Raw genomic sequence first — 57671 nt, 5'->3', positions numbered from 1 at the left:
AATCCTCAAGAAAGCGTGCATTGGCGAAGTAAAGGCTTTCATCAACACGGATGGAGACAATTTCGGGATGAGTTTCCACCTCATGGCGCAAGACATTGCGGAAGTGCTCGGTGCCCGGCACCTGCCCAACAATCGCGGTATGAGGTTTGGACGTCCGGTAAAGAAAAACGAGGATCGAAGCCACAACGCCTGAAAGTACGCCGACTTCCACGCCCAAGACCAGCGTTACGCCCAGTGTGATAATAACGGCAGCGAAATCTGCTCGAGAATAGGCGAACGCTTTTTTCAGTATCGAGAAATCCACAAGCGTCAAAACGGCAATAACGATGGTGGCCGCCAGCGTTGCCTTGGGCAAAAGCGCCAGAAAGGGGGTCAGCAACAAGGTGGCGCCCGCAATGCCGATGGCGGTAAATGCGCCTGCTGCCGGCGTTGCCGCTCCGGCGTCATGATTGACGACCGAGCGGGCGAACCCACCCGTTACCGGATAGCCCGACCCGATTGCCGCAGCAATGTTTGACGCGCCGAGCCCGACAAGTTCCTGATCGGGATTGATGCGTTCGCGCTTTTTGGCGGCAAGGGTTTGTGCGACCGAGATCGATTCCACAAAGCCGATAATGGAAATGATGAAGGCTGGGCCGATCAGTGCGGCCATAACGTCGAGATTGAAAACAGGCACAGAGAGCGGCGGCAGACCCTGCGGGACATCGCCCACCAACGCAACGCCTTTGCCACCGAGATCGAAAAGCGCAGAAGCGCCGATGGCCAAAAGCACCACCACGACCGGCCCGGCGCGAACCAAAGTGGTGGCCACAGGCGCAGGAATACGAATAGCGATCAGACGCTTTTTCATATCCAGACGGATCCAGAGCAACGCCATAAGCGATGCCATGCCCACCGCCAACGTGTAAAAATTGATCTGGCTCAACGATGCCCAGATCGAGCCGAGCAGTTCGGGCATAGCGTGCCCGTACGTGCCGATGCCAAGAAGGCCGCCAACCTGGCTTGTCGCGATGATGAGGCCGGAGGCGGTGATGAAGCCGGAAATAACAGGGTGGGAAAGGAAATTGGCGACAAAGCCAAGGCGCAGCAATCCCATGCCAACAAGGATCAAGCCGGACAGGAAAGCCAGCATGATGGCCGCTGTTGCATAGTCGGCAGTCCCTTCGGCTGCGATGCGTCCGACCGCGGCGGCTGTCATCAGCGAAACCACGGCCACCGGGCCCACAGCCAGAGAGGTGGACGAGCCGAAAATCGCATAAGCGATCAACGGCAGGATCGAGGCATAAAGCCCGACCTCGGGTGGCAGGCCTGCCAGCAGGGCATAGGCCAGCGATTGCGGGATCAGCATGATGGTGACGATGATTGCCGCCATCATATCGCGCCCGAACAGTGCGGGATTATAGGTTCTGCCCCATTTGAGAATGGGAACGTATTTTTCCAATGCGGTCACTGTGTCCCAAGCCCCAATCGATATGTATGGCAGAAAAGCGTTTGCCTCACGCCCGAACTTTGCCCTCTTTGCGGGGACGCGGAAAGCATAAGTTCGGGGTGAGACTTACGGCACCGGACGAAAGACCGTATCGGCGCCGCCCTGCCGCGCTTGCGGTCAGCGTGACAGAGTTGCGTAGAGACTGCCCGCACGGGCACCGGAGCGGCAATAGCCCAGCACCGGCCCATCGCACTGACTCATGGCCTCATGAAACCGGATGATCTGGCCTTCCCCCAACTGACCCGAAACCGGAATGTGAAAAGCAGTAATGCCTTTGGCTTTAGCTGCCTTTGCAACGACATCGAAATTGGGCTGTCCGGGCTCTTCATTGTCCGGCCGGGCACAGATGATGGCGGTAAAGCCAAGCGCCACCACTTCATCGATCTGTTCGGGCAGTATCTGCCCGGTTACAGAGAAGCGGTTGTCGATCTTGCGAATGCTCATCGTGTTTCCATTTGCCTTTAGAGCTTGTTGACCGGGACCTTGAAGAAGGTTCCGCCCTTTTCGTCTTCGGGCGGCAATTGGCCAGCACGCATATTGACCTGAAGCGATGGGATGATGAGCTTGGGCATTGCGAGGGTCGCGTCGCGCTCTTCGCGCATCTTGACGAACTCGTCCTCGCTCGTGCCGTGACCGACATGGATGTTGTAGTCGATCTCATCTCCCACACTGGTTTCCCACTGAATGTCGCGGCCATTGGGGCCGTAATCGTGGCACATGAAAAGCCGGGTTTCACGCGGCAGGGCCAGGACACGCTGGATCGAGCGATAAAGTGTGCGGGCATCGCCGCCGGGGAAATCGGCACGGGCCGAGCCGCCGTCGGGCATGAACAGCGTATCGCCAACAAAGGCAGCATTGCCGATGACATGGGTCATGCAGGCAGGTGTATGGCCGGGAGTGTGCATGACATGGGCGGTCAGATTGCCAATTTTGTAGCGGTCGCCATCGGAAAAAAGCTGATCGAACTGAGAGCCATCACGCTGGAATTCGGTGCCTTCGTTGAAGATCTTGCCGAATGTATCCTGAACGATGGTGATGTTCTCGCCAATGCCCAGCTTGCCGCCAAGCTTTTGCTGAATATAGGGCGCCGCCGAGAGGTGATCGGCGTGAACGTGGGTTTCGATCAGCCATTCAAGGGTCCAGCCCTTTTCCTTGATGAACGCGATGATCTTGTCGGCTCCATCATAGGTGATGCGGCCTGCGGCGTAGTCGATATCCATGACCGAGTCGATCACGGCGCAGGCGGTCGAGGCCGGATCGCGCACGATGTAGGAGATCGTGTTTGTCGGCTCATCGAAAAATGCGACGACTTCGGGTCTGATGGAAAGATCAGTTGCAAAGGGAAGCGACGCGTTCATGATGGTGCTCCTTTCTGGCTAAGCGATATTATCAGGCGTTGGCGGTTGCCGCACGTTTGGCAAAAGCGTGGCGCACAAGCCGGGCCAACGCGATGCCGCCGAGCATGGCGCCTACGAAAATAAAGGCATCTGTTTCACCCAGGCCAAGAGCTGGGATTGCGCCGCCTGGACAAAAGCCGGTAATGCCCCAGCCGATGCCGAAAACAGCCGCCCCGCCGAGTAGTGGCACATCCATTTTTCGGCTGGTGGGCAGGTGGAAACTCTTGTCGAAAAGCGGAGCCGGACGCTTGAGTACGAAACGATAACCCAGCGCTGTGACGGCGAGCGCGCCGCCCATGACAAAGGCAAGGGATGGGTCCCATGTTCCTGCAAAGTCGAAGAAATTTAGGACCTTGGCGGGATTGATCATGCCCGAAATCGCAATGCCAGCACCAAAAATCAGGCCAATGATGGCGGCTGTCAGGATGCGTTGCATGTCAAAAGCCTCCAAGTATATGGCGCACGACGAAAACGGTAGCCGCAGTTGACGCCATGAATACCAGCGTGGCGGCAAGCGAACGCGGCGAGAACCGCGCCAACCCGCATACGCCATGACCCGAGGTGCAACCCGATCCGAAATAGACGCCGATCCCGACGATCAATCCGCCAATGATGAGCCAGAGGGTCGGCACCTGACTATCGAAGGGAATGGTCGGACCTGTCGCGCTGACAATGAGCGCGGGAGCGGCGATTGCACCAAGAATAAAGGCAGCGCGCCACGCCCAGTCTTGAGAAAAGGGCGGCACCAGTCCGGCAATAATGCCGGTCATCCCAGCAATCCTGCCGTGAAACGCCATGAGAAGAACGGCTGAGGCACCAATGAGCGCGCCGCCGAGCAATGCAGTGAATGGTGTGAATTCAGTCAAGATCGTTGTGGTCCGGTGTGCTAAGTGTTGAGCCTTGCCAAACCCACCGCAAAGGTGGATAAGAGGATTATTGCGTTTGTATATTAGAATATACTAATGTTGTAAACATGAAAATTGCTGAACTCGAAAAAAGCGCTGAAGAGGCTGCCAGCCTGTTGACCGCCATGGCCAATATCAAGCGGTTGATGATCCTGTGCAATCTGCTGGAACAGGATCTGACCGTTGGCGTGCTTGCCGAGCGGGTGCAACTGGCACAGTCTCCCCTCTCCCAACATTTGTCCAAACTTCGGGCGCTGGGGCTGGTCAAGGCGCGACGCGACGGCCAGCTTGTGCATTATTCTCTGGCGTCCGACGCTGTACGTCAGGTCATTGCAACACTTTACGGAATCTATTGTGAACCGCAGGATTGATAGCCACATGCCAGTGCTATGACGCGCAACTGCCACAAAGGAGGTCGTGGATCTCTAAAGCGATGAATGTTCTTGCCGCTAACTGGCGTCGTTGGTTGCCAATAACGGCGATCGGCGCCGCTTTTCTGCTCGCATTTGGCTTTGAGTTGCACAGTTATGTGAACTTCGATTGGCTGGCAGAACAGCGCGACTGGCTAAAAGGCCAAGTCGCAGAAAATTTTGTGCTCGCGCTCGGCGGCTATGCCCTAGCCTATATCATCGCTGTAGCCATTGCATTTCCCGCTCCATCCATGCTGACCGTTTTTGCCGGATTTCTCTTTGGCTGGCCTACCGCCTTGGTCATGGTTGTCATCAGCGCCACTTTGGGCGCGGCCCTGCTGTTTCTTGCGACCCGTTCGGCGCTTGGGGTATCACTGCGACAAAGATTGGGTCCAAAGGTCGACCGGCTGGCCAAGGGCTTTGAACGCGATGCGTTGATCTACATCATCGCCTTGCGGATTGCGCCTATCCTGCCGTTCTGGCTGGTTACGGTTGCCCCTGCCTTTTTCAAGGTTCCGATCAAGACCTTTATGATCGCTACTTTCCTGGGCACCATGCCGGGCACGTTTACGCTGGCCTATCTGGGTTCAGGCCTGGAAAGCGTTATCGACAATGCCGCCTCACGCGGCGAGACAATCACTCCAGCCGATCTCGTGACGCCACAAATTGCCGCCGCGTTCGGCTTTTTCGTGGTGCTGGCAATCATTCCGGCCGTCGTGCGCTACATAATCCATTTGCGCGGCCAGAAACTGCCCGACGAACAATAATTGCCTCGCAAATCCGCTTGTCACTGGATCAGAGCATCACAGACCTTTGACAAGCTCGGCGAATTGTTCACGCAGTTCCCTGAGTTGGTTCTTTGCAGCCGCATTTTGCCGCTCGAAGTCCGCAATGGCATCCTCCTGCTCCTCGAGCATGGCAAGGTATCGTTGAGCCAGACTGCTATTGGCAGGGACCGCTGCGAGGTTGTCGCGAACACGCGCCTGATTGCTTGCTGCGTTTTCAATCGCTCTTTCCAGTGCGGACACATCGCGTTGAGCCCGAGCGATCTCCTGCCGGCGCTCGGCCAGCGTTGAAACCGCCCCGGCAATTTGAGGATCATCGATCTGCCCGGACCAGAACAACAAATCCGAGGCGTCAAGATCAACAAGGGAAATGGTATCTGTTGCCGTGCGTTCAAATGTGGCTGTGGCGGTTGCTGTGCCACCAGCCGGTACTTCGCTGCGAAGCCGGTGATGGGTGGGCGTGTTCTCGTCAAGCACGTCGGAAGAAAAAGTCCAGCCCTCGCGCCGCGGTTGCTCAATGATAACCGTGCGTGCCGCATCCCGTGCGGCTCGGATCGTATAGACCGTCTCGACTCGCGTAATGCTGGTGGTTCGCAAGACCCCGTCTGCCAGGCTGGCGCGATAGAATGTCTGCTCGTTGCCCCGCTCCGTCGTTACCTCGACCTTGCGGTCGGCCGCAAAGCTGATCATCCGGCTTTCACCAGCAGGCAAGGCGTGAACCTGAGCGTCGCCTGCGTAACCTTCTTCAAGAGGCGCGTAAACCGTGACAATGCCTGGCGGAAGGCTTGTTCCGGTGGCATTTTCGATCCGCAGGGCTGCGACAGGATGCACACCACCGCGTTCTGGCTGGAAAAGCGCAATACGCTCGGTTGGCAACTCGGTATCGACAAAGGGTAATGAAAGCGTTTGTCCAGATGGCAGGTCTATCGGCGCTGGCAAACGGTAAGTCGCGGTCGTCTCACCTTCGCTTGCCGCGGCCTGCGCTTGGGGCATGGAGGCGCGCGGCGCACCCATCAGCGTCGCAACGCCCGGAGCAGCCGTTCTTGCAATATCCATGGAATGTTCCATGACCGCAGATTGCTCCGCGTCATCGACCGACGCACCGCCGAACCGGTCGGGCTGAACAGGCATGATCGTTTGGGCCAGCACAGGGATTTCCGGCCTTTGGTGCCAATAACGTTGGTGCAGATTCTGGGTAAGCGTGACCGGCGCGCCGGAGGATAGCGTCACCGTTACACCATCCCAGTCGTCGCCCGACGCGTTCTCGATTATTGCCCAGGCCTGCAGGCGCGCAAGATCATCACTCTCGAGAATAAGGCGATAAGCCGTTTTCCAGACCGGTGCAGGAACCACGTAATCAAGATGAACGTCGCGCGCGCCGGATCCAGCAAGCCCAAGGGTAATCGAACGCATGCTATCAACACGTCCCTGTCCGCTCACCGTGGCCGCAGTCCGGAGCCGCTCCCGCATGGCTTCGTCCCAGATTTCGAGCGCACTGTCTGGCCCCAATTCCAGCACTTCAATGCGTTCCCCATAAGTCATGACGGAGAGCAAGGGTGCAGCAGGGCCGCTGTCATCGCGGGCAAAAGGGTCTGTTTGGACGCCAAGAACAATCCCCTCAACCGTTCGCCCGCCAGAGGAAACTTGAACAGAGACACCTCGAAGGGCATCAAGCAATTGAGGCAGCGCAGCGATATCGGCGGGCGTGAACGGCAATCCACGGAAGGTTTCGTCCACCGGCGCCAAGCCATCAAGTATAAGGAAAGCAATACCGCCGGCAGGATCATAGACAACAAGGCTTTTCAGGATGTCATTCACCTGATCGAGGGGAACGTCGAAGGTCAAGTCCTGCGCGTCGACAAGGGATATGCTCCGTCGGATTTCGGCAAGGCCGCCCGATGACAAGGTCAGTGCATCAATCCGCATTTGTGGCGTTTGCTGGGCGAAAACCGACGCCGCAGGCAGCAGTAAAACAAGAGAGGCGCATAGGAGAGCCTGTTTAAGGGGCGACAAGTTCTCGCGCCGCGTGCGGCCGGAGCGAAATGAAACGGCAATGGACTTCATGTGGCACGTGCCTCCGGGCGCTTTGCGACTGGCGTCCGCATGGCTCGAACACCTTGTCAGCAAGCTTAGCAACTTGGCTTGCTGCATAGAATCCCTCATTGCCAATGACGCCAAGTTTGATACGCGTTACCGAAAAACCGACGGGCAAATAAGTACGGCGGCATCACCAGCACGCCCAGCACCGCCGAGGTCTCCGGCCATTGCTGGCGCCGCCAAGAGCGCTTTCTTCAAAGTTGCGACTTTGCCTCGCAATTCAGAATATTTGCAACAGGCGAATTGGTGGCTCGACGGCGCTCCATGTTCGAATTATCTATAAAATCATGACAACCACAAAAGACACACTTGCCGCGCGGATCAGCAAAGTGCTGGCCGACCGTATCATTGCCGGAGCGCTTGAGCCGGGCTCCCGGCTTGGGCAGGATCATATTGCCGAGGAATTCGGCGCAAGCCATGTGCCTGTGCGCGAGGCTTTCCGGCGTCTGGAGGCCCAAGGTCTTGTGGTCAGTGAGCCGCGCAGGGGCGTGCGGGTGGCCGGCTTCAGCCTCGATGAGGTGCGAGAGGTAGCCGAAATGCGCGCCGCGCTCGAAGCCCTGGCGCTGCGCAACGCCTTCCCGCATATGACCAAAGCCATTCTCGACCAGGCAGAAGAAGCGAACCGCGCGGGAGACCGCGCGCGCGACGTTAAAGCCTGGGAGCAAGCCAATCGCAGCTTCCACCGGATCATTCTTACCCCGTGCGGGATGCCACGCCTGCTTAAAGCTATCGATGATCTGCATACGGCAAGCGCCCGGTTTCTATTTTCAGGCTGGCGGGCCGAATGGGAAGCCCCGACGGATCGGGATCACCGTGCAATCCTTGACGCCCTGCGAGCCGGGCAGTCCGAAATAGCAGCATCCGTGCTGGCCCGGCATGTCCAGACAATTGGGCAAAAGAAGCTGAAATAACCCAGCAACAGCTCGTTCAGTTCCCAGCCACCGGCAGCATCGCGCACTTTGCTGTTGCCATGGCCGCATTTCTATGGATTCATTTAGCGATAGATTCTATAAATTATCTATAAAATATCCAAGGATGTCCAATATGAGCAGTAGCGCGACAAGATTCATCGATAACCGTTTTGCGTTGTCGGCGCTCACGGTGCTGACCGTCATCGCAGGAGCCGCGCTGATGACGCTGGCGGCCAAGGTGCAGATTCCTTTCTGGCCGGTTCCGATGACGCTGCACACATTGGCCGTCATGGCGTTTGCTGTCGCCTTCGGGCCGCGCATCGCCGTCTCGATTTTCGTTGCCTATCTTGCGGCTGGCGCAGCAGGCCTGCCAGTATTCTCAGGCACGCCCGCACGCGGCATCGGGCTGGCCTATATGGTCGGCCCAACCGGAGGTTATTTACTCGGCTACCTCGTTGCCTCATGGCTGGTTGGAGCGCTGGCCCGCGACCGCGGCATGGTTGGCCGCACAGGCGCGATGCTGCTCGGCTTGGCACTGGTTTATGCCTTGGGCGCTGCGTGGCTGGCTCGTTTCGTGCCGCTCGATCGCATTGTCGAACTGGGCGTGACGCCATTCGTTCTTGGCGACCTTGTCAAAATCGGCATCGTATCGGCAACCGGCGCGGTTCTCCCCGCCGCACTCGCCCGCCTTCGGGACAAAGCCAAATGACGCTGGCAGAAGGAACGATCCGGCACGACTGGACGATCGAGCAGATCGTCGCGCTGCACGACCTTCCGTTGCTTGAACTGATCGCGCGCGCCAATGCCGTCCATCGTCAGCACCACGATCCGAACAAGGTCCAGAAGGCAAGCCTACTCTCCATCAAGACCGGTGGATGTCCGGAGAACTGCGCGTACTGCCCACAATCGGCTCATCACCGCGAGGTCGATCTGACCCGCGACAAGCTGATGGACCCAGAAAGCGTGATCGCCATGGCGTCCACCGCCAAGGCGGCAGGGGCCGAACGGTTCTGTATGGGCGCGGCCTGGCGGCAAGTCCGTGACGGCAAGGAATTCGACGCCGTAATCGAGATGGTCGAGGGCGTCCGCAACCTCGGCATGGAAGCCTGCGTGACGCTCGGGATGCTGAAGCCGCATCAGGCCGAACGGCTGGCAAATGCGGGCCTGACAGCTTACAACCACAATCTCGATACCAGCCCCGAGTTCTACGGGCAGATCGTCACTACCCGCACCTATGAGGACCGACTAAAAACACTGGCTACAGTGCGCTCGTTCGGTATCGACTTATGCTGCGGCGGTATCATCGGCATGGGCGAAACAATCCGTGATCGCGCTTCAATGCTGCAAGTGCTTGCCAGTATGGAGCCGCATCCTGAAAGCGTGCCGATCAACGCGCTCGTTCCGATAGCAGGTACGCCACTGGCGAGTCGACCGCGCATCGATCCGTTGGAACTGGTTCGCATGGTAGCAACGGCTCGCCTTGTCATGCCCGCCTCCACAGTGCGGCTTTCAGCCGGGCGCTCAGCGCTGAACCGCGAAGCGCAAGTGCTTTGCCTGGCGGCAGGGGCCAATTCGGTGTTTTATGGCGACACGCTGCTCACGACGCCGAATGCCGGAATTGGCGCGGACGCCGAACTGTTCGCCGCGATCGGTGAGCAAGGACATGCCCGCACTTCCGCCCCAGCAGCGTAAGCACAAATGGCGCGGAAGTCGTTGAACGAGGGCAAGACCAACGCACCGATCGCAATACGGAAACTGAGCCAGATCGGGCCGATCTGATAGCTGTCCCTATGCCATATGGAAGACGTTTTGCAGTTCAACCTCGACTGGCGCATTGTCAGGATGGGTTTCCATGATGTCGGCCATCATGGCCCACCAGCGCTGGACGATTTCCTGATTTGGAAGATCGGCCATCTTGTGGTCGGAGGTGCGGATGAGCGTGGCAAACAGCGCGTGCGACTGCGGATCGTACCAGATCGAATAGTCTGAAACGCCAGCCTGTTTGAGCGCCATGACCAATTCGGGCCAGATCTCATCGTGGCGCCTTTTATATTCTTCCACCTGACCGGGATTGAGGGTCATGCGGAACGCAATGCGTTCGCTCATCGATAGCTCCTCCTGTTTTGATCTTGGCTAACATATCAGCGGATGGAGTTTGCGTAAAAATCGACAACCTTTTCAAGATCGGCTTTTTCAACCAGCTCCGCTTTCGGCGTGCCCAGCCGACCCGATGGATCGACTACGGTCATGCCGCGGGTCAGGCCTGAACCCAGCGCCACACTGACGCAAGCGCTGACGGACCGGGTTACGATTTCCGGCGCGATGACAACGGCAGCAGCCAGTGGATCGACAAAGCGGAAATTATCGCCACCGCCATAGCCCTCAATGGTGCGGCGGGCGTGATCGGCAAGCGCTTTGGAAAAGCGGCGGACCGGGGTTTCCGGCAAGTCAGCAAAAAGTGCATCGACCTGGGCGCCGGTAATGGCGTGGCTCATGCAGGGCTCCCACGGCACGACACGGATGCTCAAGTCCGCAGCAAAGACGATTTGCGCAGCTTCAGGATCGGCAAAGATATTGAACTCGGCAGCCGGTGTAGTGTTGCCGCGACCATAGACAGTGCCACCCATGATCGTTACCTGACCGATCCCCTTCATCGCGTCGGGATCGCGCTGCAAGACGAGCGCGAGATTGGTCAATGGCCCGATCAGCAGCAGGTCGATTTTTGTACCGGCGTCGGCGGCTCCGTTAAGCGCATCGCAAAGGAAGGCTATCGCGTCCTGCTCCTGGGCTTGCCCGATGTCGTCGGGCACCGGCGCGCCACCCAGACCATCTTCACCGTGAATGTATTTGGCATCGATGCGCGGCTGTTCGAGCGGCACCTCAGCGCCTTTGTAAACGGGAATCTGAACGCCGGCCGTAGCAAGGGTTGCCAGAATATTGCGGGTGGCGGCAGGCAGGCTGACATTGCCGAAAACCGTGGTGATGGCAGTGGGTGCACACCCGTTGGCCAGCAGCATCAGCAGGGCCTGCGCGTCATCGACACCGCCATCGGTATCCAAAATCAAGGGATTGGGCATTCATGAACTCTTGAGTCTTATCGTTGGTTGGCGCTTTTGTAACATGTAAGAATCGATTCGCACGCTTGTGCGTATCCCGTGATGAAAGGGTGGGCTTTACGGCCCAAGTATCCATGCCCCCCAACGCCCTGCCCGACGACCTTCTGATTTCCGCCAAGGACGAAGTGCGCATACGCCAGCATCTTGCACTGGTGGCATTGGGCGAGCGACCGGCGGATCGGGTGCTGCGGGTTGGCAGACTGCTCGATGTGCATTCACGCATTTGGCTCACCGATCAGGAGATTGTCATTTCAGGTCGGCGGATCGCCTATATCGGTCCGAAAGGCTCCTATCCGGGGCAAGCCGAGAACTATCACGACGAACCCGACCTTGCCGCCGTGCCCGGCTTTGGTGAAGTGCACAAGCATATCGAGAGTTCGCATGTGACGCCCGAATGGGAAGCCGCACTGGTTCTGCCGTTCGGCAATACATGGACGTGTGAAGCCAGCCACGAATTTTCCAATGTCGATGGCGCCAACAACCTCCAATTCTGGCTGACAGCGCGCAAGGCGGGCAGTCCGCAAAAGATATTTCCCCTGCCCGGCTCTGCCGTACCACCAACGGCCTATGAATGGGGCGGCGGATATTTCGGCCATGACGAGCAGCAGCGTTTCATGACCGAGAGCCTTGCGGTCGCGGGGCTTGATGAAGTGATGGACTGGCCCGCCGTGTGGAACCCGGAGAACCCGTCCTATGAGCGGCTTTGGGGAATGATCGAGGCGACGTTTGCCAATCGCGGAGTCGTGGAAGGCCATGCGGCGGGAATGCGCGATATTGCGAGCATCAGTGCCTTTGCTGCGGCAGGCATGGCGTCCGATCACGAAGCCTGGACGACCGAAGAAGTGCTCGACAAGCTGCGGCGCGGCCTTTTCATGGAGTTGCGGCCCCATTCGCTGCCCGAAATGATTAAGGGGTTGATCGCGGCAGGAATAAGCGACTGGAGCCAGTTTGCCCTGACGACCGATGACCGCTCATGTTCGGACACGATGAAAATGGGCGCGACCGATTATAATGTCCGGCTGGCGATCAAAGCCGGTCTGGCGCCCGAAATCGCGATCCAAATGGTAACGATCAATCCTGCCCGCCATATGCGATTGACGCCATGGGTCGGCTCAATTGCGCCGGGACGCTATGCCGATGTCGTTTTGCTCAATGAGGTGGAAACTCTCTCGATTGCAAAGGTCTGGGCCGATGGCGCGCTTGTCGCCGAAGGCGGAAATTATGTGGGGCCGCAGCCAAAGATCGACTGGCCGCAATGGGCAACGCAGACCATCAATATCGGGCGGGACATCACCGGCGAAGATTTTGCCATTCCGGCGGAGCCCGGTCGGCAAACGATGCAGGCGGCCTTGCTGCGCCCCTTCCATTGGGACGACAGCTTCATCGAAATGGAATTGCCGGTTGCAGAGGGCGCTGTACAGCGAGACGAGACGCGCAACGTCACCAAGTTCGCCATTGTCGACCGGTTTTCCGGGGAAGGCAAAATATCGCGCATGTTCTGGCTGGGGACCGGCCCGCGCACGCCCGACACCGCTTTGGCGTGCTCGATGGGGCATGACAAGCACAATATATGGGTCGTCGGCTCATCGGATGCGGCAATGGCGAAATGCGTCAACGCATTGCGCACAACGCAAGGCGGCTGGGCGCTGGTGCGCGAGGGTGAGTTGGTCGCAACGGTCCGCTACGAGGTGGGCGGGTTGATGACCTGCCGCCCGCCCCATGAACTCGATGCGGAGATGCAGCGCCTTTACGCCGAAGGCGAAAAGATCGACTGGATGTACGAGCCGACATTCAGCCCGAGATGGTTCCCCGGTTTCCCCGAACGTTTGGCCTTTGCCACGCTGACCTGCGCGCCCTGGCGCTGGGTGCTCGTTGCTCCTACCGATGACATTCCCCAGGGTTTTGTGAACGTTCAGACTGGCCAAACACACCCGATTGTCTGGTAGCGTGCGCACTTGCGACATTTACGACGTGCAATGCTCATATATTGGGCTTGCGAATGCGAAGGACAAAATTTAGGCTGCTAACATATCAGGCCCGCCCCTCTTTCCTGGCCTGACAAAAAACTCAAAACGAGGTGTTGAAATGAACCGTGTCCGCGGAGCCGCTCTATCCATTGTGTCGTTGGCTGCCATGACGGCTGCCATGCCTGCGTCAGCCCAGACGCTCACCATTTCCTGGTGGGGCTTTAACGGCGACCTTCTGCAAGAGATCATCATCGATCCATTTCAGGAAATGTGCGGCTGCGAAGTCGTGTTCGAGACAGGCAACAACGCTGACCGGCTGAACCGCGTGCAGATGCGTGGCGGTGGCGTTGACGTCATTTACCTGACCGACAGCTTCTCCCAGATCGGGATCGAAGAAGGTGTGTTCCAGCCGATCGACCGGTCGCAGATTTCCAATATCGAAGGCCTTTATGAGATGGCCCAAGCGCCGCAAGGCGAATATGGCCCTGCATATACAATCGGTCGGGTTGGCATCGTCTATAATGCGGATGCCGTCGAAGAGCCAATCACCTCTTGGAATGACCTTTGGCGCGAAGACCTTGCATCTTCGATCTCGCTGCCTGGCATCACCACCACCGCAGGACCAATGGTCGTCATGAAGGCCGGCGATTATGCCGGTGTTGATGCCTTTGTCGATACCGATGCGGCATTTGAAGCTATCCGGCAAATCCGTCCCAATGTTGTGACCAACTACAATACCGGTTCAGAGATGATCAACCTGTTCTCAACAGGTGAAATCACCACTTCGATTGCACAGGACTTCGCACTGGCCCAGATTCAAGCTGCGGTTCCCAGCGTGGTTTGGGCGGACCTTGAAGAAGGCTCGATTGCAACGCTCAACACCGTCAACATTCCGGTTGGTGCGCAGGAAGTGGAACTGGCACACCAATACATCAACTTCATCCTGTCGCCTGAGATCCAGCAGCAGCTTGCCGAGCGCGGCGTCGATGCGCCCGTTCATACGGCAGTTGAGTTGACCGACGGACAGGCGGCACTGTGGACATATGGCGATGAGATGATCGCTGGCCTGCAGCGCGTCGATTATGACCAGATGAATGCTGCAAAGAACGACTGGATCGACCGCTGGAACGAAACATTCGGCATGTAAGCCGGAATCGTTTTAGACAATGGTTGAGAGCGGGGGTGACTACCCCCGTTCCCTTATTGAGCCAGGCGCCGAAACGGCGCTGCAAAGAGCGACAAAAGACATGAAACGTTTCGCCGGCTGGATCATGGCCTCCCCGGCAACGCTGGCACTGGTCATCTTTCTGATCCTGCCCGTTGCAGCAACCATCGGCTATACCTTTACCGATCCCGATGGGCTGATTGCCCCATATATCTGGTATTTCGAGTCAGCATTCCGCAGAACGGTGCTCTGGCGCACCTTCGAGATTGCCGCAATCACCACGATCATTTCACTCGCCGTGGGAGTTGTGACCGCCTATGTGGTTTCCAAAAGCCCGCCCTGGGTCAAATCGATCCTGATCGTGCTTGCGGTTTTCCCGCTGCTCACTGGCGTCGTTGTCCGCTCATTTGCCTGGATGATCATTCTGGGCCGCAACGGCATCCTCAACAACTTCCTGCAATGGATCGGGATCACCGATGCGCCTATTGGCATGCTCTATACGCAGGGCGCGGTGATTGTGGCGATGGTCTATCTTTTCGTGCCGCTGATGATCCTCGTTCTGATCGGCGTGCTCGAAAACATTCCCGATGACGTGGTTCAAGCCGCCTCTTCGCTTGGCGCCAACCCCACCAGCACATTCATGCAGGTCATTCTGCCGCTGGCCACACCGGGCCTGATCGTGGGCGCAGTGCTGGTTTTCACAGCCAGCTTCACCTCATACGCCACGCCACATCTGCTCGGTGGCGGACAGCAAATGGTGATGGGCACGTTCCTGCATCAACGCGCCATGGTGGCGTTTGATTGGGTCGGGGCCTCGACCATTGCCGCGATCATGGTGGTCATCACGATTGCGACCGTATTGGTGATGACGCGGATTGCCCGCAAGCTCAATCCGATGGCGGTGTAGCATGACAACACGTATCAATCCCGCCCTTATCGGCTTTACCGCGCTGGTCTATGTGTTCCTGATCGGGCCGCTAGTCATCATCTTCGGCGCAGCGATCAGCGACACGAGTTACCTGACCTTCCCGCCGCAGGGCCTTACCCTGCATTGGTTTGAAAATATCTGGGCGATCAGCGCCTTCCGGCGCACCATCATCACCTCGCTCCAGATCGCGTTTCTAGCGACAACCATTGCGCTGATTATCGGCATACCCGCCGCCTATGCGCTCAACCGGTATCGCGTCCAGTTACCGGGCTGGCTTTCAACCCTGTTTGTGCTGCCCATTCTGGTGCCCGAAATCGTGATGGGCTTTTCGCTACTGCGTTCGGTTAATGTGGATAGCGGTGTACCGATCTTTTTCACGCTACTGATCGGGCACACGCTATTAGTATTGCCCTATGTGATCCGGGTGATTTCGGCGGCGCTATCCTCATTCGATTTCAGTATCGAAGAAGCGGCGATCAGCCTTGGCAGCCGGCCCGCCAAGACCTTTTTCACGATCGTTCTGCCCAATGTCCGTTCGGGGGTGATCGCGGCCTTCATTCTGGCCTTCATCACCTCAATCAATGACGTATCGGTATCCCTGTTCCTGACGGGTCCGGGCATTTCGACACTTCCCATCCAGATCCTGGCGCATGTGGAGCAGTTCTTTGACCCCACAATCGCATCGGTTTCAGTGCTGCTCATGGTTCTCACCGTTATCGTGATGATAATCGTCGAGCGTACGCTGGGCCTGACCGCCGTCGCCAACACCAAGTAAGGTTCGTTCCGTGACACTGCCTCTTTCAATCAACAACATCACCGCCCATTACGGCACGACCAAAGTGCTTGAGGACCTGTCGCTGGACATCGGCGAAGGGGAACTGGTTTCCCTGCTGGGCGCTTCGGGCTGCGGCAAGACGACAACCCTGCGCCTTATCGCCGGTTTTTTGCAGCCGACATCGGGCACGATCCGGCTTGGCGACAAGGACCTGACCAAGCTACCGGCACATGCCCGCGATATCGGACTGGTGTTCCAGAACTACGCGCTGTTCCCCCACCTTTCCGTGCGTGACAATGTTGCCTTCGGGCTAAAGCAGCGCGGCATCGCCGCTGCAGAGCGCAATAAACGGGCGAACGCCTTCCTTGAGCGTGTGGGGCTCGATCATCTTGCCGACCGTTTGCCCGCAGCGCTTTCCGGCGGACAGAAACAGCGCGTGGCGCTGGCCCGCGCGCTGGTCATCGAACCACCGCTTTTGATGTTCGATGAGCCGCTCTCGAACCTCGATGCCAAGCTGCGTGTGGATATGCGGGTGGAAATCCGCAAGCTGCAGCGCGCCAATGGCACGACTTCGGTTTATGTGACCCACGATCAGGAAGAGGCCTTTTCGATTTCCGATCGTGTTGCGATCATGAATGAAGGGCGGATCATGCAACTCGATACACCTGAAACGCTGTACCAGCGGCCTGCCAATGCTTTCGTTGCGCGTTTTGTGGGCTTTGAAAACCTGATCCCCATGACCGTTACTGCACGCGATGGCGAGACCGTCACCGCCAGCCTTTCGGACGGATCGACACTCAAATTCTCGCAGGACCGGTTTGGAGCGATAGACGATAAATTCGTGCTCGCAACACGCGCGGACGGACTTTCGGTTTCCTCCGACCCTGGGGCTGAAGGCATAGCCGCAAAGCTGGGGCTGCGGACCTATCTCGGCCGTGCCTATCAGTATGAGTGTGAAACGGTTGCGGGAAAGCTCATTGCCAATGGCGCGCTGTCCAATCCGCTTGAACCCGGCGCCACCGCCAAGCTGGTGCCCGTCGCCGATCAGTGTACGATTTTGAAGCCGGAATGACCGACACGGTTCTGACAAATGCGTGGATCCTTACCGTCGATGAGACGATGACGATCCATGCCAGGGGCTGGCTGCATATCTCCGGCGATACCATTGTCGCTTTGGGTGATGGCGCGCCACCACAGGTGCCGAACGCTGAAATTGTCGACATGAGCGGCGACATCGTGATGCCGGGCATGGTCAACACCCATTGCCATATGGCCATGTCTCTGTTTCGCGGGCTGGGCGAGGATGTGGACGACCGGTTGTTCCGCTATATGCTGCCGCTCGAACGCAAATTCGTTTCCCCGGAAATGGTGCGCGCCGGGACCACGCTTTCGGCACTGGAATCGATCATGGGCGGCGTCACCAGCATTGCCGACATGTATTATTTCGAGACCGAGGTTGGCCATGTCATCGACCGGGCGGGGATGCGCGGGATCGTTGGCCAGACGCTTGCCGATTTCGATGCGCCCGATCACAAGAGCTTCGATGCCGGCTTTGCGCTGGTTGACGAGTTGGCCGATACATTTGCAGATCATGCACGCGTCACGGCTTCGATTGCGCCGCACGCGCCCTATTCCACCGGACCGGCAATCATGGAGCGGGTGGCGCAGTGGTCGGACGATCATCCGGGCCTACCGGTGCAAATTCACCTTGCCGAGACCGAGCCCGAAATTGCCTGGGCGCGCGAAAAATACGGGCTTTCGACGGTTGGCGTTACCGCGCGTTCGGGCCTGCTCAAGCCGAGCACAATCGCGGCCCATTGCCTTTTGATCGACGATGACGACATTGCCATTCTGGCGCAATCGGGTGTGGGCGTTGCGCATAACGCCCGCTCGAATGGCAAGGGCGGGCGCGGCATGGCGCGCGTGGAGGACATGCGCAAGGCTGGCATTGCAGTCGGCATTGCAACCGACGGCCCGATGAGTGGAAATACGCTGGATCTTTTCGCTCAGTTCGGGGTGGTCTCGATCTTTGCGAAAATCCTTGGCCACTCGCGCAAGCCTATGCCGACCAAAGACGTTATCCGCATGGCGACAATCGAGGGCGCAAAAGTGCTGGGCCTTGACGACAGGATCGGTTCGCTGGAAGCGGGCAAGAAGGCCGATCTCATACGGATCAGCCTTGCCGCGCCGCGCCTACACCCGATTTACGACCCTTACTCCATGCTGGTTTTCGCCGCCATGCCAACTGACGTTTGCGATGTTATGGTGGATGGAAATTGGCTAATGCGGGACCGGCAAGTGCTGACGCTTGAACCGCAAAAGGTGCTTGCGGATGCGCTTGCGGTGGCCGACAAATTCAGAACCGAAATCGCTGCCATAGATGCAGCGCGTCAAAAAGAGTAGCCAGACCATGACTGAAAGCCAATTGCAGGCCGTTCTCGATTACGCAGATGCGCATCTTGATGAAAGCGTCGAGCGACTGTGCGATTTGATCCGTATTCCGTCCGTTTCAACCGACTCCGCCTATGCTGCCGATTGCGTGCGCGCGGCCGAGTGGCTGTCCGATGCCATCAAGGACCTTGGGTTCGACGCCTCGGTGAGAAAGACCGAAGGCCACCCGATGGTGGTGGGCCACAATGTTGCTGCCGACGGACCGCATGTGCTGTTTTACGGTCATTACGATGTGCAGCCGGTCGATCCGATCGAACTTTGGGAAAGCGATCCGTTCGAGCCGGTACTGCGCCCTGCGCCGGATGGGGATACCCATATCGTTGGCCGAGGCGCCTCGGACGACAAAGGGCAGTTGCTGACCTTCGTTGAAGCCTGCCGCGCATGGAAGGCGGTTACAGGCAGCCTGCCGATCAAGGTATCCATGCTGTTTGAAGGCGAAGAAGAAGCGGGCAGCAAAAGCCTTGGCCCCTTCCTTGAAGAGACCGCCGAGGAACTGAAAGCCGATGTGGTGCTGGTGTGCGATACCGATATGTGGGATCGCGAAACACCGGCAATCACCACCATGCTGCGCGGACTAGTTGGCGAGGAGTTCGAGATCACCTGCGCGGATCGTGACCTGCATTCAGGCATGTTCGGCAATGCGGCGCGCAATGCGCTACAGGTGACTGCCGACATTATTGCCAGCCTGCGCACCGAAGATGGCGGGGTGGCTGTTGAAGGCTTTTACGATGGGGTTTCCGAACTCGATCCCGAAATCAAGGCACAATGGGAACGGCTGCCGTTCGATCAGGAAGCGTTTTTGTCCGATGTCGGGCTGACCATCCCTGCCGGTGAAAAAGGCCGCTCGATCCTCGAACAGGTTTGGGCGCGGCCAAGCTGCGAAATCCACGGCATGATCGGTGGCTATACCCAGGAAGGGTTCAAGACCGTCATTCCCGCAAAGGCGCGCGCCAAGGTCTCGTTCCGGCTGGTGGCAGGACAGGACCCTATTGCCGTCCGCGACGCGTTCCGTGCCCATGTTCGGGCGCGGGTGCCGCAGGATTGCTCGGTGACATTTGAATCGCATGGCGCGAGCCCGGCAATCGCCTTGCCGCTGGAAAGCCCAATGCTTACGGCCACCCGCGACGCTCTCGGCGCCGAATGGGGGCGCGAAGCGGCGCTTGCCGGAACCGGTGGCTCGATCCCGATTGTAGGCGATTTCAAGCGCAAGCTGGGCATGGACACGCTGCTCGTCGGCTTTGCACGGTTCGATAATCGTATCCACAGCCCGAACGAAAAGTACGACCTTTCGAGCTTTAAGGGCGGCATCCGCTCGTTCATCCGGGTTCTGGCCGCGCTTGCTGACCAGCAAAAAGCATAACCATCATAAACGCATCGGAGATCACACATGGCACAGTTGACCCGCTTTTCGGTTGCCCCGCTCCATACCCAAACCCGCCAACTGGCCGCTGTCGCTTCGGGACGGGCCGCGGCGGATCTGGTCATCACCGATGCGCGTATGCTCTCCACCTATTCGGAACGCATTTCGGGCCCGAGTGAAATCTGGCTTTCGGGAGGGCGCATTGCGGCGATCAAGCCGCTTGGGGCACACAAGAACGGCCCGGCTCCCAAGGCAATTTACGATGCGAAAGGGGGCATAATCGCCCCTGGTCTTGTCGACCCGCATATCCATATCGAAAGTTCGATGATTACAGCCTGCGCTTATGCGGAGGCGGCATTGCTCAACGGCACGACGACGATCTTCTGCGACAGCCACGAAATCGGCAATGTCATGGATGTTGCCGGTGTGGAGGCGATGCTGGAGGACGCCCGGCAGGCACCGCTTTCGATCTTCCTGACGGTTCCGTCCACCGTACCCGCGACATCGCCGGAGCTGGAAACGGCGGGCGGCGATTTGACACCGGAGAAAATCGGCGCCCTGTTCGATAAATGGCCCGAGGCGGTCGCTCTGGGGGAAAAGATGGATTTCGTGCCCGTTGTCATGGGGGACCCGCGCAGCCATGCGATCATCGCGGAGTCTCTCAAGCGCAACCGGCCGGTATCGGGCCATATCTATGGGCGCGAGTTCGTTCAGCCCTATGCGGCGGCGGGCGTGACCGACACCCACGAGGCTGTGGATCGCGATATAGCCAATGATTTTGCCGATGCGGGTATCTGGGTTTTCCTGCGCGGCGGCAATCCCGCAACGCCCTGGAATTCCATCGAACAGGCCATCAAGGCGGTGACGGAATTGGGGGCCTCTCATAAGCGCTTCTGTGTCTGTACCGACGACCGCGATGCCGACGATCTGTTGGCCTTTGGGCTCGATTGGGTGACCCGGCAGGCCGTGGAACTGGGCATGAGCAAGGAACAGGCCTGGGCCATGGGTTCGCTGCATGGCGCAACGCGGTACGGCATGGACGGAGAGTTCGGCGGGCTTGGCGGCGGGCGCCGGGCCGATCTTGTTCTGCTCAATGACGATCTGGACGTGCAGAATACCTGGTTTGGCGGCGAACTTGTCGTTGAGGGCAAGAAGATCACGCCGGTGCTCGATGAAGCTCTATCGAACCGCTACCACTATCCGGACGCTGCCTATAAAACAGTTCATGTTCCACGGGCGCCCAAGCTGATCCCCGAAATGCCTGGCAAGCCTGTGACGGTGAATGCAATCGGTATTGAAATGCCGGGCATCACCCTGCCCCATCGCAAGATTGCAGTTGAACCATCCAACGATTGGGAAACGTTGCTGGAAAAGTACAACCTGACCTTCGTGACCGTGATCGAGCGGCACGGCAAATCCGATGGCGGAGTGGCCCATGGCTTCCTGCACGAATTCGGCCTCAAGGCCGGTGCGGTCGCTTCGAGCGTTGGCCATGACAGCCACAACATTATAGTTGCGGGCACCAATGAAGCGGATATGGACCTGGCGCTCAAAACCATTACGGAAGCCAATGGCGGCATCGTTGTCGTGCGGGACGGCAATGTAGAAGCCTTTGTTGCCCTGCCGGTTGCCGGTCTGATTTCCGACAAGCGGGTGCATGAAGTGGCCGAAGAAACCCGAATCCTGAAAAAGGTTTGGGATGAGGCCGGATGCGCTATTCCCTATATGGGCTTCAATCTGATTCCGCTGTCGGTGATCCCCGAAATCCGCATTACCGACAAGGGGTTGGTCAAGGTTCCGGAGATGGAGCTGGTTCCGGCCTATGAGGACTAAGCCGCGCAAGGTTATCATCGATACCGATCCCGGTCTCGATGATGCCGTGGGCATTTTGCTGGCGCTCAATCATCCGGCGTTCGATGTTCGCGCGATTACAACCGTTGCAGGCAATATCGGGATTGAGCGCACCACCGCAAATGCCGGGCGCTTACTCTCTGCCATGGGGCGCGAGAGCGTCCCTTATGCCCGCGGAGCCGCCAAGCCGCTTTCCGGTTCCGGGCGGGACGAAGAAACCATTCACGGATCGGACGGCTTGGGCGGCGTTGCGCTGCCCGAACCTGCTGCACCAGTTTCGGGCTTGAGCGCTGTCGAGCTGTTTTCCGAGCTTTTGATCGGAGCAGAGCCGGGCGAAATCGACATCCTTGCGCTCGGGCCTCTGACCAATCTTGCCGCGCTTTATCTCGCCGACAAGGACGCCTTTGCCCGGATCGGCAGGGTGATCATCATGGGCGGCACGATAAACGAACCGGGCAATGCCGGGCCCTATGCCGAGTTCAACATGGCCGCCGACCCCAAGGCTGCGCAGATCGTTTTTGGATCAGGCGCAGAGATCGTGCTGATACCCCTGGATGTGACGCGGCGATTGCGGGCGACGCCCGACTATCTCCAGCGTCTAGCCAGTTTGGAAACAAGGGCGGCGCAGATTTCAGCCGATCTGATTGCCGCCTATTTTGCTGACAATGCCGCGCGGGAGTCGCGGCCCCTGCACGACCCATGCGTGATGCTTTATCATCTGGCGCCGAAGTTGTTTGAGATTGAGCCTATGGCGCTTGCGGTAAATGATGGGGACAGGCCGGGCGCATTGACACAAGTGCAGCATGGCCCTGCCATCAATGTCGCCATGGGTATCGATGCGCAAGCCGCCCTGGATTGTCTGTCTGATGGACTTGGAAAAACTTAGCTTTTCGATGGCAGTTCGTTTTCGACGATCTGGCTCCAGAAGCGGATGCCGGGCAGGATAGCATCGTCGTTGAAATCATAGCGCGTGTTGTGATGCAGCGCCCCATCGACCGCGGGGCCATTGCCCAGCCAGACATAGCAGCCCGGAACTTTGCCTGAGAAAAAAGCGAAATCGTCACCTGCGGTTGAGGGTGGAAACTCGGTGCGCACATTAGCGATGCCAAGCGCATCGCGCGCGGCGGCGAGCGCACGGGCGGTTGCATCGGCATCGTTTATGACCGGCGGGATACGGCGCATGAAGGCGTAGTCGGCCCTTATGCCGAACATCTGCGCTACACCCCGCGCAAGATTGCCGATCTCTGCCTCAAGCTGGTCGCGCACAGCAACCGAATAGGCGCGTGCCGTGCCGCCGATACGCACGGTATCGGGAATGACATTGAGCGCATTGAAATCGCCGGCTTCCAATGCGCAGGCGCTGACAACGGCAGGTTCGAGCGGATCAACCATGCGCGCAACAATCGTATGAATGGCGGAAAGGAAATGCGCCGAGGCGGCAATAGGATCGCGCCCCAGATGCGGCTTGGCGCCATGGGTGCCGATGCCTGTGAACTCAACTGTCCAGCTATCGGAGGACGCCAATTGCGGCCCGGCAACCACCGCCATTTCGTCGGGGGCAAGGCCCGGCATATTGTGCAACCCGTAAACGCGATCGGTCGGGAAGAGATCGAAAAAGCCGTCATCGACCATTGCCTTGGCCCCGCCCCTGCCCTCTTCGGCGGGCTGGAAGATGAAATGCACAGTGCCGGAAAAATTGCGGCTGCGGGCGAGATGGCGCGCAGCGCCGAGCAGCATTGTCGTATGACCGTCGTGGCCGCAGGCGTGCATCTTGTTCGGTGTCCTGGACTTATAGGGACGATCGCCCATTTCCGGCATGGCGAGCGCGTCCATATCGGCACGCAGGGCAATCACGCCATCGCCATCGCCGACCTTGAGCGTGCCAACCACACCCGTTCGCCCCAGCCCTTTATGCACCTTTATGCCGACTTCCTCGAGTTTTTCGGCAACGATGGCGGCGGTGCGTTCTTCTTCAAACCCCAATTCAGGGTGCATATGCAAGTCACGCCGCAGGGCCGTCAGCATTTCGATTTCAAACGGATCGTTATCGCCATGGGGCGGTGTTGACGGCATGACTTGCCAAACTCCTTTACAGTGGTTCTCGGTCTGTACATTGTCGCGCGTCCGAACCGCAAAACCGTTTTCACCCTCGGATCAAGTCCAAGGGCATGCTTTTGCTGGACACGCTCTAAACGTGGTTTGAACCATAGAACCGCCCAACTCAAGAGGGGCTTTTGTGACTGCAATTCCCGCCCACACTTTCTGGCAAACGCTCTACCCGCCAAAAGCATTTTCCAATGACCCCAATACCGTTTTCGCCGATGCCTATCCGGCGGATTTGCCAGACGGGCGGCAGATACTCCTGCCCATTCGTGTTTTACCCGGCGACGGGACTCGGGCCGTCGCATCGCTGATCGTCAATCAGGCCAGTTTTGAAGTTGAAGATGCGCTGACCGAGGTGATGGCGACCAATAGCAGACCGCTGGAACCGGAGATTGTTATCGGCGTGCCGACATTGGGGTTGCCATTGGCCAATGGTGTAGCGCGGCGGCTTGGTCATTCGCGCATGGTGGCCTTGGGAACCTCGCGCAAATTCTGGTACGACGAGGCGCTTTCCGAGCCACTTAAATCCATCACGACGCCAGGTGGAGGCAAAGACATCTATCTCGATCCGCGCATGTTGCCTCTGCTCGAAGGCAAGCGCATCCTGCTGGTGGACGACGTGGTGAGTTCGGGCGCCTCACTTGCCGCCGTCCTGCGCTTGCTGGACAAGGCGGGATTGTCGCCAGTTGGCATTTGTGTTGCCATGGAGCAGGGCAATCGCTGGAAAAAGGCGCTGTCGCCGGATGCTGCCGGCAAGGTCCGCGGCGCATTCCGTTCGCCGATCTTGCGGCACGAAAATGACGGCTGGGTTGTCGACAGCGATCTCATCTGAACGAAGGGGTTCAAGTCAGATGCCCTCCTGTTAAGATGCGCCACTTGAAAAGAGGACGAGGGGATGCGCGGTGAAAAGACAGATTGCTTATTCACTTGGGTTTGCAGCGGCCATCTGCTGCACTTTACTTGCAATGGCGCAGAACGATATTGCCCAGGCCTATGTGACCCAGAACGGCTTTGAAGCCGTCGATCCCGATAAACTCTGGAAAAAGATCAACGCCGCTCTGGCGCCTTCGGACCCGGACGCCACTATTTTTCATCCCACCGCCGATATTGGCCCGGTGCCGATGGCCATGCTTGCCGTGGCATCGCAGGGAAGTGGTCCGGACCGGGTACGATACAGGATCAGCTACGGCATCGCGTGGATCGATGCACCGCCAAGCGCGGCAGCCCTCCCCTTGAGCTTTATGGAAGTGCAACGCTTCAATGTCGGCCCGGCCATCCGCGAGGACCTTGTGCAATCTTTGGGCGCAGATGCCGTTGCGCCAATTGAGGAATTCGGCGTCGGCCCGCATGTTGCGTGGCGTCTTGTCACCCAACCGGTGATGGGCAACCGGGCGATCATTTCTGCTGCCGGATATGCCGAGATTTCCGAGGACGCTGCAAGCGCGGCGCTGTGTTTTGGCCGTCCTTGTCTATCCCCCAATTCGGTGATTGAGGGCGACTTGCCGTGGAGCGAAATGGAGGAAGCGCCAATATCGCTCGATGTGCCCTTCGCGGTCAGCGCGAATGGTGTTCTTACCCCTTTTGCCGCTGCCGAAATTCTGCTGGGCGATGTGGAGCCCGAAGGCCCCGACGGCACAAATGACGGAGCGTCTATCCCCGAACCGGTCATCGAAGCTGTTATCGAAGGCAATCTGGGACAGGATATTGGGCTGGAGGCCGCTTATCGCTGGGGTGGGTTGCTCGACGATTCCGTTGCTGCGATCTGGGAACGGCTGGCATCGCTGGGCATGATGGAAGACAGGATCATCTATCGTGCCAGCACTTATGAATGTGCCCGCGGCCCGGACTTCCCCGAACCGGGGCAATTCTGCCCGTAAAAGCGTTGCAACAGCCGTGTCAGAGGTTTTCAGGGCGCGGCTGGATCGGCGGGTTTACGTCGTCGGGGATCGGGCACGAATAGGGCAGTTTGCCAATCCGTGCCTTGTGATCGGCCTTCGCCTTTTCCAGAAGTTCAGGATCGGCCAACAGATCGGCAGCGGTTCCGGCCATGATTTTTGCGGCATGGGCCAATCCCTTGTGTGCGGCACTCGCCTTGCCCTGCGCCGTGATCTGCCAGGAATGACCTGGTGTTCCGATGGCATGGGTGGCAACGCGCGCCTGCACAGTTGGCACTGCCCAGGAAACATCGCCTACATCGGTTGACCCGATCATGGGCTCGCCAACAGCGTCGAGCGGCACCAGAAAATCGCAGAGCGGTGTATCATCTCGGGTCTGGAGCCCTACAGCACGATAGTCAGCCGCAATGTCTTCGGCAGAAAGCGTTGCCTGTATCTGGGCAGCGAATGCGCGATCGGCGGCGTCGAACTGGACCGGACCAAGGCGCTGCATATTTGCAAACATCACCTCTTCGAGCGGGCTATTGCCCAAAAGGTTTGAGACGGCCGAGAAGATTCTGATTTCAACCTCTGTTTCCGTCATCATGGCGGCGCCGCGTGCGACCTTGATCACCCTCTCATTGAGGGCCTTCATGCCGTGAACATCACGAGCGCGAACCGCATAGCGCACCTTGGCTCTTGCCTGAACAACATTGGGCGCGATGCCACCACCATCGAGAACGGCGTAATGAATGCGTGCATCGGATGGCATATGCTCGCGCATATAGTTGACGCCAACGCTCATCAGTTCCATCGCATCCAGTGCCGAGCGACCGAGATGAGGCGCGGCGGCGGCATGGGAAGCACGGCCAGTGAAGGTAAAATCGATCCGGGTATTGGCGAGGCTGCCGGCCTTGTCGACCCGGTTCATCGATGCCGGATGCCAGGTGATCGCGGCATCCACATCGTCAAAAAGCCCGGCGCGCACCATAAAGGCCTTCGCCGCGCCGCCTTCTTCCGCAGGACAGCCATAATACCGGATGGTGCCGGGAAGATTGTTTTGGGCGAGATAGTCCTTGAGCGCGGTTGCTGCCAAAAGCGCGGCAGAGCCAAGCATGTTGTGGCCGCAACCGTGGCCATATCCGTTGCCCGGCAATGGCCTGGGCTCGGCAATATTGGCCTCCTGACTCAGACCGGGCAGCGCATCGTATTCGCCAAGGATCGCGATAACGGGACCACCGCTGCCCGCCTCACCGATCACCGCCGTGGGAATGCCGGCCGGTCCCTGGGTGATGGCAAAGCCTTGCTCTTGGAGCATCTTGCGATGCTCTTCGGCCGAGCGATATTCCGTATAGGCGATTTCGGGCATACCCCAGATGCGGTCACTGAGCCCGAAAAAGTCCTCGCGCTTTGCATCGATCAGGTCCCAGATCCGGTCGGTATTCTGCATAAAAGTCTTCCTAATTTGCGACGCTGCTGACCTGGGCCTTAAGCGCGGCCACGGTTGCCGGGTCGGTTATTCTGCGGTCGGTGGTATCAAAGCCGAGTTCGAGTGTTCTGGCGGCGGCGCCACTATTGGGGATGCCACCCGATGAGTGGATTTCATCAACGCCGAGCCGTTTAAGGATAGAAGCGGCATTGCCGACCTTTACGCCCGCGCCGGGCATGATCGATATGCGACCAGCGGCCAGCGAAACGATCTTTTCGAGACTATCCAGACCGTCGACCACAGTCTTTTTTCCACCCGAAGTCAGAATACGCTCAAAGCCCAGAGCAATTGCGGTTTCGACAGCCTCGGAAAAGTCGGGCACCAGATCGAAGGCACGATGCAATGTGGTACCGAGTCCTTCGGCATGGTCGATCAATTTCTCAAGCGTCATCGCATCGAGAGTGCTGTCATCGCGACTTACGCCGAGCACGACGCCTGCCAGACCGCACTGGCGCACGGCGTCTATATCGTTGAGCATTGTATCGATGTCGCCTTGCGAGAAGATGAAGTCGCCACCGCGGGGCCGTATCATCGCATAAACCGGCACAGGCGCATTCGCCGCCAAAGCCATAAAGCCGCGCGAAGGCGTCAGCCCACCAACCGAAAGTGCCGAGCACAGTTCAATCCGATCCGCACCACCCGCAATAGCAGCCTCGAGGCCAGCGGCATCGTCGACGCAGATTTCAAGAATTTTGCCGTTCATTTTTCTCTCCTTCTGGTCGCTTTACTGCTGCGTCGCCAGCACGGAAACGCCCACGAGCCCCCCGTCCTTCATATAGCGTCCGGGAACGACCAGTGGCTTGGGATAAAGGTTGAGCGTACGCTTGCGCACAGCCTTGTCCAACTCCTCGATCAAGGCCGTACGAACGGCAAGTCCCCCTCCGACAGGGACGATACGCGCCCCAGAAATATTGACCGCAAAGGCCAAAGGTTCGCTCAAAAGCTCGATATAGACGCCAACCGTTCGAGCGGCAATCGGATCATCAGCCTCCCAGAGGTCAAGAATATCGTAACTGGTGCACCGATCGCCGGTCAGATGTTTATGCAAGCGTTCGATACCACGCGCGCCGCCTATTGTGTCGGTACAGCCAACCTGGCCGCAGCCGCAGGCAAAGCGCGGAACGGTGATTTCCTCGCCGGTTCCGGGAAGTGCAACGCTGGTGCGCACAATCGCGCCATGGCCCCACTCCGCTGTAACCCCGCCAGCGCCTTGCACCAATCGTCCTCCAACCACCAGTCCGCCACCGACACCGGTGCCAAGGATTATGGACATGACGACATCGTGCCCCTTGCCCGTGCCGACATTGGCTTCGGCCAGAGCAAAGCTGTCGGCATCATTGGCAATCAATATCTTGCGACCCAGATAGGCCGAAAGCTCGGTTACAAGATCATGTCCGGAAAAGCAGCCGATATTGGCTGCATTGACCTGTCCAGTGCGCGGATCGAACAAGCCCGTCGTTGAAATGGCGAGCGGCAAATCGCTTAACTGGGCACCACGGCGCTGGATCAGGCCGGCCAAGGCATCCATGAAGCCCTGCCATGAAGCGACAGGCGTTGGCACCTGCTCTTCGACAGCAACCATGCCCGGACCGTAAGCCCGGCCGAACTTGATGAACGAACCGCCAACATCGGCGCAATAGGCTATGGCATCCGTTTGGGGCGGATGAGCAGCGTCGCTGGCCGTCATTGTCATTTTCTCGGGTCCAGCAGGTCGCGCAGGCCGTCACCAAGGATATTGAATCCCAGGACCGTGATCATAATGGCAAGGCCAGGAAACAATGACATCCAGATGTTTACCCCAAGATAATTTCGCCCCTGGCTCATCATGGCACCCCATTCAGGTATCGGTGGCTGGGCACCAAGCCCGAGAAACGACAAAGATGCAGCCGTAAGAATAACCGTGCCCGCCGTCAGGGTCGACTGTACGATAATCGGCCCGACCGAATTGCGCAGGATGTAGTGCACAAGAATGCGCCATTGCGGAACCCCCAGCGCAATCGCCGCCTCGATGAATTCCATGCTCTTGAGACCAAGCGTGATGTTGCGGCTCAGACGTGCATAAACCGGAATGGCAAACAGCGCTATGGCGATCATGAGATTGAACAGGCTTGGCCCGAGGATACTCACTATCAGGATAGCCAGAACAATGCCGGGGAAGGCAAAGAGTACGTCCATTATCCACATGATGACATGATCGACCATGCGTCCGGTCATGCCAGCGATAATGCCAAGGGGCACACCGACAGCCGTGGCGATCCCGACACTGAGAAACACTTCGAGCAGCGAGATCTGCGCGCCGTAAATGACTCGCGCGAAAATATCACGGCCATTGTCATCGGTGCCGAACGGGTGCTCCCAAGAGGGTGGCTGTAGTGTGTTCGCCAGGTTCTGTGCGTAAGGATCGGCCCCGGCAATCCATGGTGCAAGGATCGCCGCGAGAACGATAAGACCGATCAGAAATCCGCCAATGACGATATTGGCATTTTGCTGGCACCACGCCCAACTCCGACGCAGCCGGATGCGATTGCGGGCGGGTGCCACGATATTTGGGGAAGCGCTCACTAGTCGAACCTGATTCTGGGATTGAGGGCAGCGATAATCATTTCGGCAGCGAAGTTGATGACAACGACACCAAAGACGGCCACCATGGTCACACCCTGGATCACGGGATAATCGCGGTAGCGGACGGCATCGACCATCAACCTGCCGATGCCGGGCCAGTTGAACACCGTTTCGGTTACAACCGCGCCACCGATCAGGCCACCGAAATTCAGGCCGACAATCGTAACGATCGGGATGAGTGCATTGCGCAGCGCATGGCTCCAATAGACCTTGGAAACCGGCAAGCCCTTGGCACGCGCCGTGCGGATATAATCCTGGCTCAAGACCTCGATCATCGAAGAGCGGGTCATGCGTGCGATAACCGCCATTGGCAGAACTGCCAGCGTTACGGAAGGCAGAATGTAACTTTGCCACGAATTGGCGCCCAGCAAGGGTAGCCAGCCCAGATGGACCGAAAAGTAGTTCATCGCCAGCAGCGCCATCCAGAAATTGGCAATCGAGGCGCCAGCAATGGCAAAGACCATGACTATATAGTCCGGAGGCCGGTTTCGATAAATCGCCGCAAGCATCCCTGCGGGCACACCGACAGCAATTGCCAGAATATAGGACGTTACTGCGAGGGCCAGCGTATAGGGCAGTCGTTGAGCAATCTCATCCCAGACCGGCAGGCGTGAACGGATGGATTCGCCGAAGTCGCCCTGCAGCGCGCTGATTGCGAATGTGGCGTATTGCTCGGGAATGGAGCGATGAAGGCCAAGGCGCACTGTCATCGCATCGACGGCTTCCTGGGTCGCCTCGGGACCTGCCATCACGCGGGCCGGTTCGCCGGGCAGCATACGGATGGAGATAAAAACGAGCAGCGACACACCGATCAGGATCAGCGGCAGCGAGATCAGCTTGCGAAGTATGTAACCTTGCATTGAGGCCCTCAATTTAGCATGTCTTTATCCCAGAACCGGAAACCGATCAGGGCAAAGCGCTTTCGGAACGGGCTGGCAGATTTCCGCCAGCCCGCTCTCATTGTTAATTACCGCTTGGTTGCAGTATCGACGCGCACCAGGCCGCCTGGAATCATCCATACATTCTCCACGCCCTCGCGAGTCGCATAGAGGTCCCGCGAGACATAGAGCAGAACGTGGGGAGCGTCTTCGTTGACGATTTCCTGCAACTGGCCATAGATTGCGTTTCGAGCATCGACATCGACTGTTGCTGCCGCTTCGTCGAGCAAGGAATCGAACTCCTCGCTGTGGTAGAAGCCAAGGTTGGCGCTGCCAGGAGCAAAGCTGGACGAGTGATAAAGCGGACGGAATTGCAGGTCCGGACCGTTAACGCCCGAAGACCAGGACGCGATGACCGAATCCACGCCTTCCTGTGCCTTTTGCTCAACGTTGCCGAATGCGGCAGCCGACCAGACACCGCTTTCCATGCGGCGCACGTCGAGTTCGACACCGATTTCCGCCCACATGGCCTGCAGGACTTCGCCGATGCGCGACTCGTGTTCCTGAACAACGACCGACATGGAGAATCCATCGCCATAGCCGGCTTCTTCGAGCAACTCACGCGCACGATCGAGATCGAGCGGATAAGGGTCCAAATCCGGGTTGTAACCTTCCGAAACGGTTGCAAGTGGCGAGTTGGCCGGCGTGGCGTAACCCGACATTATCGCGTTGACGATGCCGTCCCTGTCAGTGGCAAAGTTCAGCGCCTGACGTACGCGCACATCCGAAAGCGCTTCGGCTTCGGTATTAAGCGCAACCCAGAAAACGGCCGAACCGTCCGACACATGAAGCTCAAGCTCCGGATTGGCATCGATGACCTGCGCGAATGCCGGCGGAACCGGGTTGATCACGTCGGCATCGCCAGTCTGGAGTGCCATCGAAAGCACGGAAGGCTCGGAGGACCATGTCCAGCGGATCGCCTCAACACTTTGGGAATTGTCACCCCAATAATCGGCAAACTTTTCCTGCAGAACGAACTCGCCGGAGCGGTATTCGGCCATCTGGAACGGCCCGGTGCCGACCGATGCTGCGCCGAGATTGCCTTCGGCATCCGCCGTGGGGCTGACGATCTGACCCGCATTGGTGGTGAGGATGTTCAGGAACGCGGGATATGGCCCCTGGAGCGTGAATTTGACGGTGTAGTCGTCGACTTTTTCCACGCCTTCAAGGAAGGTGCGCAATCGACCGGAAGCGGCAAGACCGCGATCGGTATCGAGGTGACGCTCGAAGTTGTAAACCACGGCGTCGGCATCAAACGGTGTGCCATCGTGGAAAACGACACCATCACGCAGAGTGAAGGTCCATTCGATTCCATCTGCATTCGGCTCCCATTCGGTAGCCAAACCCGGCACCAGCGAAAGATCGGGCGCACGAAGCACGAGCCCTTCATAAACCGGTGCAAGCAGGGCATTGGTGAAGGTCGCGCTCTGATCGCCCGGATCCATGGAGCGCGGCGCCTCGCTCTGCATGACAGTCAGTTCCTGCGCGATTGCTGCAGCAGAAAGCGATGCGGCGCCAACGAATACGCTGGCCAACAAACTCTTTCTGAGTATGGACAATGATGGCATGATCTGCCTCCTCTTTGGATAAACTTTAGACTTAAGTTCCCTACTTAGTACAATTTCTGAACTAAATCAGCTTGATTAATTCACTGGACGTACATAATGTCAACCCATTCTGGAAGGGGCCGATGCTCACACTCACGCACTATCAAATCCTCCGCTTTATCAGCGCATCCGGCCCGACCACCCGCGCAGAACTTGTGTCCCGTATCGGGCTGAGCAAGGCTGCAATGAGCGGGCTGGCGCGTGAATTGATCGACAAGAACCTGCTGCGCGAAACCAGCACGATCCAGAAACAGGGGCGCCCATCAACGCTTCTCGATCTCGACCCGCAAGGCGCCTATTTCATAGGCGTATCAATGGCTTCTGACCCAGCAGTCATTGCACTGGTCGATTTCAAAGGCGAAATTGTCAACCGCATCGATATCGCCCGTAGCACCGATCCTGACGAATTCGCCCAGGCGATTGCCAACTGTTTGCCGAAGCTGATTGGCGGCGCTGCGGTCGCGCAAAAGCGTGTACTCGGAATGGGTGTTACCCTCTCGGGACTTGTGGATCAGGAGCAGGCAAATTGCATCAAGTCCACGATTTTGGGCTGGCAGGACGTACCGCTGGCAAAGATTATCCACAAGCATACCCATCTGCCAACTTTCATAGAAAATGACGCCAAAGCGCTTGCGGTCAGCGAGCGGTTGTTCGGCGAAGCGCGCGACATGCACTCGTTCAGTCTGATCTGGCTGGGCAAGGGTATTGGCGCTGCGCATTTCGTGCATGACAGGTTGCATCGTGGCGCGCATGGCGGCGCGGGCGAGATTGCCCATTGCACGATTGAACCCAATGGCCTGCCCTGCCGCTGCGGCAAAACCGGTTGCCTCGACACCGTTGCCTCGATGATCGCCATTCTCGACGCAGCGCGGGCCCAAGGCCTGAAGGCCGAGACGCTCGACGATATCGAACGTGCAGCAGCGTCCGGGTCATCGGTCGCAATCCGTCTGCTGCATCGTGCTGGCAGCGCCCTGGGTCTTGCCATTTCCCAGATCATTCAGATCAACGACCCCCAGATGGTGCTTGTCACCCATCGGGAAGAACGATTTGACGGCCTGTTTTCTACCGTCATGCAGCAGGCCATTGAGGCAAACGTACTCCCGCGCCTTTCCGGCGTCACCCCGATCCAGTTCCGCAAAGTTGCGGATGCGGATTGGGCGGTCGGCGCGGCCAGCGTTGCCACTCACTCCTTCCTGCATGGCTTTATCTAGTATTGGAGACTTTTAATGCGCATCGCCGTCGGTGGTATCCATATCGAGTGCAGTACCTATAATCCGGTGCTCAATCGCGCTGAAGATTTCCGCGTGGTGCGCGGCGAAGGGCTTGCCGAGGCGCCCTACTTTGCTTCTCTCAAGGATTACGATGCGACCTTTCTCCCAACCATTCATGCCCGGACAATTGCCGGTGGACCGGTTGCGCGCGAGACCTATGAGGCTTTCAAGTCCGAATTTCTGATCCGGCTCAAGGAGTTTGGCTCGCTTGACGGTCTGTATCTGGCCATGCATGGCGCAATGAATGTCGAGGGCATGCACGATGCAGAGGGCGACTGGATAGCATCTGCGCGCGATGTCGTTGGCCCCGATTGCATCATTTCGACCAGCTATGACCTGCACGGCAATCTGTCCCAGCGCATCATCGACAATATCGATATTTATTCCACCTATCGCACCGCGCCCCATATCGATGTAGAAGAAACCATGCGCCGCGCGGTTTCCATGCTTGTCAAGGCACTTCAAACCGGCGAAATCCCGCATGTGGTCTGGGCACCGGTTCCGGTACTGCTGCCGGGCGAACGTACCAGCACCGTCGATGAGCCAGCAAAAAGCCTTTACGCCCGGCTGGCCACTATAGATGGAAAGCCCGGCATCTGGGACGCATCCCTCAATGTCGGCTATGTCTGGGCCGATGAGCCGCGCGCAACGGCCGCAGCGATAATGACAGGCACCGACAGAGCCATGCTCGAAGCCGAGGCCAAGGCCATGGCCCAAGCCTATTGGGATGTCCGCGATGCCTTCGTCTTCGGGCCGGAAACCGGCTCCATCGAGGATTTCGTTGCCAAAGCTATCGCCAGCAAGACGGGACCGGTCGTTCTGGCTGAATCTGGCGACAACCCGACCGGCGGCGGTGTTGGTGACCGAGCAGAACTTTTTGCAGCGCTTGTAAAAGCTGGAGCGACCGGCACCATTTTCGCAGGGATCGCAGATCGCAAAGCAACCGATGCCGCTTATGAAGCCGGTGCCGGTGCCCGGCTGGACCTTACGGTCGGCGCCTCACTCGATACCGAGGGCAGCGTCCCCTTCACAGGGGCTTTTGAAGTGATCTTCGTTTCCGACGCTACCGACCCGGTGGAACGCCAAGCCGTTTTGCGTATTGGTGGCATCGACCTTGTTGTGACAGCCCGCCGTCGTCCCTTCCACAATATCGCGGATTTCACCTCGCTCGGTCTTGATCCCATGACGGCTAAAATCATCGCGGTTAAATCGGGCTATCTTTCGCCCGAGTTGGCCCCGATTGCCAATCCCAGCCTTATGGTGCTGTCAACGGGGGTAGTCGACCAGTTTATTGAGCGCCTAGAGCGCAGGCACAAGCCGCACCCGACTTATCCTTGGGACAAGGGTTTCGAGTTCACGCCAAAAGCCTTCGTTTCGGCACGCGCCGAACAAAACAGCTAAACGGATCAAGGAGCGCCAAAGATGACGCCGACTTCCGAAACCAACGCAGCAGCGGTTCTTTCCGTGCGCAATCTCACGACCTCGTTTCTGAGTGAAGGGGAATGGAAGACGGTCGTGAGGGGCATTTCCTTCGATGTGATGCCCGGAGAAACCGTCGCTATCGTCGGGGAATCGGGCTCGGGCAAAAGTGTCACATCACTTTCGGTGATGCGGCTCCTGCCGAAAACCTCTAGCCGAATTTCAGGCCGGATCACGCTCGACGGCCGCGACCTGCTGGCGCTCGAAGACACCGAGATGCGCAAGGTTCGTGGACGCGATGTTGCAATGATCTTTCAGGAGCCAATGACCAGCCTCAATCCGGTTTTCACCGTCGGGCGGCAGATCTCCGAGGCTTTGACATGCCACAAGCCCATGTCAGCCAAAGAGGCGCAGGAGGAAACCATCCGGCTTTTAGAGAAGGTGCGTATTCCCAACGCCGCCCAGCGCCTCCGCGAATATCCGCACCAGTTCTCCGGCGGCATGCGACAGCGCGTCATGATTGCCATGGCGCTGGCGAGCCGCCCCAAACTGCTGATTGCTGATGAGCCGACCACAGCGCTGGATGTCACTATTCAGGGCCAGATCCTCGATCTCATCAAGACCTTGCAGGAAGAGGAAGGCATGTCCGTCCTCTTTATCACGCACGATATGGGCGTTGTGGCGGAAATCGCAGACCGTACCATCGTTATGTATCAGGGTGAGGCCGTCGAAACTGGCACCACCGCCGACATTTTCACCAAAGGCGCGCACCCCTATACACGCGCATTGCTTGCCGCCGTGCCGCGCATGGGCTCAATGATTGGCCAGCCCGATCCTTTGCGCTTTGGTATCGTTGACAAGGAAACCGGCATTCCCGGTGCTGAAGTGCCGCTCGCGACAAAGGTTGAGGCCGGAAAGCCTGTTCTATCCGTCCGTAACCTTGTGACGCGCTATGGGATCAACAAGGGCTGGTTCGGTCGTCGCACCGGTGCCGTCCATGCAGTCGAGAATGTTTCCTTTGACCTTTTCAAGGGCGAGACACTCTCGCTTGTCGGGGAGTCGGGGTGCGGCAAATCCACGATCGGCCGTTCGATCATGCGGCTGACCGATACCGAGAGCGGTGAAATTGCGGTCAACGGCCAGAATGTGCATGCGGTGACACGAAGCGAATTGAACCAGTTGCGCCGTTCGATCCAGATGATTTTCCAGGACCCCTTTGCGAGCCTGAATCCGCGCATGACCATTGCCGAAGCGCTGATGGAGCCGTTCATCGTTCACAAGCTCGGCACACGCAAAGAAGCAAGGGCGAAAGCGGCTGAACTGATCGAACAGGTGGGCCTGAGCGCGGATATGCTCAAGCGCTATCCGCATGAATTTTCCGGTGGCCAGCGCCAGCGCATATCAATTGCCCGCGCTTTAACGCTCGATCCCAAAGTCATTATTGCCGACGAGTCGGTTTCCGCGCTCGACGTTTCAATCAAGGCCCAGGTGGTCAATCTTCTGCTCGATCTGCAGGAGCGACTGGGGCTTTCTTACCTCTTTATCTCCCACGATATGGCTGTTGTGGAGCGTGTGAGCCATCGCGTTGCGGTGATGCTGCTGGGCGAGATTGTCGAGATCGGGCCCCGCGAGGCGATATTTGCCAATCCCCAACATCCCTATACCAAAAAGCTGATGGCGGCTGTGCCGGTTCCCGATCCAGCCCGGCGTGCCTTGCGCCGCCCGATCAGCAATGACGAGATCATGAGCCCGATCCGGCTGGTTGGTTATGAGCCTCCCGCCCGCACATATCGGGAAGTCTCACCCGGCCATATGGTGCGATTGGAAGAGGAGGCTGCGTAACGCCATGCGTGTTCTCGTTGCAGGACTTGGCACAATGGGCTGTTCGCATGCGCGCGCCTATCGCGATAGCCCCGATTTCGAGATTGCGGGCGTTGTAACACGCAACCGTAGTTCGGTTCCTGCCGAATTTTCAGCGTTGCCGCACTGGATGAATTTCGATGACGCACTGGCTTCGACCAAACCCGATCTGGTTTCCATTAGTACCTATTCGGAAACCCATGCGGCCTTCGCCATCAAGGCAATGGAAGCTGGCGCACATGTGTTTGTCGAAAAGCCTCTGGCAACCAATGTCGCCGACGCCGAACGGGTGGTCGAAACGGCAAGCCGTCTCGGGAAGAAACTGCTTGTCGGCTATATCTTGCGCTATCATCCGCTCTGGCAGCAACTCATTGTAAAAGCCCGTGACTTTGGTGGCCCGCATGTCTTCCGCATCGCGCTGAACCAGCAATCGCAAGGTGCCGGTTGGGCGGTTCACAAGGCATTGATGGAGACCATTTCTCCCCTTGTCGATTGCGGTGTGCATTATCTTGATGCGATGTGCCAGATCACGGATGCAAAGCCGATTGAGGTTCGCGGGATCGGCGCGCGACTAACCAATGAGATCGCGCCGGATATGAACAATTACGGGCAGTTGCAGGTGCTTTTCGAGGACGGTTCGGTCGGATGGTTCGAGACAGGATGGGGACCGATGATCTCGCGCCTAGGCGAGACCATCAAGGATGTTGTCACCCCGCAAGGCTCTGTTTCCATTGTAGATTCAGGCAATGGCGACGAACTTCATATTCATCATCTGAGCGGAGAAGATGAAATCCTGCCCGGCCAGCTTCACCTTGATCGCGATGCGCTTTGTGTGCGCCAGCAGGCCTATATGCACAGGGCGATTTCGGAAAACCTCGACCTTGCCCGCCACATGCAGGACGCGGTAGCCTCGCTGCACATATGCCTTGCCGCCGACGAAAGCATACGCATCGGGTCCCCTGTAAAGCTCTGATTTTTCGTTACTTGGAGCAAATCTGCTTTTCATTGCATAGCAGCTTTACTCTAACCCTCTCAAATGCACTTGACCCTCGCCTCATATATCGATACTTCTCGATATATGGATACAAATGCAGCACTCGAAGCCTTCGCGGCCCTCAGTCAGGAAACCCGCCTTGCCATTTTCCGGCTGCTTATAAAGGCCGGCCCAGAAGGCATGGCGGCAGGAACCATCGCCGAGCAGGTTGATGGCCGACAGAACACAATTTCAAGCCATCTGGCTGCGCTTGCCCGTGCCGACCTGATCGAAAGCAAGCGCGACGGCCGCTCTATCATCTATCGCGCCAGCTACAAGGCAGCCGGAGACCTCATCGCCTTCCTGCTTGAAGATTGCTGCGGCGGACGCGCCGAAATCTGCACGCCGCTTGTCAACAATCTTGCCTGTCTCCAACAAAGCGCTGAGGCTTGCTGTGACTGACACGCCCTATAATGTCCTGTTTCTGTGTACCGGAAATTCCGCCCGTTCGGTTATCGCCGAGGCTTTGCTCAATCGCGATGGCAAGGGACGCTTCAAAGCCTATTCGGCGGGAAGTCAGCCCAAGGGCGAGGTGCATCCTTTTACGCTCGATCTGCTCAAGAGCCTTAATATCGATACAGGTTTTGCCCGCTCGAAAAGCTGGGACGAATTCGGCAGGCCCGATGCGCCCAAATTCGATTTCATCTTTACAGTTTGCGACAGCGCGGCGGAGGAAACTTGCCCCATCTGGCCGGGTCACCCGATGACTGCCCATTGGGGTATTCCCGATCCCGCTGCTGCACAAGGTTCGGAAGATGAAAAGCGCTTTGCCTTTGCCGAGGCTGCGCGGCGGCTCAGCAATCGCATTGCGATGCTTGTCAATCTGCCTCTTGCGAGCCTCGATCGCACGGCGCTCAAATCACATCTCGACGAAATTGGCCAGACCAGGGATTAGAGATTCATCATGTCACAAGATATTGCTCAACCCGCACCAGCGGGCGGCATCGGCTTTTTTGAAAAATGGCTCTCGGTTTGGGTGGCCGGGTGTATTGTTGCGGGAATTGCGCTGGGCAACCTCGTGCCGGGTCTGTTTGAGACACTTGCGTCATTTGAGTACGCCTCGGTCAATTTTGTCGTCGCGATCCTGATCTGGGCGATGGTCTATCCCATGATGGTTGCCGTCGATTTCACGGCCATCGGTCAGGTCGGCAAGCAGCCCAAGGGCCTTATCATAACACTGGCGGTGAACTGGCTCATCAAGCCTTTCACCATGGCATTGCTGGCTGTCCTTTTCTTCAATTTCATATTTGCGCCGCTTATCGACCCTGCCGATGCCCAGCAATATATCGCTGGCCTGATCATCCTCGGCGCGGCCCCCTGCACAGCAATGGTGTTTGTCTGGTCGCAACTGACCAAGGGCGACCCGGCCTATACGCTGGTTCAGGTGTCAGTCAATGACGTGATTATGGTCTTTGCTTTTGCGCCCATTGTGGCGCTGCTGTTGGGGCTGACCGAGTTGACCGTGCCCTGGGGAACCCTGCTGCTCTCGGTTGGACTCTACGTGATCGTCCCGCTCATTGCCGGTATCGTCACCAGACAGATAATCACCAGGCGTTCCGGCGCACGCGCCGAGGACGAACTGGCTTCCTTCAACGGAAAGATCAAGCCGTTCTCGGTTCTGGGGTTGTTGGCCACGGTTGTCTTGCTGTTTGGTTTTCAGGGCCAGACGATCATCGACAATCCGCTGGTGATTGTGCTGATTGCCATACCGCTGCTCATTCAGTCTTACGGCATTTTCGGCATCGCGTTCTGGGCGGCATGGAAATGGCGTGTTCCGTTCAAAGTGGCAGCACCCTGCGCCATGATTGGGACCTCCAATTTCTTTGAACTGGCTGTGGCTGTCGCCATCTCTCTGTTCGGACTTAATTCCGGCGCAGCGCTAGCAACAGTCGTCGGCGTCCTTGTGGAAGTGCCCGTCATGCTGTCGCTCGTTGCCTTCGCCAATCGTAATCGCCACCATTTCGCGGAAGAATAATGACCATTACCATCTATCATAATCCGCTTTGCGGCACCTCCCGCAACACCCTCGCCATGATCCGCCAGTCGGGCGAAGAGCCCGAAATCATCGAATATCTCAAGACGCCGCCAAGCAGAGAAACACTGGTCGCTCTGATTGAAAAATCAGGACTGCCGGTGCGCAAGGCCATGCGAACCAAGGAAGCTCCCTACAAAGACCTTGGCCTGGATGATGAGAACGTCTCAGACGAACGGCTCATCGACGCCATGCTGGAATATCCCATTCTCATCAACCGGCCATTTGTCGTGACGGACAAGGGCGTGCGCCAATGCCGCCCATCAGAACTGGTGCTCGACATTCTGCCCAACCCCGATATTGGGCCGTTCACCAAGGAGGACGGCGAAGTGATCATCGATGCGGAGGGCCGGCGCGTTGTCTGACCCCATGGATACCTTTCCCGCCCTGCGCGAGGAACAGTTCCGGGCAATTGAAGAGCAGGCTCTAATCACGCCGGAACACAAGACCCATGCTCCGCGTATTCTGCTGCTTTATGGCTCGTTGCGCGAGCGCTCCTATTCCCGTTTCGCCACCCAGGAGGCCGCGCGACTTCTGCGCCGGTTCGGAGCCGAAACGCGCATATTCAACCCAGCGGGCCTACCCCTGCCCGATGACAGCCCTGCCGATCACCCCAAGGTGGCGGAACTGCGGGAACTGGCGCTTTGGTCCGAAGGTATGGTCTGGTGCTCACCGGAGCGTCATGGGGCCATGACCGGGGTGATGAAATCCCAGATCGACTGGATCCCGCTTTCCATGGGTGGCGTGCGCCCAACACAGGGCCGTACGCTGGCCGTCATGCAGGTCAATGGCGGTAGCCAGTCGTTCAATGCCGTCAACCAGATGCGCATACTGGGCCGCTGGATGCGGATGGTGACGATTCCCAATCAGTCCTCGGTGCCCAAGGCGTTCAACGAGTTCGATGAGAGCGGTCGCATGAAGCCGTCGCCCTTTTACAACCGTATTGTCGATGTCATGGAAGAACTTATCAAGTTCACCCTGCTCGTGCGCGACAGGGCCGACCATCTGGTGGACCGCTATTCCGAACGCGTCGAAACCGCCGCAGAAGTCTCAAAGCGAGTAAATCAGCAACGTCAATAGCAACCGTTGCGGCAGACCTTACGTCTGGAACTGCCTTGCGGCAGTTCCAGAACCTTACTGCATTTCTCAACAACATGCAGATGAGACTGCACTGAGAACTCTACCCCCTGATTTGGCGGCGATTAACCTTATCTTCTTCTGAAGCGAGATCCTTGCCAGTCGCAAGAAAATAGGCCTGTTCTGCAATATTGGTCGCATGGTCGCCAACGCGCTCAAGACTTTTGGCGCAGAACAGCAGGTGGGTACAGACAGAAATGTTGCGCGGGTCTTCCATCATGTAGGTAAGAAGCTCACGGAAGATTGCCACATAAGCAGCGTCGATTTCAACGTCATGCTCGAGAACGGCAATCGCCGAAGCCTCATTTCGCGTAGAGAAGGCATCATAGGCCATAGCGATCTGGCGTGTGGCAATGTCTGCCATTTGTTTCAGGCTGCTGATATGAGGGGCAACACCACCCACCGGATTTATATCTGCGCAGCGCCGCGCAATCGACTTTGCCATGTCGCCAATGCGCTCGAGATCGTTAGCCACGTGGATCGAGGACACGATCAGACGCAGATCCGAAGCAACCGGTTGCCGCCGCGCGATGATCGAAACGGCAAGATTGTCTAATTCGTGCTGAAGCTCATCGACAGCTTTGTCGCCCTTGACCACTGCCTCAGCGCTTTCGACATCGTTGCTCGCCATCGCGGAGACTGCCTCCCCGACTGCGGTGCCGACCAATGATGCCATATCGGCAACGAGCCCCGCGAGGGTGCGCAATTCCTCCTCATAGGATGAAACCATATGCTCTCGGTCTGTAGTCACCATGATCAACTTCCCAGTTTGGCGCCCATTGGCCAATTGACATTGCTTGATTTAGCCGAAGCGACCCGTCACATAGTCATGGGTCTGCTGCTTGGCCGGATTGGTAAACATTGTATTGGTGTTGCCGTACTCAATAAGGCGCCCCAGATACATGAAGGCGGTGTTGTCGGAAACGCGCGCCGCCTGTTGCATGTTATGTGTCACTATAACGATAGTGTACTGGCCCTTCAGCTCGCCAATCAGTTCCTCGATTTTGGCTGTGGCAATTGGATCCAGAGCCGAACATGGCTCATCCATAAGGAGCACTTCGGGATCGCCAGCAATGGCGCGCGCAATACATAGGCGCTGTTGCTGACCGCCAGAAAGCCCCAGCGCACTCTCCTTGAGCCGATCCTTGACCTCGTTCCAGAGTGCAGCGCCCCGCAAAGCCTTTTCGCATATATCTTCGAGCACCTTGCGGTTTGTCACGCCGTCGACACGAAGCGGATAGACGACATTGTCAAAAATCGACATCGCAAAGGGATTGGGCTTTTGAAATACCATGCCCATGCGCTTGCGCAGGGCGATCACGTCCATTGAAGCCCGATAGATGTTCTCATCACTCACAACGACTTCGCCGTCGATGCGCAGATCGTCGACAAGATCGTTCATCCTGTTGAGCGACCGGAGCAACGTCGACTTGCCGCAACCCGAGGGCCCGATCATGGCTGTGACCAAGCCGGTCTGCACGCCGAGCGACACATCGAAAAGGGCCTGGGACTTGCCGTACCAGAGGTTGAAATTCCGGATATCGAGCGCAACGCCCTTGTCGGCCTCGACGATGTGATAAGCGGTCGGTTCAAATTGCGGCTTTCCGGAAACCGGTTCACCAACGCTAGGAGCAGCGGCAGCCATTATAGGCACCTCCTTTAAATCGATTTGTCAGATCAGAACTGGCCGGCCGCATAGCGCCGCTTGAGCCGGTTTCTGACGATGATTGCTGTCGAGTTCATGGTCACGATCAATCCGAGCAACAGCAAGGTTGTGACGAACACCATCGGTTTGCCAGCCTCGGAATTGCGCGACTGGAAGCCCACATCGAAAATGTGGAAGCCCAGATGCATGAAGCTGCGTTCCAGATGGACATAGGGGAAAAACTGATCAATGGGCATCTGCGGGGCCAACATCACTACGCCCACCAGCATCAACGGCGCCACTTCCCCCGCGCCACGTGCCATCGCGAGAATCATGCCTGTCATGATGCCAGGCATGGCCTTGGGAAGCACGACCGAGCGGATCGTCTGCCATTTGGACGCCCCACAGGCGAGCGAGCCTTCGCGCATTGAGCGCGGAACCGCAGCCAGGGCCTCTTCGGAGGCCACAATCACCACCGGAACGGTCAACAGGGCCAGAGTAAGCGATGCCCACAAGATACCCCCGGTTCCGAAGGTCGGCGAGGGGAGCCGTTCGGGAAAGAACAACTGGTCGATGGTCATCCCCATCGTATAGGCAAAGAAGCCCAAGCCGAACACGCCATAGACAATCGAGGGCACACCGGCGAGGTTGTTCACCGAAATGCGGATGATCGAAACCAGTCGCCCCTGTTTGGCATATTCGCGGAGATACAGGGCCGTAATCACACCCAGCGGTGCCACAAACACCACCATGAGCAGTGTCATCACAACAGTGCCAAAAATTGCCGGCAGAACGCCGCCCTGCGTATTCGCTTCGCGGGGCTCTGTGGTGAGGAACTCTCCCCAGCGCGAGAAATACACTTGAACCTTGTCGAACCAACTCAGATTATTGGCCGCATAGAAGCGGACAATTTGCGAAAGGTTGGCCTCTATTTCGCGTCCGCCCACTTCCGACAACTGAATGCGGAACTGCCGATCGAAGGTACGAATTTCGTTGATACGGGCCTGAATCTCGGCAAATTCCTCATTGAGTTCGGCGATGCGCAAATTTGCCTGCTCAGCCACAGCGAGGGCCTCAGGCGAATTCGCACCATGCCGCAGCGCCGCGCGCCGCTGATTGAGTCGCTCGCGTTCGAGATAGTGGTTGATCGCCCCGATCTCATTGCGCTCGAGCGAGCGGATTTCATTGAAGCGTGCCATCGCCTGTTGTTGCAAATCGAAGATTTCGCGTAGCGACACGGTTTCAATATCGACCGGCTCGTTATTGACGATCAGGCCCGTGATCTGGCCGATGAAATGTCCCCATTCCTGGCGCTCGAACAGAAAGAAGCTTTCAGGCGTTTCAATGTTTGCGACTTGGAAATCCGAAACCCAGCGGAAATCGTCGCCATACAGATCGTAGTTCGCGGTCCGATAGAGGGTACGGGTGGAAATCCCGCCATTGTCCTCAACGAACTGCACCTGTTCGGGTGTCATCTGGGCAATCACGTTGCCGCCCGGCTGATAGCGACCCGAACGTGTGGGCTCACCCGCCAGTACCGCCCCGTCAGTCAGCGTTACAACTTCGATTGGCTTGGGCCAGAACGTTGTCAAACCGTTCCAGGCGATCATACCCAAAAAGCCCACGATCAGGATGATCCCAATGGCCAGCGCTCCGCCGAAGCCCCAGAGCGCCGGTTCGCCCACCGCCGAAAGATCGGCGGTGAATTTGCGAACCGCCCTGCCCTGGACGCCACCTTCATGAGGTTCGCCCTTTACAGCGTCTCTGGCATGTTTTGCTGCTGTAGTGCCCGATGTGATTGCACTCATAACAATTTTCCCTGACGCTTAGAGCTGGAAGGCGCGCTTGCGGAAGCGCTGGCGGATGAGTTCAGCGACCGTGTTGATAACGAAGGTCATGATGAACAAGGTCAGCGCTGCAAGAAACAGCACGCGGTAATTCGTGCCATCGCGTACCGCTTCGGGCAATTCGATGGCGATGTTGGCTGAAAGCGTGCGCAGACCGGAAAAGATATTCCACTCCATGATCGGCGTGTTACCCGCCGCCATGACCACAATCATGGTTTCGCCCACAGCGCGCCCCATCCCGATCATCACGGCCGAGAAGACGCCCGAGGCGGCAGTAGGCAAAACGATCCACATGGCGGTTTGCCAGGGCGTCGCGCCAGATGCCAGCGAGCCTGAACGCAGATGCGAGGGCACTGCATTGAGCGCGTCTTCTGCGAGTGTATAGATATTGGGGATCACCGCAAAGGCCATCACGAAGCCCACGATCAAGGCATTGCGCTGGGCATAGGTATCTACGATCCCGCCACGCGGATCGAACCCGATCAACGTGAGGAAACTTGCCACCGCGTAGCTCAGCACGATAGCGCCACCAAGAAAGCCCAGCCAGCGCAGGGCGTCGAGCCGCCCAGCTTCTGGTCGATCCATAGCCCGCAAACGATCGCGCAAGTAATGTCCATAGAAACGCTTGAAGGACCAGGCGACGATCATATAGGCCAGCGGAAGCTGAAGCAGGAACATGAACGGCGTTCCGGTTCCGATATCGTTGTTCGCCCAGGCCATGAAATTGCCGTAGAATAGCAGGTCTTCAAAGACCGGCCCAAGCTGATAGGCAACGAAGGCAGTGGCGATGATGGCAAAAATCATCAGCGCAAATTTCGGCAGACCATCGAACCTGATAGCCGTCTGAATCGGCAACATTTGCCAGCTAAAAGCCCCGATCATCAGACCTAACGGAACCGCGATAAAGCCCAGAAGAACTGCCGAGATCCATTCCTCGACGATTGGCGCCAGCACCAGCGCGGCAATAAAGCCGAGCACCACGGTGGGCAGGCTTTCCATCAGTTCCATGACCGGCTTGACGGTCGCCCTCACTCCGGTGTGGACGAACTCGGAAGTATAGATGGCCCCCATCAAGGCAATCGGGGTCGCAAACAACATTGCATAAAACGCCGCCTTGAGCGTGCCAAAGATCAACGGAACGAGAGAATATTTCGGCTCGAACAGATCGGTTGCGGCAGTGGATTGCCAGACCCAATTTGGCTGAGAATAGCCCTCATACCAAATTTGCCCGAAAAGTGTGTCAAGTGTGATGCCGCCGTGACGCGCATTGTACTGCCACGCATCGACGCCCCCTTCACGGTCCACCAAAAGCACGCCGTCCGAGCGTGGGAAAATCATGACTGTTGCGGGAAGCGATGGATCGGTGCGACGTTCAAACTCGAACAGCACCTGGTCGGACGTCGAATGGCGCACCCAAACGCTGCCATTCGCACCCATTGTCACTAGCGACTTGTCTCGACGGGCTTCGGACATCTCAACGATAGGCGTACCCTGCGACGCATGAACACGCGAACGCACCATTTCATAGCCATCCGCGGTATCGATACCTGGCCGTTGCAGCCGGAAAAACACGTCCACCGAGCCATCCGACCCGCCGACAGCCAACGCAATCTCCCCAGACAGGAATGTCATCGAAGTAACAGCGACCTCTTCATCGAAAACGGGCCGACGTTCGGCAAGCACGGGATTTTCGAGATTGCGCAGATCGTAGCGGAAGATATAGCCGTCATCGGTCCCGACAAATACCCGATCGCCCCCACTCGACATCAGCACCCGCGTTACGCTGACATCTTCGGCTAGGTCCAGGTTGGGTAATTCGGTTGTGGTCGTTGTCAGCGTTTCCTCGTTGGTCATCAGGTTCCGCTGCGCGGTTGTGCGACTAACCCGGACAACCCCGGCGCTATCGACGGTGACATAGGCCAGCGTGGGCCGCTCGACGGTTCCGCCGACGCGATAATCTACCGCAACGATAGGGAACTGCGAGATCTCCACCGGCTCGCCCAGTTCATAAACAGGTCTAATGGTACGAAAGTCACCGGTCTGCACCGGCGCATAGATCAAGCCGTTGGCTGTATAGTCACGACCGGTCAACTGCACCAGATCGGCGGGCGCGTTGGCCTGGGCCGTTGAAGTGCTGGAGAAGTCGACTTGCCCGAATTGCAGCGATCCGTCCTCGAACCCGAAAGCGACCTGGTTACGGTCGAGAATGCCGGCCACGGCCGTAACGGCACGGCCATCGAAATCGAAGGCATCGCGGGCAATGATTTCACCGGTCGGCACATGAAAAGTTGTTAGGTTGCCGGTGCGATCGACCGTCGTGGCGAGCGATTGGAATTCGTCGGCATTTACCCAGATGATATCGTCGCCGGCATCGAGCTGATAGTGGACCTGTCCAAGCGGGTCATTGGAGCCGAAAAGAGGGATAACAACCTGGATCAGAAACACCATGATCCCGACCACCGCGCCAATAACCAAAACACCGCCGACGGAAATAACCCATTTGGCGATGTTTTCGGTAACCTTGACCCGCGTGCTGGTCTTCTTGTCACGGTAATGAACGCGCGCGGTACTGCGTTTCTCGCCGACGGCTGTTTCGGTCGTGCTGGCCATGCGATCCCCCATCTGGGTGCAAGAATTGTTAGTATCCCTGCGGAAGCCTACCCCGCACGAAGGCGAAACCGGGGCGCATGAAGCGCCCCGGTTCACAGTGACGATTAGTCGAGCAGACCGAAAGCGGTCAGGTCGGCATCAGCAATGGCTTTGTTGACCGGGAAGAAGCCGGCGCGCAGAACATCGTTCTGGCCTTCCTGCGAATATACGTAACGGATGAACTCGCCGCGCAGAGGCTCAAGAGCTTCGTTGGGGTCCTTGTTGACGTAGATGTACAGGAAACGTGCAATTGGGTAGTTGCCCGCAGCGGCGTGCTCGCCGGTCGGCTCGTAGCATTCCCCGCCTTCATTGGCAGCGATGGGGACAGCGCGAACGTCGGCAGTGGCGTAACCAACGCCGGAGTAGCCGATACCGGCAACATCGGAGGCAACGCCCTGAATGACGGTCGAGGAACCGGGTTGCTCGCGCACTTCCGGGCTATAATCGCCATTGAACAGGGCGACTTCACGGAAGTACCCGAATGTGCCCGAAGCCGAATTGCGGCCATACATGGCAATTGGACGATCGGCCCACTCGCCTTCGAGACCCAACTGTCCCCAGGTTGTGATGGCCTGGTCCAGACCGCCATTGCGGGTGGACGAGAAGATCGCGTCAACTTGTGGCAAGGTCAGACATTCGATCGGATTGTCGATATGGACGAACACACCGAGCGCATCAATAGCGCCGCGAATTGCGGTCGGCACATAGCCGTACTGGGCTTCGAATTCCTGGATTTCCGAACCGCTCATGGCGCGCGACATCGGGCCAAACTGAGCAGTACCCTGGATCAGAGCCGGGGGAGCCGTACCCGAACCGGCGCCCTGAATTTCAATTGCAACGTTAGGATAGAACTGGGCATAACCTTCTGCCCAAAGCGCCATCTGGTTGTTGAGCGTGTCCGAACCGATCGAGGTCAGGCTGCCCGAAACGCCCGAGGCGGCTTCGTAATTGGGCAGTGTGGGGTCGACCGTAACCTGAGCATGAGTCAGTGCGGTCGTTCCCATAACCATTGCGGTCGCAACGGCGATGGTGGAAGCGATCCTGTGCATCACTTTCGTCTCCTGTGGTGTGCAGCATGGTGGCGGTGGTACGCGGATTGTCCCCCGCGCCGCTGCGGAACCTACGGCTGCTCTATGACACTCACATTTCAGTTTTATGACACTCTGATAACATCGGCAGAATCCACTAAAGCCGCGCAGATACACTGGCTCATCCGTCGATATTGGCCTGCGCAAGCATGACTGCTCGGGACCTTAGTTTCCCATTTGCAGTCGCATCTTTTCTGTCTCGATTTGCTGGGCGTTGCTGTGAGTCAAAAACAGCACGCCCCAAGGTGGGTAAGGGCGGGCGATCCAAACCAGAGTTTCACCCCGGATCAAACCGAACATGAACGCCGGTTTACAATAATATTGACTGCACTATGTTTTTACACAACACCTTGCACGTAGCCGGATCTATATCCGTCGGCAGCAAACTGTAGTTTTTCCCTCTCGGGCCGAGATTGAGTTGAGGATTTGGCCGATAGCCTCGCAAACGGCCCCGCCTGTTCGCTGTCCGGTATTGCGCAGGTGGTGCTTATGCTTGGCGAAGAGCTGCTCGATCGGTTTAAGGTCGGGCGAGTAATTGGCCATGAAGATGCGTTTCGCGCCAGCCGCGTCAACTGCGTCTCGCACGGTCTGAGCGTCTGCTCGGAGTAGCAACGATTTTGTGGGAGGGAGCGCACCCCAGCCTACGTACTTGGGCCTGCCACTTGTTGTTTCGCTTCCGTATCGAAGCCATGTTCAACCTTTTAAGTTGTGACCAGTTTGTGACCGGCGGTCGAAAGAGGGTGATTTCAGTTTCAAAACAGGTCGACTAACCCCAACTATTCCAGGGGTGAGGGCTGTGGCGCACCGCGCCGGGCGATGATGAGAACTACGTCTATGCCATAACCCTCCGAAATCGTGCATGAACTAGGAGAGCGAACTTCCTGTCTGAACCGGTTCTGAGTGACTTCGCCACCCGCGACAGAGACGCGGCGTTCTCGTTGGCCGCCTACGTGATGTTCTTTTTGGTCAATCGTCGTCTAACCGCCGGGCTGCTTGCGATCGCGGGTCGAATTCAATGGCAGAGACCTGCTAACTCCCCAGACATTCCTAGACGAGGCTCGGTTGCCGATGTCCCTTTCGGCCGGTAATATCAAGGCGTCGAGGGGGACTTCGCCATCGGTTCCTAACGCCATCAGCAGCGTCCCAACCAGGTCACGGCTTTCGAACAGCGCATCGAGCAGCGTATCAGTGCCGCCCTCGATCGTTCCTATGCGACGTAGGCTGGCATGCACCATGAGGGCATGCGCCCGCCCAAGCCCAGGTCGACCAACTGACTAATCAAATTTGCGCGGCTGAGCATGACACCCATTCATGGGCGGCTGTGACGGTGGCCCGCGACGCTCAACGTTCGAGTGGGGAGGCGCGAAGCGGCCATTCGCCGTGTGGTTGGAATGGTCATTCGTGACATCCTTAGAGCTTGGGCTGATCATATGAGCAGGGCTTGCCCGCTAAGCATGGCTGTGCGCGTGATGGACCGGGCAGTCTTGTGGTGGGCATGCCATCTCGTCGCAAAGGCGGCAGAGATGGCCTCTGCTGGACGGCTGGCCTGCCAGACGCTGCAGTATTTTTTCGAGGAGGCGAGTTAGTTCATGTTGCTCGTCGGAGCCGAGGAGTTCGACGATTGTGCCGGTCGCCAGGCAGCGCTGTGCTAGGAGAGTCCTTGCGTAGACCTTGCCCTCTGCGGTCAGTGTCAATTCGACGGATCGTCGGTCCAGAAGCTGGCGGCCGACAACCAACCCCTGAGCTTCTAGCTTGTCGACCAACCTGACGGTGGCGGTATGCGAGAGGCCGATGGTCTGGCTCAACGCGGCGTTGGTGCAGCCGTCAGACATTCCGATCACGTTGAGAGCCGCCAGTGAAGAGGAGGTCTGATTGGGGTGCTGTTTGAGCTGATCGTCGATACGAACTTGGACGGCGCCACTGACCGTAGCTAAGAGGTTTGCAGTGCGGAGCAGGTTGGAAGACATTTCACGGATTGCCCTTTATCGTTTCACATCATAATGTGCGTGTTGCACGCACATACAAAATCGGATTTCTGTAACACTATCAAGGTTCATCAATGCTGACCATGAGCGCTTACCGGGAGCTAACGACTAAGCCGACCAATACACAGGAGGATTCGGGATGGCAGCCAAGTTCGATGGCGGCATCGAAATCGCGATGAAGAGGCCACCGCATCAATACCATGCCATAGTCGCCTTCTATCGTGATGTCAGATGCCAAACGCTATGGGATTTCCGTGAGGCGCTGGTTGCTGCAAAGGTTGCGCATTCACCTCAGGTGCTGGACGAGGGATCGGCGTGGCGCATACGTTTGCTGGGCACCGTGGCGATACTCTCCATTCCCCAACATTGTTACCTTTCAGGTAATCGACATGCTTCGCGGACGGCGACATGGTCCCGGCCATAGGCTTCGAGCTCAGTCCGAACAAGCTTTGGCTCGATGAAGCTCCGGGCATGAGCCAGGCTGAAATCTGGCTAGAACGCTCACTGATCGCCACTGCCATTCCGACGCACAACAGGCACAAGGAGTTACAACCATGATACGTATTCTACTGATCGCGGCAGCGTTCGTCACAGCCGGCACCGCTTTCGCCCAGGAGGAGCCCGAAGGCAGCCGGGTCGAGATCAATGGCATGCAGATGTATTACGAAACCTCCGGCGAGGGCGATCCGCTTATCGTCCTGCACGGCGCCTATATGAACATACCAACGATGGGCGAGATCATTCCCACACTTGCCCAGTCCCGCCAGGTTATCGCCGTCGAACTGCAGGGTCATGGCCGCACGAATGATATCGACCGTCCCATTACCTACCCCAACCTCGCCGACGATGTCGCCGCCTTCATGGAGGCCATCGGTGTCGAGAAGGCGGACATCTTCGGCTACTCGATGGGCGCGGCCGTCGGCCTGCAACTGGCAATTCGTCATCCAGAAAAGGTCGACCGGGCGGCCCTTGCTTCCGTCGTCTACGACTTCGAGGGCTGGCATCGCGATTACCGAGCCTTTGTGCCGGAAATCGTTCCCGAGTTGTTCGTGGGAACACCGATGGAAGACGCCTATCGCGAACTGGCAGTCGACCCGGAAGGGTTCCCAGCGCTCGTGGACAAGCTGATCGCGCTCGAACACCAACCGATGGCGTGGGAGGACGACGTGGCGGCACTGGAGACGCCGATCCTCGTCATCCAGGGAGATGCCGACATCATAGACCATGAGCACACCCTGACGATGTTCCGGTTGCTAGGCGGCGGGGTGATGGGCGACCAGGGCGATCCCCTGCCGAAATCGCGTCTCGCCATCCTGCCGGGGACCTCGCACACCGCCGTTTTGGGGCAGACCGACTTGCTGCGCCTCCTGATCGAACCTTTCCTCGACGGCGAGACGCCAAAGGGCTGGTTCGATTGACATCGCTCACAATCGGTCCGGCTGGCGGCGATACGCCGGACCCGATGAGGCTGCTGCGCAGTCTTCTCGAACCCCAAACCAAATACCCAACGGAGAACTACAATGTCGAAGATGATCTATATAAATCTGCCGGTGAAGGACCTCGCCACGGCGACACGTTTCTACGAGGCGATCGGGTGCCAGAAGAACGAGCAGTACAGCGACCACCAGGCATCGAGCATGGTCTGGTCCGACACGATCACGTTCCATTTGCTGGTCAATGACTATTTCGCCACCTTCACGCCCAAGACGATCGCTAATGCCCATGCGACCAGCGAGGTGCTGCTTGCCTTAACCCGCGACAACCGCGAGGAAGTCGACGCTATCGCCGAGGCGGCGGCGGCTGGCGGTGGCAAGGCCGATATCCGGGAGATCATGGACCTGGGCTGGCTGTACAACCGCGCCTTTGAAGACCCCGATGGCCATGTGTTCGAAGCTGTCTGGATGGATACCGCGGCAGCACCGGTCGAGGTGGAAGGATAGCTTCTAGCGGACAAGGTTTCAGCATTAGACGGCTGGCCAGCTTGGCCGGCCGTCTAATCGGGAGGCCGGGTGGATGCGCATCTACAGGCTGCTGATCTAGCTGGCGATGAAGTCGACGGGAACCTCAAAGGCTTGGTTCATGTCAACCCTGACCACAGAGCGCGGCAAACGCATCCAGCGCGAAATCAGATCATTCATAGGAGAAAGAGGTGCCCGCAAAATTTGAAGGTGGAAAGAACATCGCCATGAAAGACCCGCCGCATCTCGCGAAATAGATAGTCACGTCTTCAAGAGTCCGATTAGTGCGTTGAACGAACAGGTCTATTCGTTTGCTTTGCGCTAGAACCATAGAAAGCACACAATGCTTGTCCCTTTCACCCGCGACGACCTTGCGTCCGATCTTGTCCGTCTTGGTATCGCGCAAGGCGATATTGTGATGATCCACGCCGCATTGAGCAGGATCGGCTCCGTGCTTGGCGGTCCCGACACGGTCATTGCCGCGTTGCGCGATGCCGTTGGCCCGCAAGGCACGATCGCTGCTTATTGCGATTGGAATGCCGATTACGAAGAACTTCTGGAAGCAAGCGGTCGCGTCGCCGCCCAATGGCGCGACCATGTTCCACCCTATGACCCCTTGACCTCGCGCGCCGTGCGCGACAATGGCGTGTTTCCGGAGTTTCTGCGCACAACGGCTGGCGCGGTCCGAAGCGCCAATCCCGGGGCTTCGGTCGCCGCTGTCGGCGCAAAGGCGGATTGGCTTACGGCGGACCATCCGTTCGATTATGGTTATGGCCACAGGTCGCCATTTGGCAAGCTGGCCTCGGCGGGAGGCAAAGTCCTAATGCTCGGTGCCCCGCTCGACACCATGTCGATCATTCACCACGCCGAACAGCTCGCCCAAATTTCCGGCAAACGCATCAAACGAGCAGAAGTGCCATATCGTACGACCTCGGGGATCGAATGGCGAATGTTCGAGGAATTTGACACGGGCAATGCTGTTTGCTCCGCGCTCGATGGCCGCGACTACTTTACCGAGATCGTTGAGAGCTATCTCGACGGGGGCGAGGGAGCGCGGGGCGATATCGGAAAAGCCTCGAGTGTCCTCGTCAGCGCAGAAGGCATTGTGAACCACGCCGTCGCATGGTTGGAGCGCGAAGTGAGCTAGTTGTGGCCCAATCGATCACGCTGACTAAATTGAGGCATCACCAGCCTATCACCGTGAAAAGCTGGAAAACTCTGCCTTCGGGCGGGCCAACGTTGAGGATCAGATCACGCGCAGCGCGTCAACTGCGCACATCACCCACGGCAATAACGCATGCCTCAATCTGTGTGGCGCAACTATTCTCAGAGACGACAGATCAGGAGGATAGTTATAGATATCAAGAAGAAATGGGCACCCAGCAGCAACGTACCGGTCGATTACGCTGGCAGAACAGAGTTCAACGGGCGGGTTGTGAATGGCATCCTGGCACCTAAGGGCCTCTATTCGGATTGGGGTCTGCATTCGCGATGACTTCAATTGTAACCACTCACTGGCGTTACTTTGGCAGATTTTTAGCGGAGAGGGTTCTGCGTCAGTGGGGACAACGGATTGGGAGCGGAAGCCCGCGCACTGTGCTTGTCAGGCCCGCTTCGCAATCAGCCCCAATCTACGATACCCATCGACTTAGGCAGCTACACCAGCCATTCCGTGATGAATCTGGGACTCGCGTGAACGTCAATCATTTGCAGTCGCCCTGTGCCGAGGTTTTCGAACCTGTGCGCCGACCCGGCGGGAGCCACCACGATATCACCGGCTACCGCGACAAATTCCTCGCTTTCCAGATAGAATTTTGCCCGGCCCAGTTGGACGATGAAAGTCTCTGGATAAGGATGCCGATGCAGTTTGGGACCGTAGCCAGTCTCATCGGTTGTGATGAAAATGAACGACACACCGGATCCGGAGTTCGGCCCTTCCCATTCCGCATGCCAAAAGTTCGGATCGATATGCCATGTCGCGGTCATTTTTTACCTCGTGGAGGACTTTGCCAACGGCTGCATCATTGCCATTCTACATCTTCAGTTGTGTGTTGTAGCTGTCGATTGCCTGTCAGGTAGGTAGCCAAATGGCTGTCCGCTTCTGGGACCTTGCAGCGGCTGCCCTTACGTCCGCATTGAAGGTACATCGCTGTTTGACTGGTTGGAGGCCGAAGAACTATCCCGCTGCGCGGGAGGGGTGAGCGTGGCGAAGTAGTGTCCAATCGGCATAGATCGTGTCTGGATTGAGCATCGAACGGTTCAGGCGGATCACCCGGGCTTATTCAACCAGGAGCCTAACGATGCACTGCAATTTCTTCCACTACCAAACCTGCTCGGTAAGCTTTTCCCGAGAAACAGCCTTCATCCTCTCAACCTCTGTCGTCCATGCGATGTGCTCGATCCCAACCCGCCATCCCGGCGCATCCACCCATGAAGCTGCCGGCAGAAGGTTCTGTCAGTCAAGCCTGCCCGTTATGTGGTGCGCGAGACACCGGTGGGCTCAATGGATGTATAGAACTTTTTGGTTCGCTGGCCGCATTGGCGTTTTCCGACCCGTCCTATTTCGCATATCAGCGGCTGACCGTAGATGCTTACTGTTTGCAGCATCCGGAAATTTATATGGCTTCGACAAAATCTGCCGCGACGCATCTGGCGGCGATGTGGTGGTCGCTGGAGCGGGGTTTGACACATCACCTGCATCCCCGCTCAAAGCGTTTGTTGATGGCCCCAGAAGATTTGCCCGAGCCGAGCCACCCATCCCCCTGCACCGGGGTGATTTCATCGTTGCCGACATGGTGCTTGCGAATACACTGACCGCGTATGAAGAAAGCGCCTGGACATGGGTACGCTCAGCTTGGGAGCCGTGGAAAGATCACTGGGAACAGGCCCGGCAGTGGGTCGCGGAAGCTTGCGACGGTTAACGATGTCGGAGCAAATCGCCCGGGAACCGAGTGTCCGCCGTTTATCTCATTCACCTTGACATTGCCAAATTTGCCCGGCGACACTGTAGGTAGCGGCCAATAGCGGCTGCGGCAAGTACTGGTAGACGAAATTGCTGGTGGCGCGAAGGTCAATTGAATAGTCAGTTTGAGACTTTTGGCAAGAAGTTGGCCAAGCACAGGCATAGGCGAGCCCTGTCCCAGCTTGCGCTGTCGCTGGATGCAGGCGTCTCGACGCGCCATATCAGTTTTCTGGAAACGGGCCGCTCGACGCCGACACGCGAGATGATCCATCGGCTGGCAGAAGTTCTGGGTTTGGCCCCATCCGAACGCATAGCAATGATGAACGCTGCCGGCTATTGGGAAATGCCTGCCACGGTGCCGGGCTCAGACCCATGTTCAAATTGCCACACAAATGATGATCTGGATGTGGTAATCTCGATTGAATCCGTCAACTGCGCTGAAGACGCCTTCGATGTTGCAGCGACGGCACTTGCCCGCATCGGGTTGACTCAATTCTTTACCGGAACCGTTGAAAACGCAGATGCCGGTCAGCTATTCCAGATATGTCACCATCAACTTACGCGCGCCCCTCTCGGCTGGATGCTGCATTACGCCGACCGCAATTATGTGGCAATTGATCCCCTGGTGCGCGAAACCAGGGCACGTCATCTGCCGTTTTTCTGGAGCGACCTTTTCCAGACTGGCACCCTGTTGCATCCTACCGTGCGTCGGATGCTGGATGAAGCGCGCGATTTTCGCATTACCAATGGTTTTGTGATGCCGATTCACCGCGCCGATGGCAAAGTTCACGCCCTATCGTCGATGACCCAGTGCGTCGATGTGGCCGATCCGGCAGTTCGCGCAACAGCGCGAACGATCTCGGTGGCACTGTTACACAAGATCGACGCACTGGGTTTGCCCCAGGCAGGAGTGGATCTGAAGCTGAGTGAGAAAGACCGAGATTTCCTTTCCTATCTCTTCGAAGGCCGCTCCATCGATTGGATCGCGGATCAATACCAGACCGATAGAGGCGAGGTCACGCGTTCAGTTTCAGTCATCTGCGCCAAGTTCGGCACAAGTGATCCTCTAGAAACCGCCCTGCGCGCCCGACGGATGGGCCTGCTTGCAGCCAGCTGAGATAAGCTCTCGCCTTCCTTTCTAACCACTGGATTTAGATCGACGATGCTCCGAGGCCTTCGGCCTCGGCTTACTCCCTTGGCTTGCCGCCTCAAGAGGTTCCGCGCCCGCTGTTACCCCGACATTCTCGTTCCGGCATCGGGACCGTCAAGTGTCGCGCAATGGCCGAATTACCGGAAGCAACAGATCGCACTTCGGACGTGGTCGTACGCATCTGTCCCAAGCCAAACGACTGCTCACCAATCGTTCTCGCATCGTGGTCATCAAGGCGACTTTTGGTTAATGGGGCACTTTTGGGGACAATCCTGTCTCCATCCTTCTCGAAAAGGACCCTTATCGCTCCTGCAACGCCAAGCGTGCACCAAGCGCACAGTAGATGCTTCCGACAACCTTGCCTTGCCATTTCAGGACAGCCGGGTTGCGACGCAGGAAGCTACCGAGGCTCCCGGCCGCGACCGAATACACGATTGTGCTGAAAAACCCGATCACTGCGAACAGGACACCAAGTATGGTGAGTTGCGCAACGACATAGCCGTTCTCTGGCCTCACGAATTGAGGTAGGAATGCCAGGAAGAACAGTGCGGTTTTGGGGTTCAGAACTTCAGCCAGGATTGCCTGGCGGAACGCCTGCGATGCGCTGATCGGGAGGCGCCCTTGACCAAGATCGATCGGAGCCCTGTCCAGAATTGCCTTAACACCCAGGTAAACAAGGTAGGCTGCTCCAAGATATTTCACGATGCTGAACAGTGTCGCGGAGGCAGCAATAATCGCGGAAATGCCAACAACGGCCATGATCGTGTGGATGATGTCGCCAGCGGTGATCCCTGCTCCCGTTGCGATCCCCGCTTTCGTGCCCGAAGTCGTGGCGCGAGCCACAGTAAGCAGGGTTGCCGGCCCGGGAATGAAGACGAACCCGAGTACAATGAGCGAGTACGTTATCAGCACCGTCTGATCGATCATTTTAGCTGTCCTCCGTGCACTGTGGAGCAGCCAGGCAGCGGCCAGGCGTCTCACCGTTCACGAAATCGTAGACCGATTCGCATGGGATGCCGATTGCTCATAACTCGTCGGCTACGCGAAAAGTCTTCTTCGGTTCAGGTGGTATTTTCATTGGGGGCAAGGATGAAAGGGTTTCGGCGGTACACTGCAATTCTCGGATAAATCCAGTCGCCCAGACTGACGTTCCGGGTAGAAAAGCTCGACTACTTGGTAGTAACATCGCGGGGAAAGGTGCGGAAATGTGGCCTACAGCCAGTTGCTGGGACGTCGAGGAACGCGTGAAGGAATTTTCGGCCGAAGGCAATCCGCTTGTGACGATGAACGCGCACGATTGATTTCGAGGTACCTCGTCTGGTTTGGCGATGCGGTTCGGATGCCAAACGCTATGGGATTTCCGTGAGGCGCTGGTTGCTGCAAAGGTTGCGCATT

Annotated in this window: 56 protein-coding genes (1 of these 56 only partly in view); 32 read left to right on the top strand and 24 right to left on the bottom strand. The window is 57.8% G+C overall.

Features of this window, described 5'->3' with window-relative positions; all coding sequences use genetic code 11:
* The 5 genes from EO133_RS18300 to EO133_RS18280 all read right to left on the bottom strand — a co-directional run.
* Nucleotides 1-1450 carry the 5' portion of a SulP family inorganic anion transporter gene (locus tag EO133_RS18300; protein WP_127074101.1) on the bottom strand. Its footprint begins 272 nt before the window's first position, so the window shows 1450 of its 1722 coding nt (coding positions 1-1450); its start codon is at nt 1448-1450; its stop codon lies off the left edge, out of view.
* Nucleotides 1451-1606: 156 nt separating this feature from the next.
* Nucleotides 1607-1933: a protein tyrosine phosphatase family protein gene (locus EO133_RS18295; RefSeq protein WP_127074100.1), complete on the bottom strand. Its 327-nt coding sequence runs from the start codon at nt 1931-1933 to the stop codon at nt 1607-1609.
* A 17-nt stretch (nt 1934-1950) separates the two neighbouring features.
* Nucleotides 1951-2847: an MBL fold metallo-hydrolase gene (locus EO133_RS18290; RefSeq protein WP_127074099.1), complete on the bottom strand. Its 897-nt coding sequence runs from the start codon at nt 2845-2847 to the stop codon at nt 1951-1953.
* Nucleotides 2848-2878: 31 nt separating this feature from the next.
* Entirely contained in the window at nt 2879-3322 is a 444-nt protein-coding gene (locus EO133_RS18285) for a DUF6691 family protein (RefSeq protein ID WP_127074098.1), read from the bottom strand.
* Nucleotide 3323: 1 nt separating this feature from the next.
* Complete coding sequence (locus EO133_RS18280; RefSeq protein WP_127074097.1) at nt 3324-3752, bottom strand: YeeE/YedE family protein; 429 nt, start codon at nt 3750-3752, stop codon at nt 3324-3326.
* Nucleotides 3753-3859: 107 nt separating this feature from the next.
* Between EO133_RS18280 and EO133_RS18275 the strand changes: the two genes are divergently transcribed.
* Both EO133_RS18275 and EO133_RS18270 read left to right on the top strand, forming a co-directional pair.
* Complete coding sequence (locus EO133_RS18275; RefSeq protein ID WP_127074096.1) at nt 3860-4162, top strand: ArsR/SmtB family transcription factor; 303 nt, start codon at nt 3860-3862, stop codon at nt 4160-4162.
* 62 nt (nt 4163-4224) lie between these two features.
* On the top strand, nt 4225-4968 hold the full coding sequence (locus EO133_RS18270; protein WP_127074095.1) for a TVP38/TMEM64 family protein: 744 nt from the start codon (nt 4225-4227) through the stop codon (nt 4966-4968).
* Between the two features lie 36 nt (nt 4969-5004).
* Here the strand turns inward: EO133_RS18270 and EO133_RS18265 are convergent, their stop codons facing one another.
* Nucleotides 5005-7050, bottom strand: coding sequence for a DUF4139 domain-containing protein (locus tag EO133_RS18265; protein WP_164735093.1), 2046 nt, complete (start codon nt 7048-7050; stop codon nt 5005-5007).
* Nucleotides 7051-7370: 320 nt separating this feature from the next.
* On the opposite strand from EO133_RS18265, the gene EO133_RS18260 reads away from it, so the two are divergent.
* The 3 genes from EO133_RS18260 to bioB all read left to right on the top strand — a co-directional run bounded on the left by EO133_RS18260 (nt 7371) and on the right by bioB (nt 9686).
* Nucleotides 7371-7994, top strand: coding sequence for a GntR family transcriptional regulator (locus tag EO133_RS18260; protein WP_127074093.1), 624 nt, complete (start codon nt 7371-7373; stop codon nt 7992-7994).
* A gap of 133 nt (nt 7995-8127) precedes the next feature.
* The gene (locus EO133_RS18255; RefSeq protein WP_127074092.1) at nt 8128-8703 is read left to right on the top strand and encodes a biotin transporter BioY; all 576 of its coding nucleotides are present in this window, start codon (nt 8128-8130) and stop codon (nt 8701-8703) included.
* Nucleotides 8700-9686 (top strand): biotin synthase BioB, encoded by a 987-nt coding sequence (gene bioB, locus EO133_RS18250; RefSeq protein WP_127074091.1) that lies wholly within the window; start codon nt 8700-8702, stop codon nt 9684-9686. The genes EO133_RS18255 and bioB overlap by 4 nt, the downstream gene beginning before the upstream one ends.
* Before the next feature lie 96 nt (nt 9687-9782).
* Here the strand turns inward: bioB and rhaM are convergent, their stop codons facing one another.
* Both rhaM and EO133_RS18240 read right to left on the bottom strand, forming a co-directional pair.
* On the bottom strand, nt 9783-10100 hold the full coding sequence (gene rhaM, locus EO133_RS18245; RefSeq protein ID WP_127074090.1) for an L-rhamnose mutarotase: 318 nt from the start codon (nt 10098-10100) through the stop codon (nt 9783-9785).
* Between the two features lie 35 nt (nt 10101-10135).
* Nucleotides 10136-11071 carry a nucleoside hydrolase gene (locus EO133_RS18240; RefSeq protein ID WP_127074089.1) on the bottom strand — a complete coding sequence of 312 codons (936 nt, stop codon included), beginning with the start codon at nt 11069-11071 and terminating at the stop codon, nt 10136-10138.
* A gap of 113 nt (nt 11072-11184) precedes the next feature.
* Here EO133_RS18240 and EO133_RS18235 point away from each other — a divergent pair, with 113 nt between their 5' ends.
* The 9 genes from EO133_RS18235 to EO133_RS18195 all read left to right on the top strand — a co-directional run bounded on the left by EO133_RS18235 (nt 11185) and on the right by EO133_RS18195 (nt 22493).
* Complete coding sequence (locus EO133_RS18235; RefSeq protein WP_127074088.1) at nt 11185-13056, top strand: adenine deaminase; 1872 nt, start codon at nt 11185-11187, stop codon at nt 13054-13056.
* A gap of 139 nt (nt 13057-13195) precedes the next feature.
* Nucleotides 13196-14224, top strand: a complete 1029-nt coding sequence (locus tag EO133_RS18230; protein WP_127074087.1) for an ABC transporter substrate-binding protein — start codon at nt 13196-13198, stop codon at nt 14222-14224.
* 100 nt (nt 14225-14324) lie between these two features.
* Nucleotides 14325-15149 (top strand): ABC transporter permease, encoded by an 825-nt coding sequence (locus EO133_RS18225; protein ID WP_127074086.1) that lies wholly within the window; start codon nt 14325-14327, stop codon nt 15147-15149.
* A 1-nt stretch (nt 15150) separates the two neighbouring features.
* A complete protein-coding gene (locus EO133_RS18220; RefSeq protein WP_127074085.1) occupies nt 15151-15945 on the top strand; it encodes an ABC transporter permease in 795 nt (264 codons plus the stop codon).
* Between the two features lie 10 nt (nt 15946-15955).
* Nucleotides 15956-17017, top strand: a complete 1062-nt coding sequence (locus tag EO133_RS18215) for an ABC transporter ATP-binding protein (protein WP_127074084.1) — start codon at nt 15956-15958, stop codon at nt 17015-17017.
* Complete coding sequence (locus EO133_RS18210; RefSeq protein ID WP_127074083.1) at nt 17014-18348, top strand: amidohydrolase family protein; 1335 nt, start codon at nt 17014-17016, stop codon at nt 18346-18348. The genes EO133_RS18215 and EO133_RS18210 overlap by 4 nt, the downstream gene beginning before the upstream one ends.
* Before the next feature lie 7 nt (nt 18349-18355).
* Nucleotides 18356-19756 carry a dipeptidase gene (locus tag EO133_RS18205; protein WP_127074082.1) on the top strand — a complete coding sequence of 467 codons (1401 nt, stop codon included), beginning with the start codon at nt 18356-18358 and terminating at the stop codon, nt 19754-19756.
* Between the two features lie 27 nt (nt 19757-19783).
* The gene (locus EO133_RS18200; RefSeq protein WP_127074081.1) at nt 19784-21589 is read left to right on the top strand and encodes an adenine deaminase C-terminal domain-containing protein; all 1806 of its coding nucleotides are present in this window, start codon (nt 19784-19786) and stop codon (nt 21587-21589) included.
* Nucleotides 21579-22493, top strand: coding sequence for a nucleoside hydrolase (locus EO133_RS18195; protein ID WP_127074080.1), 915 nt, complete (start codon nt 21579-21581; stop codon nt 22491-22493). Before EO133_RS18200 ends, EO133_RS18195 begins: the two co-directional genes overlap by 11 nt.
* On the opposite strand, the gene EO133_RS18190 is transcribed toward EO133_RS18195, so the two are convergent.
* Nucleotides 22490-23680 carry a M20 aminoacylase family protein gene (locus EO133_RS18190; protein WP_127074079.1) on the bottom strand — a complete coding sequence of 397 codons (1191 nt, stop codon included), beginning with the start codon at nt 23678-23680 and terminating at the stop codon, nt 22490-22492. The two genes, EO133_RS18195 and EO133_RS18190, sit on opposite strands and share 4 nt — an antisense overlap.
* A 163-nt stretch (nt 23681-23843) precedes the next feature.
* On the opposite strand from EO133_RS18190, the gene EO133_RS18185 reads away from it, so the two are divergent.
* Both EO133_RS18185 and EO133_RS18180 read left to right on the top strand, forming a co-directional pair.
* Nucleotides 23844-24542 (top strand): phosphoribosyltransferase, encoded by a 699-nt coding sequence (locus EO133_RS18185; RefSeq protein ID WP_244640833.1) that lies wholly within the window; start codon nt 23844-23846, stop codon nt 24540-24542.
* Nucleotides 24543-24612: 70 nt separating this feature from the next.
* Nucleotides 24613-25587: a hypothetical protein gene (locus tag EO133_RS18180; RefSeq protein WP_127074078.1), complete on the top strand. Its 975-nt coding sequence runs from the start codon at nt 24613-24615 to the stop codon at nt 25585-25587.
* A gap of 19 nt (nt 25588-25606) precedes the next feature.
* On the opposite strand, the gene EO133_RS18175 is transcribed toward EO133_RS18180, so the two are convergent.
* The 6 genes from EO133_RS18175 to EO133_RS18150 all read right to left on the bottom strand — a co-directional run bounded on the left by EO133_RS18175 (nt 25607) and on the right by EO133_RS18150 (nt 32201).
* Nucleotides 25607-27034 (bottom strand): M20 family metallopeptidase, encoded by a 1428-nt coding sequence (locus EO133_RS18175; protein ID WP_127074077.1) that lies wholly within the window; start codon nt 27032-27034, stop codon nt 25607-25609.
* Between the two features lie 10 nt (nt 27035-27044).
* Nucleotides 27045-27776: a copper homeostasis protein CutC gene (locus tag EO133_RS18170; RefSeq protein WP_127074076.1), complete on the bottom strand. Its 732-nt coding sequence runs from the start codon at nt 27774-27776 to the stop codon at nt 27045-27047.
* 21 nt (nt 27777-27797) lie between these two features.
* Nucleotides 27798-28760, bottom strand: a complete 963-nt coding sequence (locus EO133_RS18165) for an ROK family protein (RefSeq protein WP_164735092.1) — start codon at nt 28758-28760, stop codon at nt 27798-27800.
* A gap of 2 nt (nt 28761-28762) precedes the next feature.
* Nucleotides 28763-29635, bottom strand: coding sequence for an ABC transporter permease (locus EO133_RS18160; RefSeq protein ID WP_244640834.1), 873 nt, complete (start codon nt 29633-29635; stop codon nt 28763-28765).
* Nucleotides 29635-30555: an ABC transporter permease gene (locus EO133_RS18155; RefSeq protein WP_127074074.1), complete on the bottom strand. Its 921-nt coding sequence runs from the start codon at nt 30553-30555 to the stop codon at nt 29635-29637. The genes EO133_RS18160 and EO133_RS18155 overlap by 1 nt, the downstream gene beginning before the upstream one ends.
* A 107-nt stretch (nt 30556-30662) precedes the next feature.
* Nucleotides 30663-32201: an ABC transporter substrate-binding protein gene (locus EO133_RS18150; protein WP_127074073.1), complete on the bottom strand. Its 1539-nt coding sequence runs from the start codon at nt 32199-32201 to the stop codon at nt 30663-30665.
* Nucleotides 32202-32323: 122 nt separating this feature from the next.
* On the opposite strand from EO133_RS18150, the gene EO133_RS18145 reads away from it, so the two are divergent.
* The 9 genes from EO133_RS18145 to arsH all read left to right on the top strand — a co-directional run bounded on the left by EO133_RS18145 (nt 32324) and on the right by arsH (nt 40935).
* Complete coding sequence (locus EO133_RS18145) at nt 32324-33451, top strand: ROK family transcriptional regulator (RefSeq protein WP_127074072.1); 1128 nt, start codon at nt 32324-32326, stop codon at nt 33449-33451.
* 15 nt (nt 33452-33466) lie between these two features.
* Entirely contained in the window at nt 33467-34912 is a 1446-nt protein-coding gene (locus tag EO133_RS18140) for a M81 family metallopeptidase (RefSeq protein ID WP_127074071.1), read from the top strand.
* Nucleotides 34913-34933: 21 nt separating this feature from the next.
* A complete protein-coding gene (locus EO133_RS18135) occupies nt 34934-36772 on the top strand; it encodes an ABC transporter ATP-binding protein (RefSeq protein ID WP_127074070.1) in 1839 nt (612 codons plus the stop codon).
* A 4-nt stretch (nt 36773-36776) separates the two neighbouring features.
* Nucleotides 36777-37763, top strand: coding sequence for a Gfo/Idh/MocA family protein (locus EO133_RS18130; protein WP_127074069.1), 987 nt, complete (start codon nt 36777-36779; stop codon nt 37761-37763).
* Between the two features lie 105 nt (nt 37764-37868).
* Entirely contained in the window at nt 37869-38225 is a 357-nt protein-coding gene (locus EO133_RS18125; protein WP_127074068.1) for an ArsR/SmtB family transcription factor, read from the top strand.
* A complete protein-coding gene (locus tag EO133_RS18120) occupies nt 38218-38718 on the top strand; it encodes an arsenate reductase ArsC (protein WP_127074067.1) in 501 nt (166 codons plus the stop codon). The genes EO133_RS18125 and EO133_RS18120 overlap by 8 nt, the downstream gene beginning before the upstream one ends.
* A 9-nt stretch (nt 38719-38727) precedes the next feature.
* Nucleotides 38728-39798 carry an ACR3 family arsenite efflux transporter gene (gene arsB, locus EO133_RS18115; RefSeq protein ID WP_127074066.1) on the top strand — a complete coding sequence of 357 codons (1071 nt, stop codon included), beginning with the start codon at nt 38728-38730 and terminating at the stop codon, nt 39796-39798.
* Entirely contained in the window at nt 39798-40220 is a 423-nt protein-coding gene (arsC, locus tag EO133_RS18110; protein ID WP_127074065.1) for an arsenate reductase (glutaredoxin), read from the top strand. Before arsB ends, arsC begins: the two co-directional genes overlap by 1 nt.
* A complete protein-coding gene (gene arsH, locus EO133_RS18105) occupies nt 40195-40935 on the top strand; it encodes an arsenical resistance protein ArsH (RefSeq protein ID WP_428372676.1) in 741 nt (246 codons plus the stop codon). The genes arsC and arsH overlap by 26 nt, the downstream gene beginning before the upstream one ends.
* Before the next feature lie 100 nt (nt 40936-41035).
* Here arsH and phoU read toward each other — a convergent pair whose 3' ends face one another.
* The 5 genes from phoU to EO133_RS18080 all read right to left on the bottom strand — a co-directional run bounded on the left by phoU (nt 41036) and on the right by EO133_RS18080 (nt 48182).
* A complete protein-coding gene (phoU, locus tag EO133_RS18100) occupies nt 41036-41746 on the bottom strand; it encodes a phosphate signaling complex protein PhoU (protein ID WP_127074064.1) in 711 nt (236 codons plus the stop codon).
* A gap of 48 nt (nt 41747-41794) precedes the next feature.
* Entirely contained in the window at nt 41795-42637 is an 843-nt protein-coding gene (gene pstB, locus EO133_RS18095; protein WP_127074063.1) for a phosphate ABC transporter ATP-binding protein PstB, read from the bottom strand.
* Between the two features lie 32 nt (nt 42638-42669).
* Nucleotides 42670-44445: a phosphate ABC transporter permease PstA gene (gene pstA, locus EO133_RS18090; RefSeq protein WP_127074062.1), complete on the bottom strand. Its 1776-nt coding sequence runs from the start codon at nt 44443-44445 to the stop codon at nt 42670-42672.
* Nucleotides 44446-44463: 18 nt separating this feature from the next.
* Complete coding sequence (locus EO133_RS18085; RefSeq protein WP_206513547.1) at nt 44464-47094, bottom strand: ABC transporter permease subunit; 2631 nt, start codon at nt 47092-47094, stop codon at nt 44464-44466.
* Between the two features lie 104 nt (nt 47095-47198).
* Nucleotides 47199-48182 carry a PstS family phosphate ABC transporter substrate-binding protein gene (locus EO133_RS18080; protein WP_127074061.1) on the bottom strand — a complete coding sequence of 328 codons (984 nt, stop codon included), beginning with the start codon at nt 48180-48182 and terminating at the stop codon, nt 47199-47201.
* Between the two features lie 465 nt (nt 48183-48647).
* On the opposite strand from EO133_RS18080, the gene EO133_RS18075 reads away from it, so the two are divergent.
* Nucleotides 48648-48830, top strand: a complete 183-nt coding sequence (locus EO133_RS18075) for a hypothetical protein (RefSeq protein WP_127074060.1) — start codon at nt 48648-48650, stop codon at nt 48828-48830.
* A 368-nt stretch (nt 48831-49198) separates the two neighbouring features.
* On the opposite strand, the gene EO133_RS20880 is transcribed toward EO133_RS18075, so the two are convergent.
* Nucleotides 49199-49456, bottom strand: coding sequence for an AAC(3) family N-acetyltransferase (locus EO133_RS20880; RefSeq protein WP_127074059.1), 258 nt, complete (start codon nt 49454-49456; stop codon nt 49199-49201).
* Nucleotides 49457-49669: 213 nt separating this feature from the next.
* Nucleotides 49670-50188: a MarR family winged helix-turn-helix transcriptional regulator gene (locus EO133_RS18065; RefSeq protein ID WP_127074058.1), complete on the bottom strand. Its 519-nt coding sequence runs from the start codon at nt 50186-50188 to the stop codon at nt 49670-49672.
* 157 nt (nt 50189-50345) lie between these two features.
* On the opposite strand from EO133_RS18065, the gene EO133_RS18060 reads away from it, so the two are divergent.
* The 4 genes from EO133_RS18060 to aac(3) all read left to right on the top strand — a co-directional run bounded on the left by EO133_RS18060 (nt 50346) and on the right by aac(3) (nt 53311).
* A complete protein-coding gene (locus EO133_RS18060) occupies nt 50346-50630 on the top strand; it encodes a hypothetical protein (RefSeq protein WP_127074057.1) in 285 nt (94 codons plus the stop codon).
* Nucleotides 50631-50760: 130 nt separating this feature from the next.
* Nucleotides 50761-51624 (top strand): alpha/beta fold hydrolase, encoded by an 864-nt coding sequence (locus tag EO133_RS18055; protein ID WP_127074056.1) that lies wholly within the window; start codon nt 50761-50763, stop codon nt 51622-51624.
* Nucleotides 51625-51726: 102 nt separating this feature from the next.
* Nucleotides 51727-52146, top strand: coding sequence for a VOC family protein (locus tag EO133_RS18050; protein WP_127074055.1), 420 nt, complete (start codon nt 51727-51729; stop codon nt 52144-52146).
* Nucleotides 52147-52507: 361 nt separating this feature from the next.
* On the top strand, nt 52508-53311 hold the full coding sequence (aac(3), locus tag EO133_RS18045) for an aminoglycoside 3-N-acetyltransferase (RefSeq protein ID WP_127074054.1): 804 nt from the start codon (nt 52508-52510) through the stop codon (nt 53309-53311).
* Nucleotides 53312-53820: 509 nt separating this feature from the next.
* Here the strand turns inward: aac(3) and EO133_RS18040 are convergent.
* Nucleotides 53821-54150 (bottom strand): cupin domain-containing protein, encoded by a 330-nt coding sequence (locus EO133_RS18040; RefSeq protein WP_127074053.1) that lies wholly within the window; start codon nt 54148-54150, stop codon nt 53821-53823.
* 444 nt (nt 54151-54594) lie between these two features.
* Here EO133_RS18040 and EO133_RS18035 point away from each other — a divergent pair, with 444 nt between their 5' ends.
* Both EO133_RS18035 and EO133_RS18030 read left to right on the top strand, forming a co-directional pair.
* Nucleotides 54595-54978 (top strand): DUF5946 family protein, encoded by a 384-nt coding sequence (locus EO133_RS18035; RefSeq protein ID WP_127074052.1) that lies wholly within the window; start codon nt 54595-54597, stop codon nt 54976-54978.
* A gap of 260 nt (nt 54979-55238) precedes the next feature.
* Entirely contained in the window at nt 55239-56243 is a 1005-nt protein-coding gene (locus EO133_RS18030; RefSeq protein ID WP_127074051.1) for an autoinducer binding domain-containing protein, read from the top strand.
* Between the two features lie 333 nt (nt 56244-56576).
* Here EO133_RS18030 and EO133_RS18025 read toward each other — a convergent pair whose 3' ends face one another.
* Nucleotides 56577-57203 (bottom strand): LysE family translocator, encoded by a 627-nt coding sequence (locus tag EO133_RS18025; protein WP_127074050.1) that lies wholly within the window; start codon nt 57201-57203, stop codon nt 56577-56579.
* Nucleotides 57204-57671 lie beyond the last annotated feature (468 nt).

The sequence above is a fragment of the Pelagibacterium lentulum genome, assembly GCF_003992625.1.
Classification (GTDB): Bacteria; Pseudomonadota; Alphaproteobacteria; order Rhizobiales; family Devosiaceae; genus Pelagibacterium; species Pelagibacterium lentulum.
The sequence above is the reverse complement of the archived record's forward strand: the minus strand, read 5'-3'. Positions and strand labels throughout refer to the sequence as shown.

Coding starts and splice junctions, on each gene's coding strand:
- EO133_RS18295 (WP_127074100.1), bottom strand. CDS start 1,933: ATGAGCATTCGCAAGATCGACAACCGCTTCTCTGTAACCGGGCAGATA.
- EO133_RS18290 (WP_127074099.1), bottom strand. CDS start 2,847: ATGAACGCGTCGCTTCCCTTTGCAACTGATCTTTCCATCAGACCCGAA.
- EO133_RS18285 (WP_127074098.1), bottom strand. CDS start 3,322: ATGCAACGCATCCTGACAGCCGCCATCATTGGCCTGATTTTTGGTGCT.
- EO133_RS18275 (WP_127074096.1), top strand. CDS start 3,860: ATGAAAATTGCTGAACTCGAAAAAAGCGCTGAAGAGGCTGCCAGCCTG.
- EO133_RS18270 (WP_127074095.1), top strand. CDS start 4,225: ATGAATGTTCTTGCCGCTAACTGGCGTCGTTGGTTGCCAATAACGGCG.
- EO133_RS18265 (WP_164735093.1), bottom strand. CDS start 7,050: ATGAAGTCCATTGCCGTTTCATTTCGCTCCGGCCGCACGCGGCGCGAG.
- EO133_RS18260 (WP_127074093.1), top strand. CDS start 7,371: ATGACAACCACAAAAGACACACTTGCCGCGCGGATCAGCAAAGTGCTG.
- EO133_RS18255 (WP_127074092.1), top strand. CDS start 8,128: ATGAGCAGTAGCGCGACAAGATTCATCGATAACCGTTTTGCGTTGTCG.
- bioB (WP_127074091.1), top strand. CDS start 8,700: ATGACGCTGGCAGAAGGAACGATCCGGCACGACTGGACGATCGAGCAG.
- rhaM (WP_127074090.1), bottom strand. CDS start 10,100: ATGAGCGAACGCATTGCGTTCCGCATGACCCTCAATCCCGGTCAGGTG.
- EO133_RS18240 (WP_127074089.1), bottom strand. CDS start 11,071: ATGCCCAATCCCTTGATTTTGGATACCGATGGCGGTGTCGATGACGCG.
- EO133_RS18235 (WP_127074088.1), top strand. CDS start 11,185: ATGCCCCCCAACGCCCTGCCCGACGACCTTCTGATTTCCGCCAAGGAC.
- EO133_RS18230 (WP_127074087.1), top strand. CDS start 13,196: ATGAACCGTGTCCGCGGAGCCGCTCTATCCATTGTGTCGTTGGCTGCC.
- EO133_RS18225 (WP_127074086.1), top strand. CDS start 14,325: ATGAAACGTTTCGCCGGCTGGATCATGGCCTCCCCGGCAACGCTGGCA.
- EO133_RS18220 (WP_127074085.1), top strand. CDS start 15,151: ATGACAACACGTATCAATCCCGCCCTTATCGGCTTTACCGCGCTGGTC.
- EO133_RS18210 (WP_127074083.1), top strand. CDS start 17,014: ATGACCGACACGGTTCTGACAAATGCGTGGATCCTTACCGTCGATGAG.
- EO133_RS18205 (WP_127074082.1), top strand. CDS start 18,356: ATGACTGAAAGCCAATTGCAGGCCGTTCTCGATTACGCAGATGCGCAT.
- EO133_RS18200 (WP_127074081.1), top strand. CDS start 19,784: ATGGCACAGTTGACCCGCTTTTCGGTTGCCCCGCTCCATACCCAAACC.
- EO133_RS18195 (WP_127074080.1), top strand. CDS start 21,579: ATGAGGACTAAGCCGCGCAAGGTTATCATCGATACCGATCCCGGTCTC.
- EO133_RS18190 (WP_127074079.1), bottom strand. CDS start 23,680: ATGCCGTCAACACCGCCCCATGGCGATAACGATCCGTTTGAAATCGAA.
- EO133_RS18175 (WP_127074077.1), bottom strand. CDS start 27,034: ATGCAGAATACCGACCGGATCTGGGACCTGATCGATGCAAAGCGCGAG.
- EO133_RS18170 (WP_127074076.1), bottom strand. CDS start 27,776: ATGAACGGCAAAATTCTTGAAATCTGCGTCGACGATGCCGCTGGCCTC.
- EO133_RS18165 (WP_164735092.1), bottom strand. CDS start 28,760: ATGACGGCCAGCGACGCTGCTCATCCGCCCCAAACGGATGCCATAGCC.
- EO133_RS18155 (WP_127074074.1), bottom strand. CDS start 30,555: ATGCAAGGTTACATACTTCGCAAGCTGATCTCGCTGCCGCTGATCCTG.
- EO133_RS18150 (WP_127074073.1), bottom strand. CDS start 32,201: ATGCCATCATTGTCCATACTCAGAAAGAGTTTGTTGGCCAGCGTATTC.
- EO133_RS18145 (WP_127074072.1), top strand. CDS start 32,324: ATGCTCACACTCACGCACTATCAAATCCTCCGCTTTATCAGCGCATCC.
- EO133_RS18140 (WP_127074071.1), top strand. CDS start 33,467: ATGCGCATCGCCGTCGGTGGTATCCATATCGAGTGCAGTACCTATAAT.
- EO133_RS18135 (WP_127074070.1), top strand. CDS start 34,934: ATGACGCCGACTTCCGAAACCAACGCAGCAGCGGTTCTTTCCGTGCGC.
- EO133_RS18130 (WP_127074069.1), top strand. CDS start 36,777: ATGCGTGTTCTCGTTGCAGGACTTGGCACAATGGGCTGTTCGCATGCG.
- EO133_RS18125 (WP_127074068.1), top strand. CDS start 37,869: ATGGATACAAATGCAGCACTCGAAGCCTTCGCGGCCCTCAGTCAGGAA.
- arsB (WP_127074066.1), top strand. CDS start 38,728: ATGTCACAAGATATTGCTCAACCCGCACCAGCGGGCGGCATCGGCTTT.
- arsC (WP_127074065.1), top strand. CDS start 39,798: ATGACCATTACCATCTATCATAATCCGCTTTGCGGCACCTCCCGCAAC.
- arsH (WP_428372676.1), top strand. CDS start 40,195: ATGCGGAGGGCCGGCGCGTTGTCTGACCCCATGGATACCTTTCCCGCC.
- phoU (WP_127074064.1), bottom strand. CDS start 41,746: ATGGTGACTACAGACCGAGAGCATATGGTTTCATCCTATGAGGAGGAA.
- pstB (WP_127074063.1), bottom strand. CDS start 42,637: ATGGCTGCCGCTGCTCCTAGCGTTGGTGAACCGGTTTCCGGAAAGCCG.
- pstA (WP_127074062.1), bottom strand. CDS start 44,445: ATGAGTGCAATCACATCGGGCACTACAGCAGCAAAACATGCCAGAGAC.
- EO133_RS18085 (WP_206513547.1), bottom strand. CDS start 47,094: ATGGCCAGCACGACCGAAACAGCCGTCGGCGAGAAACGCAGTACCGCG.
- EO133_RS18080 (WP_127074061.1), bottom strand. CDS start 48,182: ATGCACAGGATCGCTTCCACCATCGCCGTTGCGACCGCAATGGTTATG.
- EO133_RS20880 (WP_127074059.1), bottom strand. CDS start 49,456: ATGGTGCATGCCAGCCTACGTCGCATAGGAACGATCGAGGGCGGCACT.
- EO133_RS18065 (WP_127074058.1), bottom strand. CDS start 50,188: ATGTCTTCCAACCTGCTCCGCACTGCAAACCTCTTAGCTACGGTCAGT.
- EO133_RS18060 (WP_127074057.1), top strand. CDS start 50,346: ATGGCAGCCAAGTTCGATGGCGGCATCGAAATCGCGATGAAGAGGCCA.
- EO133_RS18055 (WP_127074056.1), top strand. CDS start 50,761: ATGATACGTATTCTACTGATCGCGGCAGCGTTCGTCACAGCCGGCACC.
- EO133_RS18050 (WP_127074055.1), top strand. CDS start 51,727: ATGTCGAAGATGATCTATATAAATCTGCCGGTGAAGGACCTCGCCACG.
- EO133_RS18040 (WP_127074053.1), bottom strand. CDS start 54,150: ATGACCGCGACATGGCATATCGATCCGAACTTTTGGCATGCGGAATGG.
- EO133_RS18035 (WP_127074052.1), top strand. CDS start 54,595: ATGAAGCTGCCGGCAGAAGGTTCTGTCAGTCAAGCCTGCCCGTTATGT.
- EO133_RS18025 (WP_127074050.1), bottom strand. CDS start 57,203: ATGATCGATCAGACGGTGCTGATAACGTACTCGCTCATTGTACTCGGG.